This is a genomic window from Actinomadura chibensis NBRC 106107, assembly GCF_001552135.1.
In the GTDB taxonomy this organism is placed as follows: domain Bacteria; phylum Actinomycetota; class Actinomycetes; order Streptosporangiales; family Streptosporangiaceae; genus Spirillospora; species Spirillospora chibensis.
The window spans coordinates 57,672-114,459 of record NZ_BCQP01000019.1 but is presented as its reverse complement, the minus strand read 5'-3'; the positions used below and the strand labels follow the sequence as shown (position 1 = coordinate 114,459).

46 protein-coding genes (2 of these 46 only partly in view) are annotated in these 56,788 nt (G+C 76.0%); 28 read left to right on the top strand and 18 right to left on the bottom strand.

Features of this window, described 5'->3' with window-relative positions; translation table 11 throughout:
• The 5 genes from ACH01S_RS13150 to ACH01S_RS13130 form a co-directional block, all read left to right on the top strand.
• On the top strand, window positions 1-1,943 hold the 3' portion of the coding sequence (locus ACH01S_RS13150) for a SaeA-related protein (protein ID WP_067890083.1). It extends 691 nt beyond the left edge of the window; only the last 1,943 of its 2,634 coding nucleotides appear in the window; its start codon lies off the left edge, out of view; its stop codon occupies window positions 1,941-1,943.
• The gene (locus ACH01S_RS13145) at window positions 1,943-3,223 is read left to right on the top strand and encodes a TRAFAC clade GTPase domain-containing protein (RefSeq protein ID WP_222869215.1); all 1,281 of its coding nucleotides are present in this window, start codon (window positions 1,943-1,945) and stop codon (window positions 3,221-3,223) included. The genes ACH01S_RS13150 and ACH01S_RS13145 overlap by 1 nt, the downstream gene beginning before the upstream one ends.
• 2 nt (window positions 3,224-3,225) lie before the next feature.
• Window positions 3,226-5,442, top strand: coding sequence for a GAP1-N2 domain-containing protein (locus tag ACH01S_RS13140; protein WP_067890081.1), 2,217 nt, complete (start codon window positions 3,226-3,228; stop codon window positions 5,440-5,442).
• Window positions 5,443-5,446: 4 nt separating this feature from the next.
• Entirely contained in the window at window positions 5,447-7,168 is a 1,722-nt protein-coding gene (locus tag ACH01S_RS13135) for a TRAFAC clade GTPase domain-containing protein (protein WP_067890078.1), read from the top strand.
• A gap of 269 nt (window positions 7,169-7,437) precedes the next feature.
• Window positions 7,438-8,664, top strand: coding sequence for a multidrug effflux MFS transporter (locus ACH01S_RS13130; protein ID WP_067890075.1), 1,227 nt, complete (start codon window positions 7,438-7,440; stop codon window positions 8,662-8,664).
• Here ACH01S_RS13130 and ACH01S_RS13125 read toward each other — a convergent pair.
• Window positions 8,661-9,269 carry a TetR/AcrR family transcriptional regulator gene (locus tag ACH01S_RS13125; RefSeq protein ID WP_067890073.1) on the bottom strand — a complete coding sequence of 203 codons (609 nt, stop codon included), beginning with the start codon at window positions 9,267-9,269 and terminating at the stop codon, window positions 8,661-8,663. The two genes, ACH01S_RS13130 and ACH01S_RS13125, sit on opposite strands and share 4 nt — an antisense overlap.
• Window positions 9,270-9,447: 178 nt before the next feature.
• Here ACH01S_RS13125 and ACH01S_RS13120 point away from each other — a divergent pair, with 178 nt between their 5' ends.
• Genes ACH01S_RS13120 through ACH01S_RS13110 form a run of 3 tightly spaced genes read left to right on the top strand, consistent with a single transcriptional unit; the run spans window position 9,448 to window position 13,579 of the window.
• A complete protein-coding gene (locus tag ACH01S_RS13120) occupies window positions 9,448-10,533 on the top strand; it encodes a S1C family serine protease (RefSeq protein ID WP_083980634.1) in 1,086 nt (361 codons plus the stop codon).
• A 55-nt stretch (window positions 10,534-10,588) separates the two neighbouring features.
• Window positions 10,589-12,889 (top strand): FdhF/YdeP family oxidoreductase, encoded by a 2,301-nt coding sequence (locus ACH01S_RS13115; protein ID WP_067890071.1) that lies wholly within the window; start codon window positions 10,589-10,591, stop codon window positions 12,887-12,889.
• Window positions 12,890-12,898: 9 nt separating this feature from the next.
• Window positions 12,899-13,579: a DUF1707 SHOCT-like domain-containing protein gene (locus ACH01S_RS13110; protein WP_067890069.1), complete on the top strand. Its 681-nt coding sequence runs from the start codon at window positions 12,899-12,901 to the stop codon at window positions 13,577-13,579.
• Between the two features lie 15 nt (window positions 13,580-13,594).
• Here ACH01S_RS13110 and ACH01S_RS13105 read toward each other — a convergent pair whose 3' ends face one another.
• Window positions 13,595-14,296 (bottom strand): TetR/AcrR family transcriptional regulator, encoded by a 702-nt coding sequence (locus ACH01S_RS13105; protein ID WP_067890067.1) that lies wholly within the window; start codon window positions 14,294-14,296, stop codon window positions 13,595-13,597.
• Between the two features lie 121 nt (window positions 14,297-14,417).
• Between ACH01S_RS13105 and ACH01S_RS13100 the strand changes: the two genes are divergently transcribed.
• On the top strand, window positions 14,418-15,434 hold the full coding sequence (locus ACH01S_RS13100; RefSeq protein WP_067890064.1) for an alcohol dehydrogenase catalytic domain-containing protein: 1,017 nt from the start codon (window positions 14,418-14,420) through the stop codon (window positions 15,432-15,434).
• On the opposite strand, the gene ACH01S_RS13095 is transcribed toward ACH01S_RS13100, so the two are convergent.
• Both ACH01S_RS13095 and ACH01S_RS13090 read right to left on the bottom strand, forming a co-directional pair.
• On the bottom strand, window positions 15,421-16,815 hold the full coding sequence (locus tag ACH01S_RS13095) for an amidase (RefSeq protein ID WP_067890061.1): 1,395 nt from the start codon (window positions 16,813-16,815) through the stop codon (window positions 15,421-15,423). The two genes, ACH01S_RS13100 and ACH01S_RS13095, sit on opposite strands and share 14 nt — an antisense overlap.
• A complete protein-coding gene (locus ACH01S_RS13090; RefSeq protein ID WP_148344595.1) occupies window positions 16,812-17,828 on the bottom strand; it encodes a D-2-hydroxyacid dehydrogenase in 1,017 nt (338 codons plus the stop codon). The genes ACH01S_RS13095 and ACH01S_RS13090 overlap by 4 nt, the downstream gene beginning before the upstream one ends.
• 296 nt (window positions 17,829-18,124) lie before the next feature.
• On the opposite strand from ACH01S_RS13090, the gene ACH01S_RS13085 reads away from it, so the two are divergent.
• The 5 genes from ACH01S_RS13085 (at window position 18,125) to ACH01S_RS13065 (ending at window position 22,280) form a co-directional block, all read left to right on the top strand.
• Window positions 18,125-18,607 carry a DUF3830 family protein gene (locus tag ACH01S_RS13085; RefSeq protein WP_218010241.1) on the top strand — a complete coding sequence of 161 codons (483 nt, stop codon included), beginning with the start codon at window positions 18,125-18,127 and terminating at the stop codon, window positions 18,605-18,607.
• 16 nt (window positions 18,608-18,623) lie between these two features.
• Window positions 18,624-19,385, top strand: a complete 762-nt coding sequence (locus ACH01S_RS13080) for a maleate cis-trans isomerase family protein (protein WP_067890055.1) — start codon at window positions 18,624-18,626, stop codon at window positions 19,383-19,385.
• Window positions 19,386-19,414: 29 nt separating this feature from the next.
• Window positions 19,415-20,212, top strand: a complete 798-nt coding sequence (locus ACH01S_RS13075) for a maleate cis-trans isomerase family protein (protein WP_067890052.1) — start codon at window positions 19,415-19,417, stop codon at window positions 20,210-20,212.
• Window positions 20,213-20,232: 20 nt separating this feature from the next.
• Window positions 20,233-20,892: a GntR family transcriptional regulator gene (locus ACH01S_RS13070; protein ID WP_067890049.1), complete on the top strand. Its 660-nt coding sequence runs from the start codon at window positions 20,233-20,235 to the stop codon at window positions 20,890-20,892.
• A 134-nt stretch (window positions 20,893-21,026) separates the two neighbouring features.
• Complete coding sequence (locus ACH01S_RS13065) at window positions 21,027-22,280, top strand: aspartate aminotransferase family protein (RefSeq protein ID WP_067890046.1); 1,254 nt, start codon at window positions 21,027-21,029, stop codon at window positions 22,278-22,280.
• Between the two features lie 102 nt (window positions 22,281-22,382).
• Here ACH01S_RS13065 and ACH01S_RS13060 read toward each other — a convergent pair whose 3' ends face one another.
• Window positions 22,383-23,057 carry a TetR/AcrR family transcriptional regulator gene (locus ACH01S_RS13060; protein ID WP_067890114.1) on the bottom strand — a complete coding sequence of 225 codons (675 nt, stop codon included), beginning with the start codon at window positions 23,055-23,057 and terminating at the stop codon, window positions 22,383-22,385.
• A gap of 54 nt (window positions 23,058-23,111) precedes the next feature.
• Here ACH01S_RS13060 and ACH01S_RS13055 point away from each other — a divergent pair, with 54 nt between their 5' ends.
• The gene (locus tag ACH01S_RS13055) at window positions 23,112-24,548 is read left to right on the top strand and encodes an MFS transporter (protein WP_067890043.1); all 1,437 of its coding nucleotides are present in this window, start codon (window positions 23,112-23,114) and stop codon (window positions 24,546-24,548) included.
• Window positions 24,545-24,922: a cupin domain-containing protein gene (locus tag ACH01S_RS13050; RefSeq protein ID WP_067890041.1), complete on the top strand. Its 378-nt coding sequence runs from the start codon at window positions 24,545-24,547 to the stop codon at window positions 24,920-24,922. The genes ACH01S_RS13055 and ACH01S_RS13050 overlap by 4 nt, the downstream gene beginning before the upstream one ends.
• Before the next feature lie 7 nt (window positions 24,923-24,929).
• On the opposite strand, the gene ACH01S_RS13045 is transcribed toward ACH01S_RS13050, so the two are convergent.
• Together ACH01S_RS13045 and ACH01S_RS13040 are read right to left on the bottom strand one after the other, a co-directional pair.
• Window positions 24,930-26,075, bottom strand: a complete 1,146-nt coding sequence (locus ACH01S_RS13045) for a CaiB/BaiF CoA transferase family protein (protein ID WP_067890039.1) — start codon at window positions 26,073-26,075, stop codon at window positions 24,930-24,932.
• Window positions 26,076-26,165: 90 nt separating this feature from the next.
• Complete coding sequence (locus ACH01S_RS13040; protein WP_067890037.1) at window positions 26,166-27,623, bottom strand: hypothetical protein; 1,458 nt, start codon at window positions 27,621-27,623, stop codon at window positions 26,166-26,168.
• A gap of 381 nt (window positions 27,624-28,004) precedes the next feature.
• Between ACH01S_RS13040 and ACH01S_RS13035 the strand changes: the two genes are divergently transcribed.
• Window positions 28,005-29,783 (top strand): serine/threonine-protein kinase, encoded by a 1,779-nt coding sequence (locus tag ACH01S_RS13035; RefSeq protein WP_067890034.1) that lies wholly within the window; start codon window positions 28,005-28,007, stop codon window positions 29,781-29,783.
• Window positions 29,784-29,805: 22 nt separating this feature from the next.
• Here ACH01S_RS13035 and ACH01S_RS13030 read toward each other — a convergent pair whose 3' ends face one another.
• The 3 genes from ACH01S_RS13030 to ACH01S_RS13020 all read right to left on the bottom strand — a co-directional run bounded on the left by ACH01S_RS13030 (window position 29,806) and on the right by ACH01S_RS13020 (window position 33,117).
• Window positions 29,806-31,902, bottom strand: a complete 2,097-nt coding sequence (locus ACH01S_RS13030) for a fibronectin type III domain-containing protein (RefSeq protein WP_148344596.1) — start codon at window positions 31,900-31,902, stop codon at window positions 29,806-29,808.
• An 85-nt stretch (window positions 31,903-31,987) separates the two neighbouring features.
• Window positions 31,988-32,926 carry a pyridoxal-phosphate dependent enzyme gene (locus ACH01S_RS13025; RefSeq protein ID WP_083980633.1) on the bottom strand — a complete coding sequence of 313 codons (939 nt, stop codon included), beginning with the start codon at window positions 32,924-32,926 and terminating at the stop codon, window positions 31,988-31,990.
• A complete protein-coding gene (locus ACH01S_RS13020; protein ID WP_067890028.1) occupies window positions 32,923-33,117 on the bottom strand; it encodes a hypothetical protein in 195 nt (64 codons plus the stop codon). The genes ACH01S_RS13025 and ACH01S_RS13020 overlap by 4 nt, the downstream gene beginning before the upstream one ends.
• An 18-nt stretch (window positions 33,118-33,135) precedes the next feature.
• Between ACH01S_RS13020 and ACH01S_RS13015 the strand changes: the two genes are divergently transcribed.
• Complete coding sequence (locus ACH01S_RS13015) at window positions 33,136-33,774, top strand: hypothetical protein (protein ID WP_067890025.1); 639 nt, start codon at window positions 33,136-33,138, stop codon at window positions 33,772-33,774.
• On the opposite strand, the gene ACH01S_RS13010 is transcribed toward ACH01S_RS13015, so the two are convergent.
• Genes ACH01S_RS13010 through ACH01S_RS12995 form a run of 4 tightly spaced genes read right to left on the bottom strand, consistent with a single transcriptional unit; the run spans window position 33,755 to window position 40,216 of the window.
• Window positions 33,755-35,938 (bottom strand): transglutaminase TgpA family protein, encoded by a 2,184-nt coding sequence (locus ACH01S_RS13010; protein WP_148344597.1) that lies wholly within the window; start codon window positions 35,936-35,938, stop codon window positions 33,755-33,757. The two genes, ACH01S_RS13015 and ACH01S_RS13010, sit on opposite strands and share 20 nt — an antisense overlap.
• The gene (locus ACH01S_RS13005) at window positions 35,935-37,110 is read right to left on the bottom strand and encodes a DUF58 domain-containing protein (RefSeq protein WP_067890019.1); all 1,176 of its coding nucleotides are present in this window, start codon (window positions 37,108-37,110) and stop codon (window positions 35,935-35,937) included. Before ACH01S_RS13005 ends, ACH01S_RS13010 begins: the two co-directional genes overlap by 4 nt.
• Before the next feature lie 14 nt (window positions 37,111-37,124).
• A complete protein-coding gene (locus ACH01S_RS13000) occupies window positions 37,125-38,117 on the bottom strand; it encodes an AAA family ATPase (protein ID WP_370671566.1) in 993 nt (330 codons plus the stop codon).
• Window positions 38,108-40,216: a fibronectin type III domain-containing protein gene (locus ACH01S_RS12995; RefSeq protein ID WP_067890017.1), complete on the bottom strand. Its 2,109-nt coding sequence runs from the start codon at window positions 40,214-40,216 to the stop codon at window positions 38,108-38,110. Before ACH01S_RS12995 ends, ACH01S_RS13000 begins: the two co-directional genes overlap by 10 nt.
• Window positions 40,217-40,573: 357 nt before the next feature.
• On the opposite strand from ACH01S_RS12995, the gene ACH01S_RS12990 reads away from it, so the two are divergent.
• The 6 genes from ACH01S_RS12990 (at window position 40,574) to ACH01S_RS12965 (ending at window position 48,834) form a co-directional block, all read left to right on the top strand.
• Window positions 40,574-41,323 carry a M50 family metallopeptidase gene (locus tag ACH01S_RS12990; protein WP_067890107.1) on the top strand — a complete coding sequence of 250 codons (750 nt, stop codon included), beginning with the start codon at window positions 40,574-40,576 and terminating at the stop codon, window positions 41,321-41,323.
• 69 nt (window positions 41,324-41,392) lie between these two features.
• The gene (locus ACH01S_RS12985; RefSeq protein WP_246236982.1) at window positions 41,393-42,691 is read left to right on the top strand and encodes an SWIM zinc finger family protein; all 1,299 of its coding nucleotides are present in this window, start codon (window positions 41,393-41,395) and stop codon (window positions 42,689-42,691) included.
• A complete protein-coding gene (locus tag ACH01S_RS12980) occupies window positions 42,688-44,334 on the top strand; it encodes a DUF5691 domain-containing protein (RefSeq protein WP_067890012.1) in 1,647 nt (548 codons plus the stop codon). The genes ACH01S_RS12985 and ACH01S_RS12980 overlap by 4 nt, the downstream gene beginning before the upstream one ends.
• Window positions 44,331-45,416, top strand: coding sequence for an ATP-binding protein (locus tag ACH01S_RS12975; RefSeq protein ID WP_067890008.1), 1,086 nt, complete (start codon window positions 44,331-44,333; stop codon window positions 45,414-45,416). The genes ACH01S_RS12980 and ACH01S_RS12975 overlap by 4 nt, the downstream gene beginning before the upstream one ends.
• Complete coding sequence (locus ACH01S_RS12970) at window positions 45,413-47,674, top strand: DUF5682 family protein (RefSeq protein ID WP_222869217.1); 2,262 nt, start codon at window positions 45,413-45,415, stop codon at window positions 47,672-47,674. The genes ACH01S_RS12975 and ACH01S_RS12970 overlap by 4 nt, the downstream gene beginning before the upstream one ends.
• A complete protein-coding gene (locus ACH01S_RS12965; RefSeq protein WP_067890003.1) occupies window positions 47,671-48,834 on the top strand; it encodes a VWA domain-containing protein in 1,164 nt (387 codons plus the stop codon). The genes ACH01S_RS12970 and ACH01S_RS12965 overlap by 4 nt, the downstream gene beginning before the upstream one ends.
• On the opposite strand, the gene ACH01S_RS46520 is transcribed toward ACH01S_RS12965, so the two are convergent.
• On the bottom strand, window positions 48,823-50,730 hold the full coding sequence (locus tag ACH01S_RS46520; protein ID WP_067890000.1) for a serine/threonine-protein kinase: 1,908 nt from the start codon (window positions 50,728-50,730) through the stop codon (window positions 48,823-48,825). The genes ACH01S_RS12965 and ACH01S_RS46520 overlap by 12 nt on opposite strands.
• A 146-nt stretch (window positions 50,731-50,876) precedes the next feature.
• Here ACH01S_RS46520 and ACH01S_RS12955 point away from each other — a divergent pair, with 146 nt between their 5' ends.
• The 3 genes from ACH01S_RS12955 (at window position 50,877) to ACH01S_RS12945 (ending at window position 53,530) form a co-directional block, all read left to right on the top strand.
• Window positions 50,877-51,926, top strand: coding sequence for a DUF6777 domain-containing protein (locus ACH01S_RS12955; protein WP_067889999.1), 1,050 nt, complete (start codon window positions 50,877-50,879; stop codon window positions 51,924-51,926).
• Window positions 51,927-51,951: 25 nt separating this feature from the next.
• Window positions 51,952-52,419 (top strand): ArsR/SmtB family transcription factor, encoded by a 468-nt coding sequence (locus ACH01S_RS12950; protein ID WP_083980632.1) that lies wholly within the window; start codon window positions 51,952-51,954, stop codon window positions 52,417-52,419.
• A 64-nt stretch (window positions 52,420-52,483) separates the two neighbouring features.
• Complete coding sequence (locus ACH01S_RS12945; protein ID WP_067889998.1) at window positions 52,484-53,530, top strand: cation diffusion facilitator family transporter; 1,047 nt, start codon at window positions 52,484-52,486, stop codon at window positions 53,528-53,530.
• A gap of 6 nt (window positions 53,531-53,536) precedes the next feature.
• On the opposite strand, the gene ACH01S_RS12940 is transcribed toward ACH01S_RS12945, so the two are convergent.
• Both ACH01S_RS12940 and ACH01S_RS12935 read right to left on the bottom strand, forming a co-directional pair.
• Entirely contained in the window at window positions 53,537-54,424 is an 888-nt protein-coding gene (locus tag ACH01S_RS12940) for an amidohydrolase family protein (RefSeq protein WP_148344599.1), read from the bottom strand.
• Between the two features lie 29 nt (window positions 54,425-54,453).
• A complete protein-coding gene (locus tag ACH01S_RS12935) occupies window positions 54,454-55,515 on the bottom strand; it encodes an alpha/beta hydrolase (RefSeq protein WP_148344600.1) in 1,062 nt (353 codons plus the stop codon).
• A gap of 198 nt (window positions 55,516-55,713) precedes the next feature.
• On the opposite strand from ACH01S_RS12935, the gene ACH01S_RS12930 reads away from it, so the two are divergent.
• A complete protein-coding gene (locus ACH01S_RS12930) occupies window positions 55,714-56,700 on the top strand; it encodes a diacylglycerol/lipid kinase family protein (RefSeq protein ID WP_067890096.1) in 987 nt (328 codons plus the stop codon).
• Between the two features lie 14 nt (window positions 56,701-56,714).
• Here ACH01S_RS12930 and ACH01S_RS12925 read toward each other — a convergent pair whose 3' ends face one another.
• Window positions 56,715-56,788, bottom strand: partial view of a DmpA family aminopeptidase gene (locus ACH01S_RS12925; protein ID WP_067889997.1) — the end only. Its footprint extends 1,042 nt past the window's final position; only the last 74 of its 1,116 coding nucleotides appear in the window; its start codon lies off the right edge, out of view — the gene reads right to left on this strand; the stop codon is at window positions 56,715-56,717.

The following is a 56,788-nucleotide window of genomic DNA, read 5'->3' as shown; positions in this document are numbered from 1 at the left end:
CGCACGCCGACACCGTCCTCGCCGCGCTGCGGTCGGGGGCCGACCTGTCGGCGCTGGTGCTGTTCGACGTGGTCGACCGGCTCCGCGAGCGGCTCCGCCAGCGCGCCTCGGACCGCGCGCTGCTCCGCTTCGCGACCGGGGACCTCGGGATCGACGAGGGCGACGCGCGGCGCCTGGTGTTCGCGGTCGTCCGGGAGACGGGACCGGCGGGCGGCGGCGGCCTCGCCGGGCGCCTGCGCGCCCTGCTCGACGCGGGCGAGGTGTACGCGGCGGCGGAGCTCGCCGACGCGGCGAACGTCCCGCGCCCGGCCGCGCCCCGGGCCGCCGGGGACGCCGCCCCGCCCGAGGACGAGGTGCTCGCCGCCGAGGCGCGGCACCGGCTCGACACCGCGCTGCGGCTGCGCGAGTCCGCCGCCGCCGAGCCCGACCCCGACCGCGCGTACCGGCTGCTCGACGACGCGCTGCGGCTCGTCCGCGACCTGCCGGGGGCGCGGGCGCACCAGCGGCGGCTGCCGCCGCGTCCCGTCCCGGCGGTGCGCGCCGACGTCGACGCGGACGCGGACGGGCCCGCCGTCCGGCTGTCGTTCGAGCCGTCGCCGTCCGCCGAGGGCGAGGTGACCTACCACGCGGTGCGGCGGGAGGGGCGGCCGCCGCGCGACGCGCGGGACGGCGCGCCCGTCGCCGGGACGCGCGACCGGCGGCCGCCGGTGAACGTCCCGCTGTACTACGCGGTCGTGGCGGCGCGCGGCGACGCCGCCGCCGCGCCCACGGTCGCGGAGCCGGTGGTCGTGCGCCCCGAGCCCGCCGAGGTCGTGCTCGTCGCCGGGGACGGCCAGGTCACCGGCCGGTGGCGGTGCCCGCCCGAGGCCGCCAGGGTCGTCGTCGTCCGGGACGGGACGCCCGTCCCCGGCGGGCGCGACGGGTTCCGCGAGCGCGTCCCGAACGGCCGCACCCTGCACTACCGGATCTCCGCCGTCTACGTCGACGGCGCGGGCGCCGAGACCGTCACCGACGGCGTGGCCGCCTCGGTGACGCCGACCGCGCCGCCCGAGCCGGTGTTCGAGCTGACCGCCGAGACCGCCCCGGACGACCCGGGCCTCGTCCGCGTCCGGTTCGCCCCGCCGGGCAACGGGACGGCCGAGCTGGTGCTGTCCGAGACGCCGCCGCCGTGGCCGCGCAGCGCGCTCGTCCCGCTGGCGGAGGTGCGGCGCGAGACGCGGCGGCTGGCGTGCGCGCCCGTCCCCGGCGGGCTGGACGTCCGGCCGGGGGCGAGCGGCTGGCTGCTCGCGGTGTCCGTCGCCGAGGACACGGCCGCCATCGGCGGCTACCACCACCACGTGAACCTGCCGCCGCCGCGCCGCCTCGTCGCCGAGCGGCGCGGCGACCACGTGCACGTCGGGTTCGACTGGCCGCCGGACGTCGCCGAGGTCGCGCTCGCCTACCGGGTCGGCGGGGAGGCGATCCGGATGGGCGAGCCGCCGGCGGAGGCGGTGGTGACCCGCGCGGCCTACGACACGCAGGGCGGCGTCCGGGTGCCCGCCCCGGAGGACGCGCCGGTCGAGCTGACGGTCGCCGCGGCCGGGACCGTCGGCGGCGCCCGGGTGACCGGCCCGCCGGTGAGCGCCGCGGTCGCGGCCCGCGCGATCGTCCGCTACGACGTGCTGCGGGCGGGGCCGCCGTGGCGGCGGTCGCTGACGATCAGGCTCACCTCGTCCCGCCCGCTGCGGGTGGCGCGGCTGTCGCTGGTGCTGCGCGCCGGGCGGGTCATGCCGCACCGCGCCGCCGACGGGGAGACGCTCGGCGCGTGGGAGCAGGTGCCCGTGCCCGGCGAGCTGTCCCTCGCGGCGCCGGACGCGCCCGGCCCGTACTGGCTGCGCTGCTTCGCCGACGACGAGGTCGTCGAGCTGAGCGACCCGCCCGTCCGCCGGCTGCGGGTGCCGTGATGACGAAGCCGCTCGCCCGCGTGGCGATCCCGCGCATCGCCTCCGGGCAGCGCGCCTCCGGACGGGGCGCGTCGAGGAAGGGCGTGACGTGCCCGTACTGCTTCGCGTCCGTCGCGCCGCCGCGGATCCTGTTCCGCTGCCGGGGGCAGGCCGGGCGGCGCAAGGGCTGCGCGCCCGTCCTGGACGAGGCCCTCGCCGAGTACACGGGCTCGACGGCGGGCGCGTCGCTGCCGCCGGTGTTCGCCGCGCCCGGCCGCTCGTCCGGGCAGCGGGGCCGCGCGGACTGCCCCGGCTGCGGGGTGCCGACCGGCAACCGGGCCTGCCCGGAGTGCCACAACCCGCTGCCGTCCGCCTACTGCGACTCGCCGGGCCGGATCGTCGCGCTCGTCGGCGCGAAGAACGCGGGCAAGAGCACCTACATCGCCGTCCTGCTGCACGAGCTGATGAACCGGGTCGGGACGGAGCTGGACGCCTCCCTCGTCGCCTGCGACGACCGCACCATCGAGCGGTACAAGCGCGACTTCGCGCGCCCGCTGCTGGAGGAGCGGCGGCTGCTGCCGACGACGGCGAGCGCGGCCACCGGACCCCGCGAGCCCCTCGTCTACCTGCTGACCCGCACCCGCCGGGGGCGCTTCGCGCGGCCCCGCAACGACTCGCTCGCGCTCGTCCTGTTCGATACCGCGGGCGAGGACCTGCGCAGCCGGGAGGTCACCGACCTGCACCTGCGGTACCTGGAGGCGGCCGACGCGATCGTCTTCCTCGTCGACCCGCTGGAGCTGCCCGGCGCGCGGGCGGGCGTCCGCGAGGCCGTGCCCGCGCCGCGCGGCGCCGGGGAGGACCCGGGTAGCGAGCCGCTCGACGTCATCGCCCGCGTGACGGACGCGCTGCGGCAGCGGCACGGGACGCGCCCCGGCGAGCCGCTGCCCGTCCCGGTCGCGGTCGCGCTCACCAAGATCGACGTGCTGCGTCCGGGGCTGCTCAGGCAGTCGGCGCTGCACCGGTCCCGGTCCGGGCAGGGCGTCCTCGACCTGGACGACAGGGACGCGGTGAACGAGCAGGTCCGCGCGCTGCTGCACGACTGGCAGGCCGGGCAGCTCGACACCTACCTCGGGCAGCAGTACGCCGAGCACGCGCTGTTCGGGCTGTCGGCGCTCGGCGGCGTCCCGGACGGCGACCGCGTCGGCGCGGGCGGCGTCCGCCCCCACCGGGCCGAGGACCCGCTGCTCTGGCTGCTGTACCGGTTCGGGATGCTCGACGGCGTCCGCTCCGGGGACGCCTAGCGATGGCCTGGCAGCTGCACTACACGTCGGCGCGGCGCGGCCCGACCGGGCGGGCCGGGTTCCAGTTCGTCGCCGAGACGCCGGGGCTGCCGGACGGCGTCCGGGCCGGGGTGACGCCCTACCTGTCGTACCGGCCGCCGCCGGACGCGCCGCCGTCGCCGGGCGACGCGGAGCTGGGCGAGTTCCCCGTGTCGCTGCTCTACGACCAGGTGGACGGCCGCTCGCTGCTGCTGCGCTGCCGCTACCTCGGCCGCGACTACTCGGGCCGGTTCGGCAACTTCTTCGCGCACGCGGTCGTCGCCGAGCCGGACGAGCTGGAGGGGCTGCGGCCCGCCGAGCTGTGGCACGCCCCGCACTGGACGCAGCGTCCCGCGCCGGAGGGCGTCCTCGCCCCCCTGGACGAGCTGACGCCGGGCGCGGCGCTCGACCCGGAGGCCCTCGCCGGCTGGCTCGCGTCGTGTCCCGGCGACCCGTACGCGCTGCTCGCGCACCTCGTGGACGCGGTCGCCGACGTCCTCGGCCGGGGCCACGGCCGGGTCGTGCTCGTCGCCGACGACGTCGAGCTGATCGCGCGGTGGATCGCGGTCGTGTCGTACTCGCTGCCGGTCGCGGCGGCGGCGCGGCTGTCGTTCGTCACCTACACCGGCGACCCGGACGGCGCCGCGCAGCGCCTCGTCGGCACCACCCCGGCGATCTGGGCGGCGGTGCGGCACCGCGCGTCGCACGCCCGCGCGTTCCGGCTCGGCGGGCGCGTCCCGGACGGGGCGGCGAGCCGCTTCGCCCGCACCGTCGCCGGGTGCTGGCGCGCCGCCGACTTCGGCGGGCTGGACGCCCTCGGCGCGCTGGCCCCGCCGAGCGACCCGGCGCGGGAGGGCGCGGGCGCGCTGCTCGCGCTGTGCCGGGGCGACGCGACCGTCACGCCGGACGAGGAGGGCGCGGCGGCGGAGCTGCTGTCGCGGCGCGGGTCCGGGATCCCCGAGTGGGTGTGGCGCGATCTCGTGCCGGGCGTCCCGTCCATGGGGCTCGACCTGGCGCTCGCCGTGCACGAGCGGGCGCGGCGGGCGGGCGCGGCGGAGGTCGCGCGGCAGTGCGCGGTGCGCGTCGCCGACCGGATCTCGGACGCGCTGGCCACGGCCCGCGACCTGTCGGCGGTCGCCGCCGCCGCGAGCGTCGCGGACCGGGCCGGGCTGCCGCTCGACGCCGCGCGGGTCGCCGCCGGGGCGGCGCGCGGCGCGCGGCACGGCGCGGCCGACCTCGGCGCGGCGCTGTCCCGCTGCCCGGACGGGTTGCGCGGCGCCCTGCTCGGCGGCGTGCTCGCCGGCCTCGCCGACGCCGGGGAGCGCGAGCGGGCGGCGGTGCTCACGCCCGCGAACTGCGACATCCTGTACGAGCGCGCCGGGCTCGCCCGCGCCGCGCCCGGCGTGGCGTGCGCCGTGCTGGCGTCCGTCGGGCGCCGCGACCCGGCGCGCCGCGTCCCCGTCACCGGCGAGCTGCTCCGGCTGGACGGCGCCGACCTCGACCGCCCCCTCCGCGAGGTGTGGGCGTCGCCGCCGACCGCCGACGAGTGCGCCGCGCTGCTGGACGCGCACGGCGCCGCGCTCGCCGCGCATCCCGCGCTCGCCGGGCTGCCGTCCCGGACGCTGACGAGGCTCGCCTTCCCCGGCGGCGACCGGCTCGCCGAGCCCGCCGCGCTCCGGCTCGCCGGACGCGTCCGCGAGCTGCTGCCGGACGGCCGCGCCGGGCGCGACGCCGCCGCCGTCCAGGCGTACGCGGCGGCGATCACCGCGGGCCCGGGACGCGCCGCGCGCGCCCTGGCGGAGATCGCGGACGCGGGCGCCACCCCGCAGCTCGCCGGGGAGGCGTTCGTCGGCGCCGCGCGGCGGCTGGCCGAGCGGCCCCCGGCGTTCCGCGCGGAGCTGCTCGCCGCCCTGCCCGCGCCCGTCCGCGCCCGGCTCGGCGCGCGGTGGACCGCCGACCTGCCCGGCCGCGCCCGCGCCGGCCGCGCCCCGCTGCGCCCCGCCGACGTGGAGCGGCGCAACGAGCTGGTCGAGGTCGTCCTGCGGCTGCGGGCGCGCGGCGCGCGCGACCCGGGCCTGGAGGCGTGGACGCGGACCGCCGCCGGGCGCTGGCTCGCCGCGAAGCAGCTCGACGCGCACCTCGCGCGCAGCCCCGAGCTGCGCGCCGCGCTGCGCGACCTCCTCGCCGAAGGCGGGCGGTGAGCCGGTGAACCCCGTCATCGCCGTCCTGCTGATCGCCGTGTGGGCCGCCGCCATGTGGCTCGGGTTCATGTACGTGTTCCCGGTCCTGTTCGCCGGGACGCTCGTCGCCGCCGGCGCCGCCGCCCTCGGCCTCTACTACCTGCACGCGTGCCGGACGCTCGCGCCGTCCACGCTGGACGGCCCGTCCCCGGTCGCCGAGCCGGCGGTCTCCTACCGGCACTACCTGCTCGGCCAGGTGTGGCGCGACTGGTGGACGATCAGCCGAACCGTCGTCCCGCAGGTGTACCGGACGGCGCGGGGCGTCGTCGTCAGGCTGACGCGCGTCCTGCTCGGCGGCTTCTGGGGCTTCTTCCTGTTCCCCGTCTGGCTCGGCCTGTGCGCGGGGATCGTCGCCGCCGCCGTCCCCGCCGCCGTGTTCGTGCTGGCGCTGACCGTCCTCTACGGGGTGGCCGCCGCGACCGGGCTCGCCGTGTGGCTGGCGTGCGTGCTCGTCCTCGCCGCCGTGGAGCGCCTGTTCATGATGTACGGGCGGATCCTGCAGACCTGCCCGCACCCGTTCTGCTACGAGCGGATCGCGCTGCCCGAGTACGAGTGCCCCGGCTGCGGCGCCCGGCATCCGCGCCTCACGCCCGGGGCGGGCGGCGCGTTCCGGCACGTGTGCCGGTGCGGGGCGCGGCTGCCGACGACCGTCCCGCTCGGACGGTTCCGCCTCGCCGCCTACTGCCCGCACTGCGGCGGGCGCCTCCCCGAGCGGATCGGGCGGGTCCGGGTGGAGCCGCTGCCGTTCGTCGGCGGCCCGGCCGCCGGGAAGACCACGTTCATGGTCCTCGGCATCCGGGCGCTGCACGCGCGGGTCCGCGCCGTCGAGGGGCGGCTCGCGTTCGTCGAGCGGCGGCACGCGCAGGCGTACGCGGGCGCGATCCGCGAGTTCCAGCGCGGCGGGCGGCTCGCCAAGACCGGCCCCGAGCTGCCGCTCGCCACCATGGTGGACGTCGAGCTGCCCGGCCGCGCCCGCCGCATCCTCTACCTGTTCGACCCGGCCGGGGAGCACTACACGGGCGCGACGGAGGTCGAGTCGCTGCGCTACCTCGACCACGGCGAGGCGCTGCTGTTCGTCGTCGACCCGTTCGCGCTCCCGCAGCTCCGCCGGGCGCTGACCGGCGACGAGCGGCGGTTCGTCGAGCGGTCCGCCGGATCGTCGGAGGAGGACCCGGCCGACACGCTGCAGCGGGTGCTGAACGAGCTGCGGTCGCGTCCCGACCAGGGGCGGCAGAAGCGCGTCGCCGTCATCGTCACGAAGACCGACCTGCTCGCCCGCACCGAGATCGGCCGCTGCCTCGCCGGCGACGCCGACCTGCGCGACTGGCTCGGCCGCGTCGGGCTCGGCAACACCGTCCGGACGCTCGACCAGGTCGCCGGGCAGGTGCGGTACTTCGCCTCCGGCCTCGGCTCCGAGCCCGCCGACGTCGCGGAACTGCTCGGCTGGGTGACCGGGCTGGCCGCGAACGGCACCGCGAACGGCGCCGGGACGGTCGCCGACGTCCCGCCCGACCCGCCGGGCACGGCCCCCCTGCGCGCCCCCTGGCCGGTGCGCGGACGCGACTCGTCCCGCGTCCCGGTCGGCTACACGGTCGGCCGCTGGGCCGTCCTCTCCGGCCTGTCGCTCCTGACGGCGGCCACCCTGACCGGCGCGGTGATAACGGCAGCCCAACGGTTGGGCTTCTAGCCCAGGGGGGCGACCTGCTAGCCCAGGGGGGCGACCCCCTGGAACCCCCGTTGGTCGCGAGGGGCCGTTTCCCGTTCCGCGTTCGCGGCCCGGGAAACGGCCCCTCGCTCCTCGGGTCGTGCGGCCGGAGGGCGTGGCCGCCCTCCGGCCGCACGACCCGTCGCACCTCGGCGCGTGTGTGATGCACCTCACTTCCTGACGTGGAAGATAACGGTGTGTCATTGGATTACTGGTTTGTAGCGCGCTCGCCCACATCTGGAGATCCCCCCATGACGCAGACGGCCGGACCGGTGTCCGAGACCTCGCAGGACCGTCCGGCGGACCGGCGGCTGGTGCTGATCGGCGTGCTCGGGGCGCTGACCGCGCTCGCGCCGCTGTCGATCGACATGTACCTGCCCGCGCTCCCCCGGCTGACCTCGGACCTGTCGACCGGCGCGGCGCAGACGCAGCTCACGCTGACCGCGTGCATCGTCGGGCTGGCCGTCGGGCAGGCCGTCGCGGGGCCGCTCAGCGACGCCTTCGGACGCCGCCGCCCGCTGCTGGTCGGGCTCGCCGCCTACGCCGCCGCGTCGCTGCTGTGCGCCGCCGCGCCGACCGTCGAGACGCTGATCGCGCTACGGCTGGTGCAGGGCGTCGCGGGCGCGGCCGGGATCGTGATCGCGCGGGCGATCGTCCAGGACCTCTACGACGGCGTCGCGGCGGCCAAGTTCTTCGCCGCGCTGATGCTGGTGAACGGGCTGGCGCCGATCCTCGCGCCGGTCATCGGCGGGCAGTTGCTGCGGCTGATGCCGTGGCCGGGCGTGTTCGCCGTCCTCGCCGGGATCGGGGTCGCGCTGTTCCTCGGCTCGCTGCTCGGGCTGCGCGAGACGCTGCCGCCCGGGGAGCGCGAGACGGGCGGGCTGCGCGCGACCGCGCGGACGTTCCGCGAGCTGGCCGCCGACCGGGCGTTCGTCGGGTACGCGCTCACGCTCGGCATGGCGTTCGCCGCGCTGTTCACCTACATCTCCGGGTCGCCGTTCGTGCTGCAGGACATCTACGGGCTGTCCCCGCAGCAGTTCAGCGTCGTCTTCGGCGTCAACTCCCTCGGGATCGTCGCGGCCGGGCAGCTCAGCGGGACGCTCGCCGGACGGGTGGCGCTGCGGAGGCTGCTCGCCGCCGGGCTCGTCGTCGTGGCGCTCGGCGGGGCCGGGCTGCTCGTCGCAGTGCTCGCGGGCATGGGCCTGCGCGGGGTGCTGCCCGCGCTGTTCCTCGTCGCGTTCGGGGAGGGGCTCATCGGGCCGAACGCGACGGCGCTGGCGCTGTCCGGGCGCCCGCCGCGCGTCGCCGGGAGCGCGTCCGCGCTGCTCGGCGTCGCGACGTTCGCGCTCGGCGGGGCCGCCGCGCCGCTCGCCGGGATCGCGGGGCCGGACACCGCCGTCCCGATGGCCCTCACGATCGCCGCCGTGGCGCTGCTCGCGGGCGCCGCCACCGCGTTCGCCGGACGCGCGCCGCGCTAGGCCAGACCGGCGAGGACGAAGTCGGCGACCTCGTCCGCGAGCCGCTCGGCGGGCTTCGGCCCGTCCGCCCGGTACCAGGCGGGCATCTGGTTCACCATGCCGAGCGCGACGATCGTGACCGTATCGGCGGGCGTGCCGCCGCCGAACGCGCCGTCGCGCCGGCCCCGCTCGACGAGCGTCCGGAACGTCAGGTGGTAGCGGCGGCGGTCCTCGCGGACGGAGCGCATGCGGGCGTCGTCCAGCCGGTGCATCTCGCGGGTGAACACCTTCGCCTCGTCGATGTGCTCGGCGGTGCTGACGATCAGCCCGGTCAGCGCGGCGCGGAGGGCCTCGCGCGGCGGCAGCCCCCGGTCCAGGACAGCGCGGAGGTCGGCGAGCTGCCGCGCGATCAGCGAGCGGTGGATCTCGTAGAGGAGGTCGTGCTTGGAGTCGAAGTAGTGGTACAGGGCGCCCTTGGTGACCTCGGCCTCGTCCACGATGCCCTGCACGGACGTCCCGTCGAAGCCCCGCTCGGCGAACAGCCGCAGCGCGGCGGCGAGGATGCGCCGCTCCACCGCGCTCCGCCGGACGGGCGCCACGGACTCCGGAACCGCCCGGTCGGTCATCGCCGCCTCCTCGCTCTCGGTCCGACGGCCCCTAGCTTGCCAGGAACCGACCGGTCGGTATGCCCTCCCCCGGCGCCGATCGCGCGCTCCGGGTTCGGCCATCGAACCGGGCCGCGCCGTCGTCCGGACTAATCCCGAGGAATCGGGAATCATTGGGTGAAACGAGGAGGAGGTCGAGGTGAGCGAGGACCCCGTGCGCCGCGCGGCCCGGGCCGCGATCCCGATGCTCCTGCTCGCGCTGCTGGCCCTGCTGGTCCCCGGCTGCGGGCTGACGGAGGGCGCGGGCCCGGCGGACGCCCCGCCGCCCGGCACCGCGACCGCCACCAAGCACGCCAAGCCGAGCGGCCGCCGTCCCGGCGTCGTCAACATCGAGACCGAGCAGTCCCTCGACGGCACCCGCGCCGCCGGGACGGGCATCGTGCTCAGCGCGGACGGCCTCGTGCTGACCAACAACCACGTCATCCAGGGCGCCACCCAGATCAAGGGCACCGACACCGACAACCGCCGGGGCTACGCCGCGAAGGTCGTCGGCTACGACCGCGCCGGGGACATCGCGGTGATCCGGCTGACCGACGCGTCCCGGCTGAAGCCCGCCGTGTTCGCCTCGGCGGCGGACGTGGCGGTCGGCGACCCGGTCACCGCGGTCGGCAACGCGGGCGGCAAGGGCGGGACGCCCACCGTCGTCACCGGGCTGGTGACGGCGCTGGAGCAGTCCGTCACCGCGCGCGACGACAGCACCGGGACGTCCGAGCGGCTCACCGGCCTGATCGAGACGAACGCGCCGATCAAGCCCGGCGACTCGGGCGGGCCGCTGCTGGACACGTCCGGGAAGGTCATCGGGATCAACACCGCCGCGTCGTCGGGGTTCACGATGGACGGCGGCGAGCGCAGGAAGGACCACCGCGGCTACGCCATCCCGTCCGACCGGGCCCTCGCCGTGGCGCGGCGGATCGAGCGCGGGGAGGCGTCGGCCACCGTGCACATCGGGCCGACGGCGCTGCTCGGCGTGAAGGTCCGGGCCAACGGGCGGTCGCCCGGCGCGCTGGTCGCCGAGGTGGTGCCGGGGACGCCCGCCTACGCCGCGGGCGTCCCGGTCGGCGGGGTCATCCTCGGGCTCGGCGGGCAGGCCGTCGACTCGCCCGCCACGCTCACCGGGCTGATGCTCGCGCGCCATCCGGGGGACGTGGTCCAGCTGGAATGGGCCGACCGGCAGGGCGTCCGGGCGGCCGCCCCCGTCCGCCTGACGGAAGGCCCCCCGCAGTGACGTGCGGCGGCATGCGAAAGTAGGGCATGCCCAGCCGACCGCGAGGATGTGTGCGATGAGCCGCAAGGCGCCCGACGACGACTTCGACGACACCGGTCTCCGGGTCTCCCGGCCGAAGGAGTGGGCCGCGGGCGTGCCCGGCGTCACGGCCGCGCTGCGGCAGTCCTACGACCAGATGGGCGTGACGCGCACCGCGCTCACGCTGCTGCGCGTCAACCAGAAGCAGGGGTTCGACTGCCCCGGCTGCGCGTGGCCGGAGGGCGACCGCCGGCACGTCGCCGAGTTCTGCGAGAACGGCGCGAAGGCCGTCGCGGAGGAGGCGACGACCCGGCGGATCACCCGCGAGTTCTTCGCCCGGCACACCGTCGCGGAGCTGGCGGAGCGGTCCGACCACTGGCTCGGGCAGCAGGGGCGGCTGACCGAGCCGATGCTGAAGCGCGCCGGGTCCGAGCACTACGAGCCGGTGCCGTGGGACGAGGCGTTCCGCCTGCTCGCCTCCGAGCTGACCGCGCTCGACTCGCCCGACGAGGCCGTCTTCTACACCTCCGGCCGGACGAGCAACGAGGCCGCGTTCGCCTACCAGCTCTTCGTCCGGGCGTTCGGCACGAACAACCTCCCGGACTGCAGCAACATGTGCCACGAGTCGTCCGGGTCGGCGCTCAGCGAGACGATCGGCATCGGCAAGGGCTCGGTCCTGCTGGAGGACCTGGACCGGGCCGACCTGATCTTCGTCGTGGGCCAGAACCCGGGGACGAACCACCCGCGCATGCTGTCGGCGCTGGAGCACGCGAAGAGGGCGGGGACGCGGATCATCGCCGTGAACCCGCTGCCCGAGGCGGGGCTGATGCGGTTCAAGAACCCGCAGCGGCCGTCCGGGGTGGCCGGGCGCGGCACGCCGCTCGCCGACCGGTTCCTGCAGATCCGCCTCAACGGCGACCTCGCCCTGTTCCAGGCGCTCAACCGGCTGCTCCTCGAATCGGACGCGCCGGACACCGTCGACCACGAATTCCTCGACGAGCACGTCCACGGGTTCGAGGCGTTCCGGGAGCACGTCCTCGGCCTGGACTGGGACGACGTGCTGGAGGCGACCGGCCTCACCCGCGGCGAGATCGCGGCGGCGCTCGGCGACGTGCTCGGCGCGAAGCGGATCATCGTGTGCTGGGCGATGGGCCTCACCCAGCACCGCAACTCCGTCCCGACGATCCGCGAGATCGTGAACTTCCTGCTGCTGCGCGGCAACATCGGCCGCCCCGGCGCGGGCGTCTGCCCGGTGCGCGGGCACTCCAACGTCCAGGGCGACCGGACGATGGGCATCTGGGAGAAGCCGAAGCCGGAGTTCCTGGACGCGCTCGCCGCCGAGTTCGGGTTCGAGCCGCCGCGCGAGCACGGCCTCGACACCGTGGACGCGATCCGCGCCATGCGCGACGGCCGGGCGAAGGTGTTCCTCGGGATGGGCGGCAACTTCGTCCGCGCGACCCCCGACTCGGCGGTGACCGAGGCGGCGCTGCGCTCGTGCCGGCTGACCGCGCAGGTGTCGACGAAGCTCAACCGGTCGCACGCCGTCACCGGCGACACGGCGCTGATCCTGCCGACGCTCGGCCGGACCGAGCGCGACGAGCAGGCGTCCGGGACGCAGTTCGTCTCCGTCGAGGACTCGATGGGCATGGTGCACGCGTCCCGGGGGCGGCTCGCGCCCGCGTCCGCCGACCTGCTGTCGGAGGTGTCGATCGTGTGCCGCCTGGCCAAGGCCGCGCTGCCGGGCTCGGGCATCGACTGGGACGCGATGGAGCGCGACTACGACGTGATCCGCGACCACGTGTCCCGCGTCGTGCCCGGCTTCGCGCGCTACAACGCGCGCGTCCGGCAGAAGGGCGGGTTCACGCTGCCGCACGCGCCGCGCGACGAGCGCCGCTTCCCGACCGCGACCGGCAAGGCGAACATGACGGTGAACGAGTTGGAGGTGCTGCGCGTCCCGGAGGGGCGGCTGCTGCTCCAGACCGTCCGGAGCCACGACCAGTACAACACCACGATCTACGGTCTCGACGACCGCTACCGCGGCATCAAGGCCGGGCGCCGCGTCGTGTTCGTCAACCCGGACGACCTGGCCGCGCTCGGCGTGGACGACGGCGCCGTGGTCGACCTCGTCTCCGAGTGGTCGGACGGCGTGGAGCGGCGGGCGCCGTCCTTCCGCGTCGTGGCCTACCCGACCGCGCGGGGCTGCGCGGCGGCGTACTTCCCGGAGACGAACGTCCTCGTCCCGCTCGACAGCACCGCCGACGTCAGCAACACGCCGACGTCGAAGTCGGTCGTCGTCCGCTTGGAGAGCGGCTCGCCGGGCGGTGCGGGGGCGGTCTAGGCTCGGCGCATGACGAACCTCCCCGAGCCCTCCGGCGCGTCCGGGACGCCGGAGATGCGGGCCGGTGACGCCGACCGCGAGCGGGTCGCCCAGGTGCTGCGGGACGCGGCGGGCGACGGGCGGCTGACCCTCGCCGAGCTCGACGAGCGGCTGGACGCGGTGTACGCGGCCAAGACCTACGCGGACCTCGCGCCGATCACCCGCGACCTGCCCGCGCCCGGCGACGCCGCCCCGCTCCCGTCCGCCCCGGCGTCCGGCGCCCCGGACCGGCGGCCGGTCGAGGGCGCACCGTCCTGGTCGACCGGGATCGGCGTCATGAGCGGTTTCCGCAGGTCGGGCGTGTGGAACGTGCCCCAGCGGTTCCGCGCGTTCGCGTTCTGGGGCGGCGGCAAGATCGACCTGCGCGAGGCGCGGTTCACCGAGCCGGTGACCACGATCACCGCGCTCGCCCTGATGGGCGGGTTCGAGATCATCGTGCCGGACGACGTGACCGTGCACGTCAAGGGCATCGGCATCATGGGCGGCTTCGACCAGCGGGCGAGCGGCCCCGGCGTGCCCGGCGCGCCCACGGTCGTCGTCAAGGGCTTCGCGTTCTGGGGCGGCGTCGGGGTGAAGCGCCGCCGGACGAAGCAGCAGAAGGAACTGGCGAAGCGGCAGAAGGAACTGGAGCGCGACTCCGACGACGAGTAGCGCCCCGGCCGTCCGCTAGGGCTCGCCCGCTGCGATCCGGTCGAGCCATTCGCCGAGCAGCGCGGCCTCGGGGCCGCTGAGCCGCGCCGGCGGGTCGGCGCGCAGCGCGGCCCGCAGCGCCACGGCGCGCTGGGCCGCCGACGCCGACGCCGCCTCTTCGCCCGCCTCCCCGGCCGGGACGGTGATCGCCGCGAGGACCGCCTCGCGCGTCCGCTTGGAGAGGTCCGCGCCGCCCTCGCCGGAGACGATCAGGAGCGTGACCCCGACCCCGGCGGCGCTGATCATCCCGGCGGCGGTGTCCACCGGCACGCGCAGCCGCCCGGCGCGGGCGACGGCCTCGACCAGCCCGAGCAGGATGGCGTGCGCCTCCTTCGCGATGGGCGGCCGGCGGGGCGTCCCGTACATCAGCGTGTAGAACTCGGGGTGCGCCCGGCCGAACTCGACGTGGACGTCCCAGCCCTGCCGCAGGTCGTCGACCGGGTCGCCGGTCGGGGCCTGCGCGCGCTTGCTCGCGAGGTACTGCTCGAACCCGTGGGCGGCGACGGCGTCGAGCAGCCCGGCCTTGTCGCCGAAGTGGTGGTAGAGGGTCGGCGCGCCGACGCCGGCGGCGGCGCAGACGGCGCGGGTCGAGACGTCCCCGCCGCCCGCCTCGGCGAGCAGCCGCGCGGCGGCGCGGACGATCCGGTCGCGCGTGTCGGGGTCCTTCGGAGCGGTCACGAAATCAATGTTACAGACTTCCGCCGAGCGCCGTTTGCAATCGTGTTTAGCAGAGCTATAGTCGTTGATATACCACCGCTACGAGCGGTGGTGCCTATCTGACGACTGAGAGGGATGCGCCATGCGCAGCGCCGTGCTTTCTTCCCCCGGCAAGCCGCTGGAGATCGTCGAGCGGGACGTCCCCGAGCCCGGCCCCGGCGAGATCCTGGTCAAGGTCATCGCCTGCGGGATGTGCTACTCCGAGGTGAGCCAGTTCCAGGGCCACTATCCGTTCGCGAGGTTCCCCGCCGTCCCCGGGCACGAGATCAGCGGCGTGGTCGCCGCGCTCGGCGAGGGCGTCGACTGGCCCGAGGTCGGCACGCCCGTGGGCGCCGCCTGGATCCACGGGTCCTGCGGGCACTGCGACCAGTGCGTCCGCGGCGACCAGATCCTGTGCACGGGCGCGCCGAAGCAGATCACCGGGGTCACCACGGACGGCGGCTACGCCGAGTACTTCGTCGGCCGCGCCGGTTTCGTCACCCCGCTCCCGGCGGGCCTCGACCCGGTCGCGGGCGCGCCGCTGATGTGCGCCGGGATCACCGGTTTCAACGGCCTGCGGCAGGCGGGCGTGGCGGCCGGGTCGAAGGTCGCCGTCGTCGGCACCGGCGGCGTCGGGACGATGGCCCTGCGCTTCGCCGCCGCGATGGGCGCGCGGGTCGCGGTCGTGTCGCGCTCCCGCCGCGCCGAGAAGGCCGCGCTGGACGCGGGCGCCGAGCTGTTCGTCGCGACCGCCGAGCGGGACCCGGCCGACGCGCTGAACGGCTGGGGCGGCGCCGACGTGGTGGTCAACACCACGCCCGACACCGCCGCCGGGCTCGCCGCCTTCGGCGGCCTGCGCCCCGGCGGAACCCTGCTCTACCTCGGCGTGGGCGCGGAGGACGTCGCCGTCCCGCCGGTCGCGCTGGTGATGAACCGGCAGCGGGTCATGGGCGTCCCGTCCGGCTCGCCGCACGACCTGCGCGACACGCTCGCGTTCGCGGTGGCGCACGGGATCGTCCCCGAGGTCACCCCGGTCGCGCTGGACGACGCGCCCGGCGTCCTCGCCGCGATGGACGCGGGCGCCCACCGCGGCGGCCGCGCCGTGATCACGTTCGGCTGAACCGCTTCCACGGGTACGCCCGCTCGTAGGCGGCGCAGGCGGCCATGACCAGGGCGTCGGCGTGGCGGGCGCCGACGACCTGGAGGCCGACCGGCAGGCCGCCGGAGGTGAAGCCGCAGGGCACGCTCGCGGCGGGCTGCTGCGTCATGTTGAACGGGTAGGTGAACGGGGTCCAGCTCGTCCAGCGCGGGGACGGCGACCCCGCCGGGACCTCCGTGCCCGCCTCGAACGCGGCGATCGGCATCGTCGGGGTGAGCAGCAGGTCGTAGCGCTCGTGGAACAGGCCCATCAGGCGGCCGAGGTCCATCCTGCGGGCCGTCGCCGTCAGGTAGTCGACGGCCGAGTACCGCGCGCCCCGCTCGCAGATCTCCCGCAGCCCCGGGTCGAGCCGCTCGCGCTCCGCCGCCGACAGGTGCTCGACGACCTTCGCCGCGCCCGCGAACCAGAGCACCTCGAACGCCTCGACCGGGTCGGCGAAGCCCGGATCGGCCTGCTCGACCTTCGCGCCCAGCGCGGCGAACGCCTCGGCCGCCGCCGCGACGGGCGCCGCGACCTCCGGATCGACCCGCGCGAACCCGAGGTCGGGGCTGAACGCGACGCGCAGGCCGGTCAGGTCGTCCGGTCCGCCCTCGGCGAACACGACGTCCGGCGGCGGCAGCGCCGACCAGTCCCGGCCGTCCGCGCCGCAGATCGCGTCGAGGAACAGCGCCGCCTCGGCGACGGTGTTGGTCATCGGGCCGGTGTGCGCGAGCGTCCCGAACGGGCTCGCCGGGTAGTGCGGGACGCGCCCGTACGTCGGCTTGATCGTGAACGTGCCGGTGAACGCGGCCGGGATGCGGACCGAGCCGCCGCCGTCCGTGCCGAGCGCGAGCGGCGCCATGCCCGCCGCGACGGCCGCCGCCGCGCCGCCGCTCGACCCGCCGGGCGTGCGCGCGGGGTCCCACGGGTTGCGCGTGACGCCGGTCAGCGGGCCGTCGGTGACGCCCTTCCAGGCGAACTCGGGCGTGGTGGTCTTGCCGACGAACACCGCGCCCTGCTCGCGGAGGCGGGCGACGGCGGGCGAGTCCTCGTCCCAGGGGCCCGCCGGGTCGATCGTCGTGGAGCCGCGCAGGGTCGGCCAGCCGCGGGTGAGGAAGACGTCCTTGATCGAGACGGGCACGCCGTCCAGCGGGCCGAGCGGCGCGCCGCGCCGCCTCCGGTCGGCCGACGCGCGCGCCATGTCGAGGGTGGTGTCCGGGTCGACCAGGCAGAACGCGTTGAGCTCGGGATCGTCGCGCTCGATCCGCGCGAGGACGGCCGCGGCCGCCTCGACCGGGGACAGCGTCCCCGCCCCGTACGCCGCCAGCAGTTCTGTCGCGGTCAGGTCGGCCGCGTCGGTCATGGCTCCCCCCTCTGGTTCTGTGTGTCGTCCGAGCCGACGTAGCCGAGCCTCTTGTCGACGACGTTGCGCAGCGGGCGGCCGGACACGTAGCGGCCGAGGTTCTCGGTGAACAGGCGGACCAGCTCGTCCCGCCAGCCGACGACGTCGCCGGACATGTGCGGGGAGACGATCACGTTCGGCATGTCCCACAGCGGCGAGGACGGCGGGAGCGGCTCGTCCTCGAAGACGTCGAGCGCCGCGCCCGCGATCCGCCCGGCGGACAGGGCCTTGACGAGGTCGGGCTCGGCGACCAGCCCGCCGCGCCCGACGTTGACCAGCCGGGCGGACGGCCGCATCCGGTCCAGCGCGGCGGCGTCGATCATGCCGCGGGTCTGCGCGGTGAGCGGCGCCGCCAGCACGACGTAGTCGGCGTCGGCGAGCGCCTCGCCGAGCGCCGCCACCGACTTCACGACGCCGAAGTCGGGGTCGCCGTCGCGGGCGGTGCGGCCCGCGCCGCAGACGGCGAGGCCCGCCGCCGACAGCCGGCGGGCGATGGCGCGGCCGATCGGCCCGGTGCCGACCACGAGCGCGCGGGCGCCGGTGATCCGCTCGGTCTCGCGGTGCCGCCAGCGCCGCTCCCCCTGGAGCCGGACGGTCGTGCCCAGGTCCTTCGCGAACGCGAGCACCAGGCCGAGGACGTATTCTGCGATCGGCTCGTCGAAAACGCCTCGCGAGTTGGTGACAACCACATCACTTTCCGTGAGGGCGGGGAAGGCCAGCCGGTCGACCCCCGCGCTCGCGATGTGGACCCAGGACGGGCCGCCCGCGGACGGCCACGAACCGGCCACCGCGTCGGACAGGAAATCCCACATGAAGAACACGTCGGCGTCCGGCAGGGCGTCCGCGAGCTGCGGTTCGCGGACGTAGCGGACGCGGCCGAGCCGCTCGGCCTCGGCCATCTCGCGCGGCTGGACGTCGCCCGTGAGCACCACCACGTCGGGCGGCGCGGCGGGTGTGGGCAGGGCATGCTCCATCGGCGCCACTTTCAGGGAGTGCTGAATTTACGTGAAGGCAACTCGGGGAGGCATTGACACGCTAGGAAGCGTTCGTAGGATTGTCAACAATCAGCGCGGTGCCCCGCCAGCCCCGGTCACCGCAAAGAGATCGTGTGCTGTAAGACCGTCGCAACCGCTGCCAAGCAAGGCCAGGACGGATCCCAGAGCGCTCTAACTGCCGTGGGGGTCTCCCCCACCGAAACACGGAGAGTCCTTCGGGTGGCGACGCTCTCGCCCACCCCTGTGCACGGGGAGGTCCCAGCATGCCCAAGCTCATGACCATCACTCTGGAGCGCCGCGGCGTCTCATGCGTCGCGGAACTGCTGGAGAAGGACGCGCCGCGGACGTGCGAGGCCGTATGGCGCTCCCTGCCCCTCGGCGGCGACGCCTACCACGCCAAGTACGCGCGCAACGAGGTCTACACGATGGTCGAGCGGTTCACCGAGGACGAGGTCGGCCTGGAGAACCCCACCGTCACCCCGATCCCCGGCGACGTCGTCTACTTCTCGTTCGCCGGCGGCATGCTCGACCGCCGGTTCAAGGAGGAGAAGGGGATCCACGGGCTCCCCGGCGTCATCGATCTCGCGATCTTCTACGGGCGCAACAACCTGCTGCTCAACGGGGACGTCGGCTGGGTTCCGGGCAACGTCTACGCGACGATCGTCGACGGCCTCGACCGGATGGCCGAGGCGTGCAACGACGTGTGGCGGTCCGGCGGCGTCGGCGAGCGGCTGGTCTACAGCCGCGCCGAGTCCTAGAGCGGTGGCCCCGCAGATGGCATTCGACCCCACGCTGGTCGTCGGCCCCGAGCTGCTCGCCCAGCACGGCATCGGCGTGGTCGCGCCTTTCGACTTCGCCCTCGACCGCGAGCTGTGGCGGTGGACCCCCGACGACGTGTCCCTGTTCATGACCCGCCTCCCGTACGTGCCGGTGCCGGTCACCGTGGAGATGGCCTCCGCGCTGTCGGACCAGTCGATCGTCCGGCAGGCGACCCGGGACGTGCTCGCCCCCGAGCCGCTCGCCGTCGCCTACGCCTGCGCGTCCGGCAGCTTCATCCGCGGCAAGGCGGGCGAGCTGCAGCTCAACCAGGCCATGACGGCCGCGGGCGCGCCCGTGTCGACGACGACGTCCGGCGCGCTCGTCGAGTCGCTGCGGCTGCTCGACGTCCGGCGGATCGCGGTCGTCACCCCCTATATCGACGCCGTCACCGAGCGGCTGGTGTCGTTCCTCGGCGAGTACGGCATCGAGGTGGTGTCGTCCGTCGGGATGGGGCTGCTCAGCCACATCTGGAAGGTCGGCTACGGCGAGATCGTGTCCGCGGTGTCGTCGGTCGACCGGCCGGAGGCCGACGCGGTCTACATCAGCTGCACGAACGTGCCGACCTACGACATCATCGCGCCGCTGGAGCAGATGATCGGGAAGCCCGTCCTCACCGCCAACCAGGTGACGATGTGCACGGCGCTGCGCGCGATGGGCCGCTCGGCGGCCGGTCCCGGGCAGTCGCTCGTGCGGCTCGCCCCGTCCACCGCGGCATGATCGACACGAGCGTTAGGATGAGCGATCCCATGCGTCAGAACTCCTTGAGCGCCGGCTTCCTCTACCCCGGCTTCAGCGCCGAGGACGACTACCCGGCCATCGAGCGCGCCCTCGGCGGCGTGAGCCTGCCGGTCGTCCACACGCTGATGCGGGAGGACGCCCACCGCGTCGACGCGCTGCTCGACATCGGCGGCGCCGACGTCCTCGGCGACGGGGCGCGGACGCTGCGCGGCACCGGCGTCCAGGCCGCCGTGTGGGCGTGCACCAGCGGGAGCTTCGTCTTCGGCTGGGACGGCGCGGCCCAGCAGGTCGCGGGCGTCGCGGAGGCGGCGGGGGTGCCCGCGTCCAGCACGTCGTTCGCGTTCGTGCACGCCGCGAGGGCGCTCGGCCTGAGCAGGGTCGCGGTCGCCGCGACCTACCCGGCCGACGTCGCGGAGCGGTTCGTCGCCTTCCTCGGGCACGCCGGGATCGAGGTCGTGGCGCTGTCGTGCCGCGGCATCGTCACCGCCGCCGAGGTCGGCACCCTCGGCCGGGACGAGGTGCTCGCCTTCGTCGCGGCCAACGACCACCCGGACGCCGAGGCGGTGCTCGTGCCCGACACCGCGCTGCACACCGTGTCCTGGCTCGACGAGCTGGAGGCGCGGGTCGGCAAGCCGGTCCTGACCGCGAACCAGGTGAGCGTGTGGGAGGGGCTGCGCCTCGCGGCGGGCCCGGCGGGGCTCGCGCCGCGCACCGGGCTCGGCACGCTTTTCGCGGCGCCCGCCCCCGTCCCCGGGCCCGCCGCCACGCCTGATGACGAGCGGGGAAGCCGTACCCCGCAGCTATAAGACGAAAGGGGCCCGCAGCAATGGGCCAGTTGGGTGAGCTGGAACCTGTCCCCCGGAAGTCCACCGTCGAGATCGTCTCGGACGAGCTGCGCTCGGCGATCATGTACGGGTCGCTGGCGCCCGGCGCCCAGCTCGGCGAGGCCGAGCTGGCCGGGCGGCTCGGCATCAGCCGGGGCCCGCTGCGCGAGGCGATGCAGCGGCTCGTCCAGGAGGGGCTGCTGGTCAGCGAGCCGCACCGCGGGCTGTTCGTGATCACGCTGGACGAGGGCGACGTCGAGGACGTCTACCTCGCCCGGCTCGCGATCGAGCGGGAGGCGTGCCGGCTCATCATGGAGCGCAACCGGGGCGAGGCGGTGGCCCGGCTCACCGACGCCCTGGACGCCCTGGTCGACGCCGCGAGCCAGCGCGACCGGGTCGCGATGAGCGACGCCGACCAGGCGTTCCACGAGGTGCTGGTCAGCTCGTCGGGGAGCCAGCGGCTGGAGCGGATGGCGCACACGCTGCTGGTCGAGACGCGGATGTGCCTGAACGCGCTGCAGGACACCTATCCCGAGCCGTCCGAGCTGGTCGAGGAGCACCGCAGGCTGGTCGACGCGATCGGCGACGGCGAGGAGGAGCGGCTGCTGAAGCTCATCGAGGAGCACATGACCGACTCCATCGACCGGCTCCGCGTCGGCTAGCGCGCGGGTCACCGGGCGGCCGGGGCAGCGGGCGGCCGGGCCACTGGACAGTCGGCCGTCCGGCCACCTACATTGCAGATTGTCGACAATCTACCGCCAGACCCGATCACCAGACCCGATCATCGGAGGGACGCATGGCAACGCTCTCACCCCTGCTCAAGCAGGCGACCCCCGTCCTGGCCGAGCGCGGCGAGGGCGTGTACCTCTACGACACCGACGGCCGCCGCCACCTGGACTTCACGGCGGGCATCGGCGTCACCAACACCGGGCACTGCCACCCCCGCGTGGTCGAGGCGGCGCAGAAGCAGGTCGCGACGCTGATCCACGGCCAGTACACGACGGTCATGCACGAGCCGCTGCTGCGGCTGGTCGACGCGCTCGGCGAGGTGCTCCCGGACGGCCTCGACTCGCTGTTCTTCCTCAACAGCGGCAGCGAGGCGGTCGAGGCGTCCATCCGGCTGGCCCGGCACGCGACCGGACGGCAGAACATCGTCGTCTTCCACGGCTCCTTCCACGGCCGGACGATGGGCGCCGCCGCGCTCACCACGGCGGGCACCAAGTTCCGCGCCGGGATCGGCCCGCTGATGCCGGGCGTCGCCGTCGCGCCGTTCCCGCAGGCGTACCGGTACGGCTGGTCCGAGGACGAGGCGGTCCGGTTCGCCCTCCGCGAGCTCGACTACCTGCTCGCGACGGTCAGCCCGGCGTCCGACACCGCCGCGTTCATGGTCGAGCCGGTGCTCGGCGAGGGCGGCTACATCCCGGCGCCGCCCGCGTTCCTTGAGGGGCTGCGCGAGCGCGCCGACCGGCACGGGATCCTGCTGGTCGTGGACGAGGTCCAGACCGGCTTCGGCCGCACCGGCCGCTTCTGGGGCCACCAGCACTCCGCGGCGCGCCCCGACGTCCTGATCACCGCGAAGGGGCTGGCCAGCGGGTTCCCGCTGTCGGCGATCGCGGCCCCGGCGGCGCTGATGGAGAAGGCGTGGCCGGGCTCGCAGGGCGGCACCTACGGCGGCAACGCGGTCGCCTGCGCCGCCGCGCTCGCGACGCTGCGGGTCGTCCAGGACGAGGACCTCGTCGGCAACTCGGCCCGGCAGGGCGCGCGGCTGGGCGACGGGCTGCGCAAGGTCGCCGCCGACCACCCGGTGATCGGCGACGTGCGCGGGCTCGGGCTGATGCAGGCGAGCGAGTTCACCGGCGCGGACGGCGAGCCCGACGCGGCCGCCGCGCAGCGCGCGCACAAGGCCGCCGCCGAGCGCGGCCTCCTGCTGCTGACCTGCGGCGCGTACGGGAACGTCGTGCGGATGATCCCGCCGCTGATCGTCACCGCGGAGCAGGTCGACGAGGCTCTCGGGCTGTGGTCCGCGGCGGTCGCCGACGCGGTCGGCTGACACCGCCCGAGGGGCGCGGCGCCGCCTCCCATGGACTCCGTGCCACGGACGTGAGCACGGGCCGGGGAGGCGGCGTCGGCCTTTTCGGCGCCCGACCGGGCCTCAGCCCGCCCGGACGAGCCCGTCGACGAGGGCGCGCAGCCCGTCGAGGTAGGTGTCCTCGGCGGTGAGCGCCGCCCAGCGGCCGCCGAGCGAGGCCAGCCTCGGCAGCTCGTCCGGGTCGAGGTCGGCGAACAGGCGGTCGCGGTAGGTGGGGCGGTCGTCGCGGTCGCGCCTGCGGCCGGACGCCGCGCGGATCATCAGCTCCCCCGCCATGTGGTACCAGATCGCCCGGTAGGCGTGGACGGCCCGCTCGACGCCGAGCCCGCACTCCACGAGCGCGCCGATGATCCGCTCGACGTACCAGAGCGCCGACTCGGCCAGCAGGTCGTCGGCGGAGAGCAGCTCCACGACCCACGGGTACGCGGCGAGGACGTCGCGGATCGCGGCGGCGAGGACGACGACGCGTTCCCGCGGGTCGGCGGGCAGCTCCGGCCTGCGCATCGACCGGGAGGCGTAGTCGTCCAGCAGCAGGACGAGCAGCTCCTCCTTGTCGCGGACGTGGTGGTAGATGGCCATGGGGGTGCTTCCGACGTCCCGGGCCAGGCGGCGCATGGTCAGGCGGTCGACGCCCTCCTCGTCCACGATCCGGCGGGCGGCCTCGACGATCTCCGCGCGGGAGATGCGCGGCGGCCTGCCGCGCGGGGCGGACGGCGGCTTCGCGGGCGGCTGCGGCATGCGGTCCATCATTCCGGCTCGACATCCGGCGGTGTGCCGGGCTATTTTTCTTACATGTACAAAAATACTCGGGGACATCCAGGGGCCGTGCTGGCGGCCGCGTCCGCCGCCCAGTTCGTCGTCGCGCTGGACATGGCCGTGGTCAACGTCGCGCTGCCCGCCGTCCGGGCCTCGCTCGGCTTCGCGCCCGTCGACCTCGCGTGGGTCGTGCACGTCTACGCCCTCGCCTTCGGCGGGTTCCTGCTGCTCGGCGGCCGGGCCTGCGACCTGTACGGGCGCCGCCGGCTGTTCGCCGGCGGGCTCGTCCTGTTCGGGCTCTGCTCGCTCGCGGGCGGGCTGGCGCAGGCGCCGTGGCAGCTCATCGCCGCCCGCGCCGGGCAGGGCCTCGCCGCGGCGGCGGTCGCGCCCGCCGCCCTCGCGCTGCTCGCCACCACGTTCACCGAGGGCCGCGCCCGCGTCCGCGCGCTCGGCGTGTGGAGCGCGGTGAACGCGGCGGGCGGCGCGCTCGGCGTGCTCGCGGGCGGCGTGCTCACCGAGTACGCGGGCTGGCGGTGGGTGATGTTCGTCAACCTGCCGATCGTGGCGGTCGCGCTGGCGCTCGTCCCGGCGGGCGTGCCCGAGTCGCGCAGCCCCGGGCCCCGGGAGCGGATGGACGTCCTCGGCGCGGTGCTCGCCACGTCCGGGATCGGGCTGCTGGTGTTCGGGGTCGTCCGCACCGACGTCCGGGGGTGGACGTCCGCCGCCACCCTCGGGACGCTCGCCGCCGCCTTCGCGCTGCTGGCCGCCTTCGCCGCCGTCGAGGCGCGGACGCGGTCCCCGCTCGTCCGGCTCGGCCTGCTGCGCAGCCGCTGGGTGGGCGGCGCGAACGTGATCGTCTTCCTCGCGGCGGCGGGCCAGTTCGCCGGGTTCTACTTCGTGTCGCTGTACATGCAGGAGGTGCTCGGGATGGGCGCCGCCGCGACCGGCGCGGCCTTCCTCCCGTTCTCGGCCGGGGTCGTGCTCGGGACGGTCGCCGCCACCCGGATCGGCGCGGCCCGGTCGCCGCGCGCGTCGCTGGTCCCGGGGGCGGTGCTCGCGGCGGCGGGGCTCGGCTGGTTCGCGCTGGCGAGCCCGGACGGGAGCTTCCTCACCGACGTCCTCGGCCCGTCCGTGGTGGGGAGCGTCGGGATCGGGCTCGTCCTCGCGCCCGTCGCGGCCGCCGCGACGACCGGCGTCGCGGCGCGCGAGGCGGGCATGGCGTCCGGCCTGCTGAACAGCTCCCGGCAGCTCGGCGGCTGCGTCGGCGTCGCCGCGCTCGCCACCGTCGCCGCGCACCGCACCGGGGCGGGCACGTCCCCGGCGGCGCTCAACGACGGCTTCACCCTGAGCCTCGCGGTCGGCGCGGGGCTGTTCGCGCTGGCCGCGCTCGTCGCCCTGGCACTCCCCCGCCGTGCCGCCGTGGACTCGTCCGCCGCGGTCGCGGAACCCCGACTGGAAGGAACACGCTCATGAAGACGATCGACATGTTCGCGTCCGCCATCGCGTTCCACCCCGAGGGCGGCGTCCGCGCCGCCGAGCGGCGGATGACCGAGGGCGACGGCTCCTGGCAGGTGGGGACGTTCCACGTGGAGACCGACGCCGACGTCCACGCCGACCTCTGGGAGATGCACCCCGCCGCCGAGGAGGCGGTCTGCTGCCTGGACGGCGGGCTGCGGGTCTACTTCCGCGCGGCGGAGCCCGGCGGCGCGGAGGAGATGGTGCGGCTCACCGCGGGCACGGCGGTGATCGTGCCGCGCGGGCGCTGGCACCGCCTCGAACTCGACGGGCCGAGCGACATCATGTCCATCGCGCTCCGCCAGGGCACGCGCCTCGAAAAGCGGGCCTGACGGCGGATCAGGACTGGGCCACGGCGCCTTCCTTGAGGAGGGTCTCGGCGTCCTCGAAGCCGAGGTCCTCCAGGACGGCGCGGGTCTGCCCGCCGGGCAGGACGGGGACGCCGTCCGTCCCGGCGGGCGTGCGGGAGAAGCGCGGGGCCGGGGCGGGCTGGCGGTGCCCGGCGAGCTCGGGGAAGACGTCCCGGGCCGTGTTGTACGGGTGCTCCGCCGCCTCGGTCATCGACAGGACGGGCGCCACGCAGGCGTCGCTCGGGACGAAGACCTCCGTCCACTCGTCGCGGGTCCTCGTCCGGAACACGGCGGCGAACCGGTCGCGCAGGACGGGCCACCCGTCGCGGTCGTGCTGGGCGGGGAGGTCCTCGCCGGCGAGGCCGACGAGGCGGAGGAACTCGGCGTAGAACTGGGGCTCGATGGCGCCGACCGCCATGTGCCCGCCGTCGGCCGTCTCGTAGACGTCGTACCAGGGGGCGCCGGTGTCGAGCATGTTGACGCCGCGCCGGTCCTCCCAGAGGCCGCCCGCGAGGAAGCCGTGGATGAACGTGGACAGGTGCGCCGCGCCGTCGACGATCGCCGCGTCCACGACCTGGCCGCGCCCGCTGAGCTTCGCCTCAAGCAGGGCGGAGAGCACGCCGACGACCAGGTACATGCTGCCCCCGGCGAAGTCGCCGAGCAGGTTCATCGGGACCTGCGGCGGTCCCCCGGCGCGGCCGATCGCGTGCAGCGCGCCGCTGATCGCGATGTAGGCGACGTCGTGGCCCGCGGTGTGGGCGAGCGGGCCGTCCTGCCCCCAGCCGGTCATCCGGCCGTAGACGAGGCGGGGGTTGCGGACGAGGCAGGCGTCCGGGCCGACCCCGAGCCGCTCGGTGACGCCGGGGCGGAACCCCTCCAGCAGCACGTCGGACTTCTCCACGAGGCGGAGCACGACGTCCCGGCCGAGGTCGTGCTTCAGGTCGACCGCGATCGACCGCTTGCCGCGGTTGGTGAAGTCGGTGCCGCCGGACGCCGCCCCGTCCCGGACGGCGGACGCCCGGTCCACGCGGATCACGTCCGCGCCGAGGTCGGCCAGCAGCATCGCGGCGAACGGGCCCGGCCCGATCCCGGCCAGCTCGATCACCCGTACTCCGGCGAGGGGCCCGTTGCCCATCTGCGACTCCCTGAATCTGGTTCGGTTCCCCCCAGTGTGCCCGATCGCGGTAAGCGCGCCCTGATCCGGGGCCGGGCCCGCGGGAGTCCGTCAGCGCGCGGTCAGGGTGACGCGGGCGTCGCGCGGGCCGGCCGCGACCAGCAGCCGGTTCCGCGTGTCCGGGCGGGCGACGCCCGTCGCGTGCGGGACGAGCCCGCGCCCGGCGGCGGCCAGGTAGTACCAGCGGCCGGACGGGGACCGCCACCGCGTCCCGCTCACCGGGCGCGCGGCGTCGCAGGGGCCGGTGTCCCGGTCGCCCGCGCCGAGCAGCGTCGCGCGGGCGGCGGCGCCCCCGCCGGAGTAGGCGAGGCGGGTGCACACCCAGTCGGCCTTCTTGCCGCCGTCGGGGAGCGGGCCCGTCCAGAAGTCCCAGGCCGTCGCCTCGGCGACCGGCCGCGCGCCGGGGCGGACGAGGCAGGCGAGGCGGTTCCAGACCCGGCGGCCGTCCGCGCCGAGGCGGGCGGGCCGCTCCGCGCCGCCCGCCCGGTGGCGAGGCCCGTGGTAGCCGAGGACGGCGGGGTGCGGGCCGCCGAGGTCGCCGAGCGTCCGCCCGCCGAGGTGGAAGAGCGGGCCGCGCCCGCAGGCGGTGGCGGCGCGGGCCGGGCCGGTCACCCCGTCCGCGACCGGGAGCGGGCCGCCGGTCAGGGCCTCGGGACGCGGGTCCCACGGCGCGAGGAGGTAGCGCCCGCCGCCGAGGGCGATCGGCGCGGACGGGTCGGCGGGCGCGGCGACCGCGTCCAGGTCGGCGCGCGTGTACCGGGCCAGCCGGTCGCCGCGCCGCAGCACCGCCAGCGGCACCCCGTCGACGCGCCCCGCGTAGAGGAGCTGGACGCCGCGCCGGTCGCCGGGGGCCGCCCACGCGCGGGCGGCGCGGGCGGTGAACGCCCGGTCGCGGACGAGGTCGCCGCGCGCGGGCCAGGCGTCGAGCGCGCGGACGCTCCGCCAGGCGTCCGGCGCGGCGGTCACGACGCGGGGGCCGCGCGGGCGCGGCGCCTGGTGCTCGGTCGCGACCAGCACGGCGACCAGGCCCGCGGTGAGGAAGACGGCGGTGCCGAGCGGCAGCGCCGAGCGGGTGCGGACCGGGCGCAGCACCGGCTCGAACCGCTCGGGGCGCCGGCCGCCCGGCGGCCGGGTCGCGTCCGCCGCCCGGATCGCCGCCCACGGGTCGCGCACCCGCAGCTCGATGAGCTGGTCCCGGACGGCGTAGCGCGGCAGCCCCTCCACGTGCCGCAGGACGTAGGCGACCCGGACCTCCGGGTCGAGCCGCGCCAGCGCGGCGGTGAGCGCCGGGTCGGGCAGCCGCGGCGGCAGCGCGCGCAGCCACGGCCCGAGCCCGACGCGCAGCCGCCGGGACGGGCGCATCGCGCGGCGCAGCACCCGGGTGCGGCGGCGCGCGTACCCGGCGGGCGAGCGGTCGCGGGCGCCGCGCGCGGTGCCGTCCACGATCCGGCGCGCGACCGCGAGGCGGTAGACGCGCTTTCCCCGTCCCGGCAGCACGAAATAGGCCATCCGGACAAGATCTCCATAAGCCGATTTCGCCGCCGGCGTTTCCGTCGCCGAATGCGTCAGGACGTCCTCCGTCACGGCGGGCCGCTCCCTCCGGGCCGTTCCTTCGTGGCGAAACCAGAGGTTAGGCCGCACCCGGCGGCGGCCGGAACGGAATTGGGACACTGATTAATCAGCCCTTGGAATTGCCGCCCATTTCCCGCGGCCGGAGCGGGCGGGGACGGGCGGCCCGGCGGCCGGGCGAACGCACCGGGAACAGCCGCGCCCGTTTCGTCCCCGTACTACGCTGTCGAGCGCCGGGGAACCGCCCCGGGCCGCACCACATCGAAAGATCGCGCCCCCCGCCGCGACCCGGACGAGCCACCGAAAGGGATCTTCCTGCCCATGACCGAGGACGTCCCCGGCTACCGCGTGCTGGAGCAGGTCGGCGAGGGCGGCTTCAGCGTCGTCTACCGGGCGCACCAGGAGCGCCTCGACCGGATGGTCGCGCTGAAGGTGCTGTCCATCGGCTCGGTCGACGACGCGGCGATGCGGCGCTTCCAGCGGGAGAGCAAGATCACCGGCCGGCTGTCCGGCCACCCGAACATCGTGACCGTGCTCGACACCGGCACCACCCGGTCCGGGCGCCCCTACATCGCGATGGAGTACTTCGAGCACGGCGCGCTCACCGACCGGCTCGCGCGGGAGGGGCCACTGCCCGTCGCGGACGTCCTCCGCATCGGCGTGAAGATGGCGGGCGCGCTCGCCGCGACGCACGAGACCGACGTCCTGCACCGCGACGTCAAGCCGCAGAACGTGCTCCTGTCCCGGTACGGGGAGCCCGCGCTCGCCGACTTCGGCATCGCGCGCCTCGTCGACAGCTTCGACGCCACCCACACGCAGGCGTTCACCCCGCACCACGCGGCGCCCGAGGTGCTGGAGGGAAAGCAGCCGGGCGTCGGCAGCGACATCTACTCGCTCGGCTCGACGCTGTACCAACTGCTCGCCGGGCAGCCCGCGTTCAAGGGCCCGCCGGGCGAGGGCATCGCCCTGCTGATGCTGCGGATCCTGAACGACGCGCCGCCGCCGATCCCGCGCGGGGACGTCCCGCCGCAGGTCGCCGACGTCATCGGGCGCGCCATGGCGAAGACGCCCGAGCAGCGGTTCGCGACCGCCGTGGAGTTCGCGCGGGCCCTCCAGCGGGTGCAGGCCGAACTGGGGCTCCCGGTCACCGACGTCGCGCACAGCGGCGGGGCCGTCCTGCCGGCCGCGCCGGTCGACGGCGGGCCGGGCTCGTCGTCCGGCGGGTTCCCGTCCGGGGGGTTCTCCTCGTCGGGCGCGCCCCGGCTGACGTTCCCCGACGCGTCCCAGCCGCCGCCGTCGGCCGGGACGGGGCCGCCGCGCGTCCCGGAGTGGGCGCCGACCGCGCAGGGGCCGTCCGCGCCCGCGCCGCCGTCCCCGTGGCATCCGGACGCCGCGCCGCCGCGGTCGCCGGACGCCCTCCTCCCCCACGACGCCCCGATGCGGCGGGCCGCCGCGCTCCAGCAGGCGCCGCCCGCCCCGGGCGACCCGCGCGCGAGCGGCGCGCACACCGCACCGCACACCGACCCGCACACGAATCCCCATACGACGCCGCACGCGGACCCGCGGCGGCTCACGCACGACCGTCCGGACGACGGTCCCCGCCGGGGCCTCATCGTCGCGGCGGGCGTCGCGCTCGTCGGCGGGCTCGGGCTCGGCGTCGGAGCGCTCGCGCTGTCCGGAAGCGGCGGCCCGGAGCGGACGGGGCCGCATGCGGGAGCCCCGGCGGCGTCCGAACCGGCGCCGCAGGGCCAGGCCACCGACGTCCCGCCCCAGCCGGTCACCCCGGCCCAGCTCGCCGCGGCGCGCCCGCGCAAGGTCGTCGCGAGGCCGGTCGGCCGGGCCGCCGCGCTGATCTGGACGCTCCCGCCCGCCGCGCGCGACCTGCCCCTCCTCATCCAGCAGCAGCCCGCCGGGACGACCCCGATCGTGACGGTGCGGGCCGGGTCCCGCTCGGCGACGATGCCGGGCCTGCGCCCGAACACCCTCTACTGCTTCAAGGTCGGCGCGGTGCTGCGCCTCAACCAGGGCCGGGCGCCGGACGTGGCGTGGTCGGCGCCCGCGTGCGTCCCCAAGGGAAAGCAGAAGAAGCAGAAGGGCTGAACAGTCGCGCCGCCGGGCGGGCCTACTGCGACGGGTAGAAGGTCATGGACGGCTCGCACGTCCACACCGCGGGCCCGGCGAAACTGTTCCAGTCGCCCGGAGTGTCGACCAGGTAGCCGATCACGTAGCCCTTCTTGCCCTGATAGGTGATGTAGGCGTACTTGTCGCCCGCGAGCGTCTCATTGCGCTTGAAGTAGGCGCCCTTCACCTGGCAGTGGACGTCGACCATCTCGCCGTTGTTGTCGTTCATGGTGACGACGGTCTTGCCGTTCTCGACGTCGGGAGCGTCCCTGACGTAGGAGGTGGATTTCCCGTTGCGCTCGACCGGATATCTGCCGGTCGGGCCGGTGAGCCTCGTGTCCAGCCTCGCGGCGGAGCCGGTGCCCGCGCCGTTCACGGCGGACACGGTGAAGGTGTAGGGGCCGTTCGTCCACACGTCGCCGAGGGACGCCGACGCGGCGGAGACCGTTCGGCTGCCCTTCACGGGGCCGTCCCAGCTCAGCTTGTAGGCGGCGGGGGCGTCCGCGCCCGGCGGGGGCGTCCAGGCGACCTTCGTCCCGGACGGCGTCGCCCGCGCCGTGAGGCCGGTCGGCGCGCCCGGCGTGACGCACGGCCGGACGGGGTCGCTCGGCGCGGACGCGAGCTCGCGCGTCCGGCCGCGGGCGTCCCGGTAGCGGACGGCGACGCGGAACCGGTACTCGCGCGCGCAGTCGCCGCCGGTCACCGTGAACGGCCCGCCGCCCGGCCCGGCGGCGGCGGGGGCGGCGGCCAGCCCGGACGGGACGTCCTTCAGCACGAACCCGAGCACGCCGTCGCCCCGCGAGGGCTGGTAGTCGACGCGCATCGTCCCGGCGCCGGGCGTGACCGTCACGTTCGCCGGCGCGGCGGGCGGCTCGCCCGGGCGCGGCGGCCGCGGCGGCGCCGAGGGCCGGCGCGGCGGCGCCGGGTCGCCGCCGCCGCTCGGCAGCGGGAGCGCGGTGCGCCGCGGACCGCCCGCGACGCGGTCCCGGTACTTGTCGATCCCCTTGGACGCGCCGCCCCGGTCGATCACGACGGCGTGCGGGCCGCCGGGGTCGTTGGCCCAGAGCAGGCCGTCCCGGACGAAGACGTCCAGCCGGGACGGGCGTCCCGACACCGGGACCGGCGCCTCGAACCGGTTGGCCGCCGCGTCGTACACGACGAGCGCGCCCGCCGTCTCGTCCGGGATATAGACCTTCGGGCCGAGCATCTGCGGCGGCCGGTAGCGGTGCCGCGGCATCGTGAGGCGGGTGCTGGAGTACCGCCCGGTGCCGGTGTCGACGGTGACCAGGGAGCCGGTCCCGGGCACGAGCAGCGGGACGGTCGTCCCCTCGGTGCGCGCGGGGGCGAGCACGCCGCCCCGCCCGGACCGCCGGACGGTCGTCGGCAGGCTGACGGTCAGCCGCGCCCCGGACGGCTTCAGCACGGTCGCGGTCGCGGCGGTCGAGTCGGTGACGACGGGGTCCCCGCCCGCGATGGTGAGGGCCAGGCTGTCGCCCGCGCCGCCGACCTTGACGGGCGGCTGGAGGCGGCCGTCCGCGAACGCCGACACCTCGCCGTTCCGCGACACCGGCACCCACAGCGCGCCGCGGGCGTCGATCCCGGCCTGGCCGAGGAGCGGCGGCAGCGTCGCGGGCGGCCCGACCGGGGACAGCGCGACCGGGTCGATCTGCTGCACGACGCCCTTGATCGAGTCGACCGTGTACGCCTTGCCCGCCCCGGCGAGCACCTGGATGCCCTGGCCGAGCGGGCGGCTCTGCCCGATGTCGAGCTGCGCCGGGTCGAGCCTGCTGACCACCCCGGTGACGAGGTCGACGATCAGCACGGTGGCGCCGTCCTGGACGACCTGGATCTCGTGGCCGCGCATCTGCGGGATCACGCCCGTCTTGCCGTCCACCTTGGCCGCCGGGCCGTTGGCGTGGACGACGAGGCCGCGGCTCCCCGCGCTCAGCCACGCGCCGACGTCGGCGAGGCGGTACCTGGCGCTCGCCACGCCCACCCCGTACGCGCCGGCGGCGATCGCGAGCGCGCCGACGAGACCGGCCGCGACCTGGCCCGTCAGCCGGTCGCGCCGGAACAGCAGCCGTAGACCCGCGCGCACCGTTCTGATCACCACCCCGTCTGACCGGACACCGTAGCGGGATCCGTTCCGAAATGACCGGTATTTAGGGAGATATGGCGCAGGTTCAGCCTTCGGCGATCGCCGCGGTGAACGTCGGGACGGTGATGTTGCGCCCCGACAGGACCACCACGAGACGGCCCGTGACCTCGACCGCCCCGGCGAGGACGGCGGCGACCCCGGCCGCGCCCGCGCCCTCCGCGACGAGGCCGTGCTCGCGGAACAGCCAGCGCATCGCCGTCCGGATCCGGTCGTCGTCGACGGCGGTCAGCACCGCGTCCGGGCCGATCACCGCCGGGGTGACGCAGCCCGGTTCGAGGTTGCCCGGCAGGCCGTCGGCGAACGTGTCGCCGACCTCCACCGCCACGACCCGGCCGGCCGCGATCGAGGCGGACACGCCGCGCGACACGGCCGACTCCACGCCGACGAGGCGCACGTCGCCGCGCTCGCGCGCCCACAGGCTCAGCCCGGCGAGCAGCCCGCCGCCGCCGACCGGCGCGACGACGGTGAGCGGGCCGTCCCCGGCCTGCTCGTCCAGCTCGCGGCCGATGGTGCCCTGCCCCGCGATGACCGCCGGGTCGTTGTAGGGCGACACGAAGTGGCCGGGCAGCGTCCGCGCGTACGCCTCGGCCTCGTCGTAGGTGGTCCCGTGCTGGACGAGCCGCACCGGGAACGCGCCGATCTTCTCGACCTTCGCCCGGGACGCGCGGGTCGACACGACGACGGTGACGTCCGCGCCAGACCGGGCCGCCGCGTAGCCCATGCCGAGCCCGTGGTTGCCCGCGCTCGCCGTCACGGCGGGCACCCCGTCCGGCAGGGCGGCGACGGCGGCGAGCGCGCCGCGCGCCTTGAACGCGCCCATGGGCTGGAACGTCTCCAGCTTGAGCAGCGCGTCCGGGGCGAGGTCGGTCGGCGCCACCGGCGTCGGCGGGAGCGCGGCGGACACGGCGCGCCAGGCGCGGTCGAGGTCGTCCGGGCCGGGCGCGCGGACGTCGCGGACGTTCACCCGCGCCCTCCGCCGGACGCCTCGCCGGCCCCTTCGGCCAGCCGCTCGTGCAGGCGCGTCCGGATCTCCTCGGGCGTGTAGGAGCGGCGCCGCCGCTCGGCCCGCACCACCACGGCGCCGGTCGCGGCGACGCCGAGGAACCCGGCGATGCCCAGTGCCTTCCACAGACCAGGGGATTTGAGGAGACGCATACGGATACCGTATCGATCATGCCTGGTACGAGCATCCCCCTCGACGAGGCCGCCGAGCTGACCCGCACCGGGGACGTGTGGCTCTTCCGCGGCCGGACGGTCGCCGACCGCGCCATCCAGCTCTCGACCAACAGCCCGGTCAACCACGTCGGCATGGCGCTGGTCGTCGACGACCTGCCGCCGCTCATGTGGCACGCCGAGCTGGGCCGCTCCCTCCCCGACCTGTGGTCGGGCGGGCGGCACCGCGGCGCGCAGCTCCACGACCTGCGCGACGCCGTCCTGGTCTGGGGGAACCGGTACGGGCAGCGGGCGTGGCTGCGCCAGCTCGACCCGCCGCCGACGCGGGAGATGGAGGACGCGGCGCTGCGCGCGGTGGCCCGGCTGGACGGCACGCCGTTCCCGTCCACGTCCCGGCTGGCGACGCGGTGGGTGCGCGGGCGCGTGCCGATCCGGCGCCCGGCCGAGCGGGAGCAGGACCTGGAGACGGCGTTCTGCGCCGAGATCGTCGCCGTGACCTACCAGGCGATGGGGCTGCTGAAGAAGGGCCGCCGCCCGAACTGGTTCGACCCGGGACGGTTCTGGAGCGGCGACGACCTGGAGCTCGAGGCGGGCGCGGCGCTCGGCGGCGAGATCGCCGTCAGCCTCCCCGCGAGGTGACGTCCCGGCGGTCCCGCAGGGAGCGCGGGTGGAGGCGGCGGCGGAGGCGCCGCAGCCGCCCGGCCTTCGCGGTGACGAGCCGGCCGAGCTCGTCGGTGTGCCGCCAGGCGAGGTCGGCGGCGTCCGGGGCGGGCCCGGACGGGGCGAACCGGCTGCGGTTGACGAGGTCGGCGAGCGGGCGCAGGTGGCCGTGGGCGTCGGCGCCGACGCTGGACGCGCCGAACTGCGCGACCTCGTGCGCGGTCAGCGTCCGGACGGTGGACAGCCCGACGTCGGCGAGGTGGTCGAGGGCCTGGTGCCAGGCGCCCGTGACGCGGGCGGCGGGCGTGCCCGTCCGGCGCCGCCGCCTGCGCAGGGCCGGGGCGAGCAGGACGGCGAGCACGTAGCCGATGACCAGGACGCCGACCCCGACCGACGCGAACACCCACCAGGGCAAGGGCGAGCCCTCATCGGACACGGCCGTCGTCTGAGGCTTCTTCTGGGGCGTGTTCCCCGGCCCCTGCCCGCGCTGCTGGGACGCCGCGTTCTTCTGCGCCTCCTCCAGCTTCTGCTCCGTCTCCCCCGCCGCGACCGAGTCGTCCTTCTTGGACCGGCGCGCGCTGTCGGGCAGCGGGTTGAAGCGGATCCAGCCGAGACCGTCGAACTTGACCTCGGGCCAGACCATCACGTCCCCGGAGCGGACCTGGACGGTGTCGCCCACCCGGTTCCCGCCGTCGAAGCCCACCACGACCCGGGACGGCAGGCCGACCGTCCGGGCGAGCAGCGCGTAGGCGGTCGCGAAGTGCTCGGGCGTCCCGCGCCTGCCCTCGCCGAGGAAGTAGTCGAGCTGCCGGTAGCTGTGCCCGGGCGGGGCCGTCACGTCGTACCTGGCGTACCGCTTGAGGTACTGGGCGAGCATCGCCGCCTTCTGGATCGGCGACACCGCGCCCCGCGTCGCCGACTCCGCGAACCGCCGGAACTCCGCGATCTGGACGGGCGGCTCCTTCGCCCCCGGCCCCCACGGCAGCTCCCGCGCGGCCCGCGCCTCCGCGTCGGTGGCGACGGCCGCGTCCGCGAGGTCGTCGGCCGTCCATTCGGGGACGACCGAGTCGACCCGGTACGCCTGCCCCGGACGCAGCGGCCGCGCCGCCGCGAGCGCCCCGCTCGCGGGGTCCACGACGACCGGCAGGCCGTCCACCTGGCGCGGACGGTCCGCCGCGGGCACCCACACGCCGGGCAGGTCGCGGATCGTGATCCGCTGCGCCACCCGGTGCTCGCGTCCCGGCTTCGGCCCCTCCGGCACGCGCCGCCCGGTCGGGACGAACCGCGCCGTCGACGACCACGTCACCCCGTCGAAGCGGTCGAGCACGGCGAGCCGCTCGATCTCGCTCCGCCCGGACCGGACGGTGAACATCACCTGGTCGGGGCTCAGCAGCCACCCGCCGACCCGGTCGAGCGGGCTGACGCTGTCGCGCCGCTGCGGCGGCGGCGCCCGGACCTGCTCGCGCGGGTTGTACGGCTCGGCGGCGACCGGGACGACCGGCCCGGACGCGAACGCCAGCCCGCCGAGCACGGCGGCCGCCGGGACGCCGACCGCCAGCGGACGCCACGCCACCCCTGGGGCGGCCATGTCGGCGCGCAGCAGGACGAGCACCGCGATGAGGACGACGGTCGCGGCGGCGAGCGGGACGTTGGAGCCGGGGCCGTCCACGCCGAGCAGCAGCGCGACCGCCCACGCCGCGAGGGACGGCACGCACGGCACGGCGCGCAGCGCCGTCCGCAGCGCCAGCTCGGCGGACGCGAACGCCGCCAGCCACACCACCAGGCTGACCAGGACGAGCAGCTCCGGCTCGGCCGGGGCGGGCAGCAGCGTGGTGAGGATCGTCTTCCACGATCCGAGGACGCCTTCGCGGAGCGTCCGCGGGAGCGTCCCGTCGCCGAGCGCCGGGCGCAGCACCGTCACGGTGACCGTGCCCGCCCACGCCACGACCGTCAGCACCACCGAGATCCACAGCGGCCACGGCTTCCCGCGCGGGCCGGACAGCAGCGCGCACAGCACCGTCGGCACGACCGCCGCCACCGCCGCGACCGGCAGCACCGGGCCGAACCCGAACACCCGCTGGAACGCGAGCCCGGCGACCGCGGCCAGGCAGGCGGTCACCGCGAGCGAGGCGTAGCGGGTCACCGGACGCTCCCGAGGCGCCGCCACGACTCGGCCAGCCCGTCCAGGTCGGCGAGGTCGATCACGTGGACGCCGGGCGGCGCGGGCGCGGGCCCGGTCGGCCGCACCCGCAGCACCACGACCCGGTCGAACCGGCTCCGGACGGCGGCGATCCGCCCGAGCTCCGCCGCGCCCGACGCGACCACGACGAGCGACCCGCCCGCGTGGACGCGGCGCACCGCGTCCACCGCCGACCGGGGCCCCTCCTTCGGCGCGACGGCGGTGAGCCGGTCGAGCAGCACCTCCACGTCGCCCGGCCCGCCGCGCGTGTCGGCGAGCGGCCCGTCGCCGGTCAGGACGCGGACCGGGAAGTTCGCCGCCGCCGCGCCCACCGCGACCGACGCGGCGGCGTCGACGGCCAGCTCGAAGTCGTCCGGCTCCGCCCACGCGTCCGGACGCGCCTCCAGCACGACCGTGGTCGTCGGCAGGCTCGCGTCGACGAGCTGGCGGACCATGAGCGTGCCCGTCCGCGCCGAGGACTTCCAGTGGATGTGGCGCAGCTCGTCCCCGATCACGTACTCGCGCAGCGCGTGGAACGTCGCCGTCCCCGCCGGGGAGCGGTCGCTCGTCGGCCCCTCCAGGTGGTGCGCGCGGCCGGACGGCAGCAGCGGCAGCCGCACCGTCCGCGGCCGGACGAGCAGCGTCCGCGGCTCCCCGTACTCGCGGACGCGCCGCGCCAGCCGCAGCGGGTCGGCCCGCTCCAGCCGCAGCGGGCCGACCGGGATCTCGCCGCGCCGGTCCGTCGGGAGCCGGTAGGTCACCGAGCGGGTGCCGCCGGGGCGCAGGCGCGGGACGTCCACCGCCACGTGCGCCGCCCCCGCCTTGCCCCTCTGGGGGGACGACCCCCCAGGCCCCCCGGTGAACACGGTGTCATGCGCGCTCAGACCCCGAGCCGAACGTCCCCGGTTCGTCACGTGCAGGACGCCCACCGCCGGTTCGCCGCGCTCCACCTTCGCGGGCGCGATCTCCCGGCGGACGTCCAGCCGCGGGCGCGGCAGCGTCCACAGCGCGGCGGCCCCCACCGCGGCCAGCCCGGCGACCGCGAGCATCGCGGGCTCCGGGTAGCCGAGCCACCAGCCCGCCGCGTAGAGCAGGACCGAGCCGGCCGCCGTCCCCCAGCCGAGCGGCGTCAGCACCTCACACCCCGCCGCTAGACACCGGCGGCCTGCGGCGTCGGCACGTTCTGCAGCGCCTCCCCGACGACGTCGGCGCCGGTGCGGCCGCGCAGCTCCGCCTCCGGCGTGACGACCAGCCGGTGCGCGATCACCGGCACGGCGAGCGCCTTCACGTCCTCCGGCACGACGTAGGACCGCCCGGCCGCCGCCGCCCGCACCCGCGCCGCCCGCAGCAGCGCGATGCTCGCCCGGGGCGACGCGCCGAGCCGCAGGTCGGGATGCTCGCGGGTGGCCGCGACGACCCGCACCAGGTAGTCGAACAGCGGCGGCGCGACGTGCAGCCGCTGCGCGAAGTCGATCATACGGGCGAGGTCCTCGCGGGCCATCACCGGCGGCATCTGGTCGAGCGTCGCGCCGGTCGGCGCGCCCGCGAGCAGCGCCACCTCCGCCTGGTGGTCGGGGTAGCCCATCGAGATCCGCATCAGGAACCGGTCGAGCTGCGCCTCCGGGAGCGGGTAGGTGCCGTCCATGTCGACCGGGTTCTGCGTCGCGATCACCATGAACGGGCGCGGCACCGGGTGCGGCGCGCCCTCCACGCTGACCCGGCGCTCCTCCATGACCTCCAGCAGCGCCGACTGCGTCTTCGGGGAGCCGCGGTTGATCTCGTCGGCGACGGCGATGTTGGCGAAGATCGGGCCGGGGTGGAACTCGAACGCGCTCGTCCCCTGGTTGAAGATCGACACGCCGGTGATGTCGCTCGGCAGCAGGTCGGGGGTGAACTGGATGCGCGCCCACTTGGCGTCCACGGACGCCGACATCGCGCGGGCGAGCGTCGTCTTGCCGACGCCGGGGACGTCCTCGACCAGCAGGTGCCCCTCGGCGAGCAGGCAGACCAGCGCCAGCTCCACCTTCTCCCGCTTGCCGCGCACCACCCGCTCGACGTTGCCCGCGAGCGCCGCGAACATCTGCGCGAACCGCGCGACCAGCGCCTCCGCGTCCATGGCCCCGTTCTCGGTCATCAGCTGCATCCCCAGAGCGTCGAAGAGAAGGTCCCCGAGTCGGAGCCGGGGGTGGTCACGTAGATGTCGCTGACCCAGCGCACCCGGCCCCCATACTCGATCTTGTCCCAGACGGTGCTGACGAGGCGCGGGTCCTGTTGGTCCTGGACGCGGTCGCCGGTCTCCTGGCAGATCACCTTCACCGCTCCCGTGAAGCCCTTGGGGAACGAGCCGTCGCGCGGCGCCGTCGTCGCCGGGCCGGTGTGCAGGTAGGTGCTGGTCGTCTCGTTGTGGTGCCCGTTGTAGGTCCGGGCGTGGGCGGCGGGGTCGAGGTCCACCGACGTGCTCACGGGCGTGGACGACCCGGCGCCGTTGCGGGCGGTCACGGTCAGCGTGTGGGTGCGCCCGTTGGCCAGCCCGGTGACCGACTTGGACGTGCCCTTGGTCGTGGCGGAGCCGCCGTCCCAGGCGATGTCGTAGGTGACGTCGTACCCGGACGACGCGCCCCAGGCGAGGTTCGCGCCGTGGTCGACGCCGGTCGCGGTGAGCGCCGTCGCCGGGCCGGGGGCCGTGCAGGCGGTCGCGCCGACGTCGCCGGACTCGCTGTAGGCGGCCCTGCCGTCCTTGCCCCTGTACTCGGCGGCGACCTTGTAGACGTGGGTCGTCGTGTCGCAGGTGAGGCCGCCGACCGTGAACGTCCCGCCGCGGGTGTTCGCGGGGAACCGCGCCGGGCTCGCCCCGGCCACCGGCGCGCCCGCCTGGTCGAGCAGGACGAACCGCGTCACCGGGTACACGCCCGGCGGCTGGACGGCGGGCGTGAACCGCACCTTGACCGCCCCGTTGTCGCCGGACGCCACGGGCGTCGGCGGGTCGGGCGCGGTCGGGTCCCTCTTCGCCGGGGCCTTCGGCGGCCTGCCCCGGGGCGGGACGCCGTTGGATCCGCCCGGCCCGCCACCCGCGCCGTTGCGGTTGCCGCGCCCGCCGCCCGGGTCCGCCTGGACGGGCAGCGGCCGCCGCGCGCCGCCCGGGATCCGGTCGTCGTACTTCTTGATCCGCTTGACGCCGCCGCCCGGGTCGAACGCGAGGGCGACCGCGCCGTTCGGGTCGTTCACCCACAGCATGTGGTCGCGGACGAGGAGCTCGATCGTCCCGCCGGGGCGGGTCGCGGCGATCGGCCGCTCCCAGGCGTTGCCGTCGACGTTGTAGACCAGCAGGCGGCCGGACGTGCGGTCGGGCAGGTAGACGCGCGAGCCGAGGACGTGCGGCGGCTCGAACGCGTGGTCGGGCATGCGCAGCGCGACCGAGTCGACGCGTCCGACGCCGGTGTTCAGCAGGTACAGGGCGCCGCCGTCGCCGAGCATCGGGACGAGCTGCCCGTCCGTGACCGCCGGGACCTTGACGCCGCCGCGCGCCCGCGCGACCGGCGCGGGCAGGGTGATCCGCTGCGCGCCCTCCGGCCGGACGACCAGCGCCGTCGCGGACGTGCTGTCGACGACCACGGGACGTCCGCCCGCGATGGTGAGCGCCAGCCGGTCGCCCGGCTCGCCCACGCCGACCGGCGCGCCCCGCCCGGACCCGCGGAACGGGACGACCTTCCCCGTCCGCGGCTCGGGCACCCACAGGATCCCGTCGGCGTCGATGCCCGCCTGGCCGAGCGGCGCGGTGAGCGTCGTCGCCGCGCCGAGCGGCGTGAGCCGCAGCGGGTCGATCTGCTGGACGACCCCCTTGACCAGGTCGACCGTGTACGCGGCCCCCGCCCCGGCGAGCACCTGCAGCCCCGGCCCGCCGACCGGGCGGCTGCCCGTGATCGTGAGCTGGGACGGGTCGATCCGGCTGACGACGCCGGTGTCCTCGTCCACGAGCAGGACGGTCGTGCCGTCCTGAACGATCTTGATATGGTGGCCGCGCATCTGCGGGACCACGGCCGCCTTGCCGTCGACCTTGCCCGCCAGCCCGTTGGCGTGGACGACCAGGCCCTTCGCCCCGGCGCTGAGCCAGGCGCCGACGTCGGACAGCTTGTACCTGGCGCTCGCCGTGCCCACGCCGTAGACGAGCGCGCTCACGCAGAGCACGCCGACGAGCCCCGCCGTGACCTGCCCCGTCAGCCGGTCACGCCGGAAAAACCCCATGACTCCGCGCCGCCCCCTGGCCCGCGCGGAGGACCGATCCCCGTTCAATCCCCGTCACACCCTCTCGATCGCGCCGGGATCGGGAGCCGCGATCCCCGGTGCGAAGGGCACCATAACGGGTGTGCGGGGCGCGCCGTAACGAGATCCGCGAAGATCTCACCTGGTGATCCACGGTGACATCGCCGGTTACGGGCGGACCGGAATGACATTGATCACATCTCCGGACACCGCCGGGCGCGTCCGGTCCCCGGCCCCACGTGCGATACGACCGCGGTGAACCGAACGCGAACGTTATCCCCGACGTCCTAAGGTTGGGCAGCGCGATTCGGGCAGCGCGACGACGACTCCGAGGTGGACGTGGAAAACGTGAGCATCGCCGACCTGTGGGACCGCGTGACGGGGACGCAGCCGGACCCGCCGTGGTGGCTCGTCCTGCTCGTCGGCGTCGTGGCGCTCGGGGCGGTCGCCCACGGCCCCACCTGGCGGGTCGCGCGCAACACGGTCACGATCGCGCACGAGGGCGGGCACGCGCTCGTCGCCCTGCTCACCGGCCGCAAGCTGGACGGCATCAAGCTGCACTCCGACACCTCGGGCGTGACCGTGTCGCGCGGCAAGCCGCACGGCCCCGGCATGATCTTCACGGCGATGGCCGGGTACCTCACCCCGCCGCTGCTCGGGCTGTTCTTCGCGCTGCTGCTCGCGGCCGGGCGGATCACGCTGATGCTGTGGTTCTCGCTCGCGCTGCTCGGCGCGATGCTCGTCATGATCCGCAACGCCTACGGCGCGCTGTCGGTGATCGCCACCGGCGCGGTGATCTTCGCGGTGTCCTGGCTCGGCAGCGCCGAGGTGCAGGCCGGGTTCGCCTACCTCGCCGCGTCGTTCCTGCTGCTCGCCGCGGTCCGGCCGGTGGTCGAGCTGCAGCGGATGCGCGCCCGGCACATGGCGCCGAGCTCCGACGCCGACCAGCTCGCGCACCTCACCGGCGTCCCCGGCCTCGCCTGGGTGAGCCTGTTCGCGGCGGTCGCGCTGCTCGCGCTGGTGACCGGCGGGGCGCTGCTCGTCCCGGACGTCTCGCTGCCCGACCTGCCCGGCCTCCCCACCCCCTGATCCGCCTGGTCGGCGCGCTGGTAGATCGTCACGCGGGGAATGTCCGAGGGGGCGGATAGTTTCGGACGTGTGAGCGATCGATGGGACCGGGAGCAGGTGCTCGGCCTCGCGCCGGACGCCGCGTCCGCGAAGGCGGCGGGCGGCGTCGCCAAGCCCGCCAAGTGGGGCGCGGCGGGCTGCGACGGCGAGGCGGTGTGGGGCGAGTGCCGGGGCAGCGGCTCGTCCGTCTACCGGACGTGCGCCGACCTGGCCGAGCCCGCCTTCCGGTGCTCCTGCCCGAGCCGCAAGTTTCCCTGCAAACACGCCCTCGGCCTGCTGCTGCTCTGGAGCGACGGCACGGTCGACGAGGGGCCGCGGCCCGGCTGGGCCGCCGAGTGGATGGAGGAGCGCCGCGCCCGCGCCGACAGGGCGGCCGAGCGGCGCGCCGCGTCCGCGGCCAAGGCGCGCGACCCGCGCACGGTCGAGCGCCGCGAGCGGCGCGTCGACGACGGGCTCGCCGAGCTCGACCAGTGGCTCCGCGACCAGGTCGCGCACGGGCTCGCGCGGGCCGAGAAGGCCCCCTACCGGATGTGGGACGACGCGGCCAGGCGGCTCGTCGACGCGCAGGCGGGCGCGCTCGCGGGCCAGGTGCGGGGCTGCGCGGCGATCATCCGGCGGCCCGGCTGGCCGGGCCCGCTGCTGGCGGAGTACGCGCTGCTGCGGCTGCTCGTCCGGGCCTACCGGCGGCGCGGCGAGCTCCCGGCGGGGCTGCGCGACACCGTCCGCTCCCGCGTCGGGTTCACGGTGCCGCAGGAGGAGGTGCTCGCGGACGGCGAGCGCGTCCGCGACCTGTGGTGCGTGACGGGCGCCCGCGACACCGCGCAGGACCTGCTGACGACGCGCCGCGTCTGGCTGCTCGGGCGGCGGACGGGGCGTCCCGCGCTGGTGCTGTCGTTCGCCGCGCCGGGCACGACGCTCGACGCGTCCCTCGTCGTCGGCACGGAGGTCGACGCGGAGCTGGCCTTCTACCCGGGGTCGCCGCCGCTGCGGGCGCTGGTCGCCGAGCGGCACGGGGCGGCCGCCCCGGCGCGCCCCGCCGGGACGTCCGTGCGCGGCTTCCTGGACGGGCACGCCGCCGCCCTCGCCGCCGACCCGTGGCTCGACCGCTGGCCCGCCCTGCTGGCGGACGTCCGGCTGGCGCGCGGCGAGCGGGGCGAGCTGTTCGCGTCCGACCCGTCCGGCGACGCGCTGCCGCTCCGGCTGGGCGACCCGTGGCGGCTGCTCGCGCTGTCCGGCGGCGGGCCCGTCACGCTGGCCGGGGAATGGGGCCCGCGCGGCCTGCGCCCGCTCGCCGCCTGGCACGACGACGAGGGGACGGTGGTCCTGTGACCGCGCCGGACGAGAGCGCCTTCAACGAGAGCACGTGGAACGAGCTCGTCACCGTGGCCCTGCTCGGCACCGAGCGGCGCGACCCGCCCGTCCTGCCCCAGGCGCCCGGCGAACCGTCCGGCGAGACGTCCGGCGAGACGTCCGACAAGGCGGGGCGGCTGCTCGACGCGGCGGCGCTGCTGACGGTGCGGCGGCGGGCCGGGCTCGTCCCGGCCGGCGCGGCGCCCGAGCCGATCGCGCTCGCCCCCGAGGAGGAGGCCCCGGTGGTGCCGGGCCCGGCGGCGGCGCGGCTGCGGCGGATCCTCGCGGGCGAGCAGATCCGCGTCCTGCCCGAGTGGCTCGACGCCGCCGCCTCCCGCGGCTTCCGGGTGCCCGCGCAGTCGCTGCCCGACCTGCTCGAACGCGGCCGCACCGACCGGATGCTGCGGCCGCCGATCGCCCGCGCGGCCGGGCGGCGCGGCGTCTGGCTGGCGCTGCAGAACACCGACTGGGCGTACCTGGTCGGCGCGGGCGACGACCCCGGCGGCGGCCCCGAGGTGTGGGAGACGGGGACGCGGAACAGGCGCGTCGCCTACCTGACCATGCTCCGCGGGTCCGACCCGGCGCGGGCGCGCGACCTGCTGCGCGGGACGTGGACGGCCGAGCCCGCGCCCGACCGGGCCGCGTTCCTCGCGACGTTCGCGCACGGCCTGTCGCTCGACGACGAGGAGTTCCTCGAAGCCGCCCTGGAGGACCGCGGCAAGGACGTCAGGCAGATCGCCTCCGACCTGCTCGCCCGCGTGCCCGGCTCCGCCTACGGGGAGCGGATGGCCGCGCGGGCGCGGGCCTGCCTCGTCCCCGAGCGGCGCTCGGCGCGCGGCCGGCGGCAGACGTGGATCCGGGTCGAGCCGCCGCGGTCGCACGACGAGGACATGGCGCGCGACGGCGTCCCGTTCCATCCCAGCGGGTCGTTCGCGCCGCGCGGCGGCGGGCGCCCGGTGGGCACGCGGGCGGCGTGGCTGCGCGAGATCCTCGCCCGCACCCCGCTCGCCACCTGGACGGACCTGTTCGGCCTCCCGCCCATGGAGATCGTCTGCCTTCCCCTCGGCGGCGGCGCCGGGGGCTCCGCCGCCGAGTCGGCCCCGCAGAACGACTGGGCGTCGGACGCACGGGACGTCCACATCGGGTGGGCCCGCGCCGCCCTCGCCCAGCGCGACGCCGACTGGGCCCGCGCGCTGCTCAAGGGCGGCGTGATGGTGGACGAGCCCGAGGCCCTCGCCGACCTGCTGTCGGTCCTGCCGGAGGGCGAGCGCGACGCGGCGGCGGCCGACCTGATCCGCTGGGTGGAGGGGCAGCCCGACCTGCTGCGCGTCCTCGAACACGTGCCGGGCCCGTGGACGGGCCCGCTCGCGGCGGCGGTGCTGGCGGCGCTCGCCACGGCGGCCGAGCGGCCGACGCGGCGCGACGAGCACCTCGTCACCCAGCTGTGCCGCCTCGCCGACCTGCGGCTCGCCCCGTCCGCCGCGGACCGGCTCGACGACCTCGCCGCCCCGCCCGACACGGCACCCGACGCCGCGCCCGGTGCCGCCGTGCCGCGCGCCGTCCCCGAACTGATCGCCACCCTGCGCTTCCGCGCCGAGATGCTGAAGGAGCTGAGCACGTGACCGAAGACGCCGTCCTGCGGCCGCACGCCGAGCAGGAGCACGCCGGTGAGCTGGCACGGCTGGCCGAGCACGACGACCGGCCCCGCCCGCCCGGCTGGCGGCTGTCGCCGTGGGCCGTCACGACGTACCTGCTCGGCGGCGAACTGCCGGACGGCACCGCGATCAGCCCGAAGTACGTCGGGCCGCGGCGGCTGATGGAGGTGGCGGTCGCGACGCTCGCCACCGACCGGGCGCTGCTGCTGCTCGGCGTGCCCGGCACGGCGAAGACGTGGGTGTCGGAGCACCTCGCGGCGGCCGTCAGCGGCGACTCGACGCTGCTCGTCCAGGGCACGGCGGGCACGGCCGAGGAGGCGATCCGCTACGGGTGGAACTACGCCCGGCTGCTGGCCGAGGGGCCCTCGGAGAAGGCGCTGGTCGAGAGCCCGGTGATGCGGGCGATGCGGCGCGGCGCGGTCGTCCGGGTGGAGGAGCTGACCCGGATGCCGTCCGACGTGCAGGACAGCCTGATCACCGTCCTGTCGGAGAAGACGCTGCCCGTCCCGGAGCTGAACACCGAGGTCCAGGCGCGCAAGGGCTTCACCGTGATCGCCACCGCGAACGACCGCGACCGGGGCGTGAACGAGCTGTCCAGCGCGCTGCGCCGCCGGTTCAACACGGTCGTGCTGCCGCTGCCGGAGACCGTCGAGGACGAGGTCGACATCGTCTCCCGCCGGGTCGACCAGATCGGCGCGGGCCTGGAGCTGCCCGAGTCCCCGGCCGGGCTGGAGGAGATCCGCCGCGTCGTGACCGTGTTCCGCGAGCTGCGGTCGGGCGTGACGGCCGACGGGCGCACCAAGCTCAAGTCCCCGAGCGGGACGCTCAGCACCGCCGAGGCGATCTCGGTCGTGACGAGCGGGCTGGCGCTCGCCGCGCACTTCGGCGACGGGGTGCTGCGCGCCGCCGACGTCGCGGGCGGGATCGTCGGCGCCGTCGTCCAGGACCCGGTGTCCGACCGCGTCGTGTGGCAGGAGTACCTGGAGGCCGTCGTCCGCGACCGGCCCGAGTGGCGCGACTTCTATCGCGCGTGCCGGGAGGTGTCTTGAGCCGAGTCGAGGTCTACGGGATCCGGCACCATGGGCCCGGCTCGGCGCGGGCGCTGCGCGGCGCCCTGGAAGAGTTCCAACCGGACGCGGTGCTGATCGAGGGCCCGCCCGAGGCCGACCCGATCGTGGAGCTGGCGGGCGATCCGGGGATGGTGCCGCCGGTCGCGCTGCTCGCCTACGCGCCCGCGTCCGGCGGCGCGCCGAAGGAGGGCGCGGAGGAGGGGCCGGACAAGGGCGAGGACGGCCGCAGGGCCGCGTTCTGGCCGTTCGCCGAGTTCAGCCCCGAGTGGCAGGCGATCAGGTACGGGCTCGGCGCGGGCGTCCCGGTCCGGTTCTGCGACCTTCCGGCGGCGCAGCAGCTCGTCCCGGCCTCGGAGGCCGAGCCCCCGCCGGACGAGGCGGACGTCCGGCTCGACCCGCTCGGCCGGCTGGCGGAGGCCGCCGGGTACGACGACGCCGAGCGCTGGTGGGACGACGTCGTCGAGCACCGCGGCGCGGGCCCGTCGCCGTTCCCCGCCATCGCGGAGGCGATGGCCGAGCTGCGCGAGCGCGTCGACCCGTCCCGCCACCCGCGCCGCGAGGAGCAGCGCGAGGCGCACATGCGCCGGACGCTCCGCCGCACCCTCAAGGAGGGCCACGAGCGGGTCGCGGTGGTGTGCGGGGCGTGGCACGTCCCGGCGCTGACGGCGAAGGTCCCCGCCGCCCACGACGACCGGACGCTGCGCGGCCTGCCCAAGGCCAGGGTCGCGATGACCTGGGTCCCGTGGACGCACGGCCGGCTCGCCGGGCGCTCCGGCTACGGCGCGGGCGTCCGCTCCCCCGGCTGGTACCACCACCTGTTCACGGCCGCCGACCGGCCGATCGAGCGGTGGCTCACCGCCGCCGCCCGGGTGCTCCGCGAGGAGGACCTGCACGTCTCGTCCGCGCACGTGATCGAGGCCGTCCGGCTGGCGGAGGCGCTCGCCGCGCTGCGCGGCCGACCGCTCGCCGGGCTGGACGAGGTCACCGAGGCGACCCGGGCCGTGCTGTGCGAGGGCGCCGACCTGCCGGTCGAGCTGATCCAGCGGCGGATGGTGGTCGGCGAGCGGCTCGGCGCCGTCCCCGAGCGCACGCCGATGGTGCCGCTCCAGCGCGACCTGCAGGCCGAGCAGCGGCGGCTGCGGCTCAGGCCGTCCGCGCTCGACAAGGAGCAGGACCTCGACCTCCGCAAGCCCACCGACCTGGAGCGCAGCCGCCTGCTGCACCGGCTCCGCCTGCTCGACGTGGACTGGGGCGTCCCGTCCGACACGGGCCGGTCGAAGGGCACCTTCCGCGAGACGTGGACGCTGATGTGGCGTCCCGAGTTCGACGTCGAGCTGATCGAGGCGGGCGCGTGGGGCACGACCGTGCGCGGCGCGGCGACGGCGCGGGCGAAGGCGCTCGCCGGGCACGCCACCGCGCTCGCCGACCTCACGTCCGTGGCGGAGCGGTGCCTGCTCGCCGACCTCGGCGACGCGCTGCCGGACGTGATGCGCGCCCTCGCCGACCGGGCCGCCGTCGACGCCGACGTCGCGCACCTGATGTCCGCGCTGCCCGCGCTCGTGCGGGCGCTGCGCTACGGCGACGTCCGCGGCACGTCGACGGGCCCGCTCCGCACGGTGGTCGACGGGCTGATCGTCCGCGTCCGCGTGGGCCTGCCGCCCGCGGTGACGAACCTCGACGACGACGCGGCCCGCGAGTTCCTCGCCCACATCGACGCCGTGCACGGCGCGCTGGCCCTCCTCGGCGACGACGGCCACACCGAGCGCTGGCGGCGGACGCTGGAGGGCCTGCTCGCGCGGCCCGACACCCTGCACGGCCTGATCGAGGGCCGCCTCACCCGCCTGCTGCTGGACGCGGGCCGCCTCGGCGACGTCCCCGACCGGATGGCGCGGGCGGTGTCGGTCGGGGCCGCGCCCGCGCGCGCCGCCGCGTGGGTGGAGGGCTTCCTGTCGGGCGGGGCGCTGCTGCTCGTCCACGACGACGACCTGCTCCGGCTCGTCGACCAGTGGGTCGCGGGGCTGCCCGCCGACTCGTTCACCGACGTGCTGCCGCTGCTGCGGCGCACCTTCGGCGCCTACGCCGCCGCCGAGCGGCGGGCCATCGGCGAGCGGCTCCGCCGCCGGGGCCGGTCGCCGTCCGGGCCGTCCCGCCCGGCGGACGACGACGTCGACGACGCCCGCGCGGCCGCCGCCGTCGCCACGACCCTGCACATCCTCGGCTGGACGGAGGCCCGATGACCGACGAACGGCTCCGGCGCTGGCGGCTGGTGCTCGGCGGGGAGCGCGCCGACGGCACCGGCGTGACGCTGACCGGCGACGACGCCCGCATGGACGGCGCCCTGGAGAAGCTCTACGGCGCGGGCGAGGAGGGGCGTCCCCGGCCGGGGCGGCGCAGCGCCGGGCTCGGCGACTCCGCGCCCTCGGTCGCGCGGTGGCTCGGCGACATCCGCGCGTACTTCCCGTCGAGCGTCGTCCAGGTCATGCAGAAGGACGCGATCGAGCGCCTCGACCTCACCCGGCTGCTGCTGGAGCCGGAGATGCTCGACGCCGTCGAACCGGACGTCCACCTCGTCGGCACCCTGCTGTCGCTGAACCGGGTGCTGCCCGACCGGGCCCGCGAGTCGGCGCGGGCGGTGGTGCGCGGCGTCGTCCGCGACCTGGAGCGCAGGCTCGCCCAGCGGACCCGGTCGGCGGTCGGCGGCGCCCTCGACCGCGCGGCCCGCACGTCCCGGCCGCGCCGCCTCGCCGACGTCGACTGGGACCGGACGATCCGCGCGAACCTGCGGCACTACCTGCCCGAGCACGGCACGCTCGTCCCGGAGCGGATGATCGGGTACGGGCGGCGGCGGCAGGCCGTCAAGCGGGACGTCGTCCTCGCCATCGACCAGAGCGGCTCGATGGCGGCGTCGGTCGTGTACGCGAGCGTGTTCGGGGCCGTGCTCGCCTCGATGCGGTCGCTGCGCACGTCGCTCGTGGTCTTCGACACCAGCGTCGTCGACCTGACCGACCAGCTCCACGACCCGGTGGAGGTGCTGTTCGGCACGCAGCTCGGCGGCGGCACCGACATCAACCGCGCCGTCGCGTACTGCCAGGGGCTCGTGACGCGTCCGAACGACACGGTCCTCGTGCTGATCAGCGACCTGTACGAGGGCGGCGTGCGCGAGGAGCTGCTGAGCCGCGTGGCGGCGCTGACGGGGGCGGGCGTCCAGGTGGTGGTGCTGCTCGCCCTGTCGGACGAGGGCGCCCCCGCCTACGACCACGAGAACGCGGCGGCGCTGGCGGCGATGGGCGTGCCCGCCTTCGCCTGCACCCCGGACGCCTTCCCGGACCTGATGGCCGCCGCGATCGAGCGCCGCGACCTCAAGCGCTGGTCGGAGCGCCACGAGTCAGCGGGATGACCGCATCAGGCCCCGGGTCAGCAGGAGGACGACCACGGCGGTCAGCACGGCGTACCCGGCCAGCACGGGCGCGCCGACCGTGAGCACCTTGCCCCACGCCGCGAACATCGCGACCCGGACGACGCGCGCCGCCATGACCGTCCAGACGGCGCCGCGGCTGCCCCGCCAGGCCAGGATGACGGCGACCAGCGTGACGATCGCCACCAGGACGTACGAGGACGCCGCGACCGGCAGCAGGCCGCCCCGGTTGCCGTGGGTCAGCGACGGCTGGGCGATCAGCAGGGCGAGCACGAAGACGTCCACCGCGGCCAGCAGCGCGGCGAACAGCAGCCCGGCCACCAGCGCGGGCCCCCGCCGCACCCCCCGAACCGCCGGGCCCGTCCCGGCCCAGGATCCCGACTGCCCAGGCCACGCCTCGGGCTGCCCGCCCCCCGACTCCACCTGCGTCCGCCAAGCGTCCGCCCCAAGCACCGCACCCCCCGCCACCCCGGCGGAGGCCCCCGCCTGCCCCGCGCCGCCCGAAGGGCCCGGCTGCCCGGGACGCGCGTCCGCGCGGTCGTACCAGGCGTCCTGCCCCGGCACCGCGCCGCCCGGAGGGCCCGGCTGGCCGGGACGCGCTTCCCCGTGGTCATACCAGGCGTCCTGCCCGAGCACCCCGCCGCCCGGCGCTCCGCCGGAGGCGCCCGGCCGGCCGGGGCGGGAGTCCGCGCGGTCGTGCCAGGCGTCCTGGCCCGGCACCGTGCCGCCTGGTGATCCGGGTGAGGGGGTCGGGTGGCCGGGGTGCGGTGCCGCGTGGGGCGACCAGGCATCGCGTCCGGGTATCGCGCCGCCGGGTGCGCCGGGGGAAGGGGTCGGCCCGGCCGGGTGCGCGTTCGGTTGGAGGTGCAGGGAGTTCTGGCCGGGGGCCGCGTTGCCGGGGTTCTCCCAGGGGCGGGTGGCGGGCGCCTCTTCGGGGAGGCGGGCGGTGGGCTGCTGGTGCGGGGTGGTGGGGGTGGGCAGATGTTCGGTCGCCGGGTCCGGACGGGGGTGGGGCGAACGGGCGCCGTCCAGGGTGGCGGTGTCGAGGCGGGCGTGGCGTTCGCGTTCGCCGAGGAGCCACAGCAGGACGTCCTCCGAGGTCGGCCGGGCCTTCGGGTCCTTGGCGAGGCAGGCGGCGGCGACGTCGGCGAGCGGCGCGGGCAGGACGCTCAGGTCGGGCGTCTCGTGCATGATCCGGTACATCACGGCGGGCAGCGCGCCCCCGGCGAACGGGTCGCGGCCGGTGGCGGCGAACAGCAGGGTGCTCGCCCAGGCGAACAGGTCGGTGGCGGGCCCGACGCGCCCGGTGAACTGCTCGGGCGCCATGTAGGCGGGGGTGCCGACGACCTGGCTGGTCATGGTGGCGCCCGCGTCGAACGCGCGGGCGATGCCGAAGTCGATCACGCGCGGGCCGTCCGGGCCCATCAGGACGTTCTGCGGCTTGAAGTCGCGGTGCACGACGTTCGCGCGGTGGATCGCGGTGAGCGCCGTCACCGAGCTGATCGCGAGCCGGTCGAGGTCGGCGCCGGTGCGCGGCCCCTCCTCCTGGACGAGCGCCCGCAGCGACAGCCCGGGGACGTACTCGCTGACGATGTAGGGCCGGTCGCCCGCCATGTCGGCGGCGAGCATCTGCGCGGTGCAGAACCCGGCGACGCGCTGGAGCAGCGCCAGCTCGCGGACGAACCGCTCCCGCGCGCCCGCGTCGGCGAGCAGCTGCGCGTGCAGGAGCTTGACCGCGACGCGGGACGGCCCCGCCCCCGGATCGACCGGGCGGCCGAGGTAGACCGCGCCCTGCCCGCCGGTGCCGAGCCGGCCGAGCAGCTCCCAGCCGCCGAGCCGGACGGGATCGGCGGCGGAGAGGGGACTCGGACCCGCCATTCGCACCCCCGTCGGGTCCCCCGACACCGGCTCCGCGGCCGGCCGTGGAAATTCGAGCATTCCGCCGAGCACAAATCCGCTCCGCCCGGCATCAAAGAGTATAGGTTCGGCTGGCCCGAGGCGGGAGACAGCGGGAGACATGACGCATGCCTGAGATCCATTCGAGAATTGCGCGGCGCCGGGTCCGGTTCCGGTCGGCGGCGGCGGCCGCGGCGGCGCTGGCGCTGGCGGCGACCGCGCTGGCCGCGTGCGGCGACGCGGGCGCCACCATCACCAGGCTGACCGTGGGAACGCCGGGCCCCGACCCGTACACGCTGGTCGCCAACACCGACAAGACCGGCGTCAAGCCGCGCCCCCAGGCGGGCGGGAAGAAGACCGGCGACTCCCCCGGCCTGTACGGGGGGACGCGCCAGGCGTCCACCTGCGACCAGCAGAAGCTGGTGGCGTTCCTGCAGGCCAACCCGGAGAAGGCCAAGGCGTGGGCGGAGGTCCAGGGCATCCCGGTGAGCGATATCCCGCGGTATGTGTCGCGGCTGACGCCGGTCCTGCTGCGCACCGACACGCTGGTCACGAACCACGGGTACCACGAGGGCAAGGCGGTGTCCGCGCCCGCCGTCCTGCAGGCCGGAATGGGCGTTTTGATCAATGGTTACGGAGTGCCCACGGTCAAGTGCAATTGTGGAAATCCGCTGACCCGTCCGAAGGAAAAGATCTCGTCCGGCAACGTGTCCTACACTGGCCGATCCTGGCCGGGATTCAAGAAGCGGAATGTGACGGAGATCCAGCCCCGGGATTCGCGGAAGGGGACGATCGAGACCTTCGTCCTCGTCGACCCGGAGGCGACGATGGGGTTCGAGCGGCCGCGCGCCACCGAGGGCGAGTCGGACGGGCCGCCCACCGAGCTGCCGACCACGGAGACCGAGGTCCCGACGAGCGACTCGCCGGCGCCGTCCGACTCCGGGCTGGACTCGCCCGGCGTCGAGTCGCCGGGGCCGGAGTCGCCCGGGACCGAGTCGCCGGGCACGGAGACGCCGAGCCCCGAGGTTTCGCCGGGTTCGCCGGGCGTCCCGACCGAGGATCCGGGTACGGGTGGCGGCGACCCCGGGACGGGCGGCGGAATCGAGCAGCCCGGCGAGCCCACGCAGGGCCCGATGTCGCTGCCGCCGTCCGAGGAGCCCGCCCCGACGGTCTCCTGAGGACACCTGGAGTATATTTGCTCATATGAGCAGTGCTTCAGATATCGCTCCCGACGCCCCGGGCGCCGCCGGCGCGGCGGCTCCGGAAGCTCCGGAGGCCGTCGCGGCGGCCTCCGCCGAGGCCGTCGCGGCGGACGCGTGCGCGGTCCGCGTCGTCGACCCCGCGAAGGTCGCCCTGGTCACCGCCGCGCTCCCGGCCGGGGAGACGATCAACGAGCTGGCGCAGGTGTTCGGGCTGCTGTCCGACCCCGGGCGGCTGCGGGTGATCATCGCGCTGCTCGAAGGGGGCGAGATGTGCGTGTGCGACATCGCCGCGTCCTGCGGGCACTCGGAGTCGGCGGTCTCGCACGCGCTGCGCCTGCTGCGCGCCAACCGGGTCGTGCGGGTCCGCAGGTCCGGCCGGATGGCCTACTACCGGCTGGACGACTCGCACGTCCGGATGCTGCTCGACCTCGCCCTCACCCACATCGGCCACGGGGAGGACTCCCGATGACCGGAGCGATGCGAGGACCCGCGCGAGTCCCGAGCGAGGGCCGCCCGCAGAAGGGCGCGGTCTCATGACCCGGGAACGGAAGACCGAGACCACCGAGCACGGGCACGGGCACGGGCACGGGCACGGGCATGGCCACGGCCACGGCCACGGGCACGCCGTCTCACCGACCGCCGACCGGCGGCTGCTCGGCGGCGCGCTGGCGCTGATCGTCGTCTACATGGCGGGCGAGGTCGTGATCGGCGTGATCGCCGGGTCGCTGGCGCTGATCACCGACGCCGCGCACATGATGACCGACGCGTTCGCGATCGCGCTGGCGCTGGTCGCGATGCGCATCGCGGCGCGCCCGCCGAAGGGCGGCTACACCTACGGCCTGCGCCGCGCCGAGATCCTGTCCGCGCAGCTCAACGGGCTGACGCTGATCCTGCTCACCGTCTACTTCCTGTACGAGGGCGTCCGGCGGCTGATCGAGCCGCCCGAGGTGCACGGCCAGTTCGTGTTCTGGACGGCCCTCGCCGGCATCGCCGTCAACGTCGCCGCGACCGTGCTGATCAGCCGGGCCGACCGGCGCAGCCTGAACGTCGAGGGCGCGTTCCAGCACATCCTGAACGACCTGTTCGCGTTCATCTCCACGGCGGTGGCCGGGCTCGTCGTGTGGACGACCGGCTTCGCCCGCGCCGACGCGATCGCCTCGCTGGTGGTGGCGTCGCTGATGCTCAAGGCGGGATACGGGCTGCTCCGGGACGCGGGCCGCGTCCTGATGGAGGCCGCGCCCGCCGGGATCGACCCGTCCGAGCTCGGCGGCAGGCTCGCCGGACGGCCCTGCGTCGAGGAGGTCCACGACCTGCACGTGTGGGAGGTCAGCTCCGGCTACCCGGCGCTGTCGGCGCACGTGCTCGTCGACGCCGGGGGCGACTGCCACGCCGTCCGGCGCGACCTGCAGGAGCTGCTGCGCGACTCGTACGGGATCACCCACTCCACGCTGGAGGTCGACCACGTCGGCGCTGTGGCGGGCGGCGGGCACGTCCACTGCGACGACGCGCACGGCCCGCGCCACGTGGCCGACGGCGACGACCCGCACGAGCACGCGGGAAGCGCGCCCTGCGACCACTGACAAGGGTCAGGCCAGGCCGAACAGGCGGGCCGGGCCGTGCCAGCAGACGGCGCGGAGCCAGTCGTCGCCGAGGCCGAGCGCGGCCAGCGACTCCAGCTGGTGCGCGTACTCGTAGGGGATGTTGGGGAAGTCGGTGCCGAGCAGGACGCGCCCGGCGAGGCCGAGGTCGCGCAGGCGCGGCAGCAGCGCGTTCGGGAACGGCGCCAGCGCGGCGAACCTCGTGAAGATCATCGTCGTGTCGAGGTGGACGCTTTCGTACCGGTCGGCGAGCGCGAAGAACCCGTCGAACTCGGGCGCGCCGAGGTGCGCGACGATCGCGGTGAGCCGCGGGTGCCGGGCGAGGACCTCGCCGAACGGCCCCGGCCCGGTGTACCCGTTGGCGACCGGCCCCGACCCGGCGTGGACGAGCGCGGGCACCCCGGCGTCGGCGAGCGTCCCCCATACCGGGTCCAGCTCCTTGGCGCGCGGGTCGAACCCGCCGACCTGGAGGTGGACCTTGAAGACGCGGGCGCCCGCCTCGACGGCGCGCCCGGTGTACTCCTCGACGCCGGGCTCGGGGAAGAACGTCGCCGTCTGGACGCACTCGGGGACGCGGGCGGCGAACCCGGCCGCCCACTCGTTCAGCGACTCCGCCATCCCCGGCCGGTGCGGGTACAGCAGGGACGGGAAGGCCCGCACGCCGAGGCCGCGCAGGAACGCGAGCCGCTCCTCCTCCGAGTCGCGGTACCGGATGGGCCACTCGGCGCCGATCAGCGGACCGGCCTCGTCGAAGTAACCCCACACCGCGCTCATCAGCCGCTGCGGCATGAAGTGGACGTGCGCGTCGATGAGACCGGGCAGCCCGAGCCCCTGCCAGAACGCCGGGACGGCCGAATCAGAACGAGGTTCTACCACGCCCCCGACCCTAGCGGGCCGCGGACAGGTCAGACGATCTCCGCCAGCAGGGCGGGCAGCGCCGCGCGCAGCTCGCGCCGCCAGTAGGGCCACGTGTGGGTGCCGCGGTAGAAGTGCGTCGAGACCGGGAGGCCGATCTTCCGCAGCTTGCCCGCGAACTCCTGCGACACGGTGTGGACGAGCCGCTCCACCGGATCGCCCCCCGAGCGCCCGCCGGCGAGGTCGTACGCGCCGGGCACCCCGTCGCCCGCGCTCACGTGGACGCGGACGCCCGTCAGCCGGTCGGCCAGGTCGTACGGGTTGTGCTGCCGCCACACGACGCGCTGCTCGCCGGGGTCGCCCCAGACGTCCGTCCAGTCGAGGGACGGCGCGCCGGTCGCGACGCCCAGCTCGACGAGGTCGGCGACGTCGAGCCCGGACGGGTCCCGGTACAGCGTGTGGACGGGCCCGCTGAACGAGGCCGCCGCCCGGAACAGCCCGCGGTGCCGGGCCGCGTAGGCGAGGGCGCCGAGCCCGCCCATCGCGTTCCCGGCGACGGCGCGGTCCGGCCCGGCGCGGTAGCCGCGCTCCAGGATCTGCCGGAGCTCGGCGAGGTGGAACGTCTCCCAGCGCGGGCCGTGGCCGTCGCCGCGGTTCCACCAGTCGGTGTAGGTGCCGGACGGGCCGCCGTCCGGCATGACGACGATCACGTCGGCGTCCTCGGTCAGCTCCTCGATGTCGGTGTGGTCGCTCCAGGCGGTGTGCCGGTCCGGCCCGGCGAGGGCGCCGTGCAGCAGCCAGAGGACGGGCCAGGTGCGGGCGGCGTCCCGGGACCAGCGCCGGGGCAGCAGCAGCCGGACGTGGGCGACCCCGCCGAGGGCGGGCGAGCGCACCGCCAGGTCGAGGACGCGGCGGCGCGGCCGCCGCTCGCCGACCACGGCCGCGCCGTCGTCGGCGGGCGCGGGCCACAGCGGCGCGCCGCCCGGCGCGATCGAGGCCGCGATCGAGGTGGACAGGGACGCGGCCACGCACGCGGTGAGCCCGGCCACCCCCATCACGAATCCCGCTTCCGCCAAGGCGCGCAGCCGCATGGTCCCGTCCCGGTGGCTCATGGAAAGTGCGTCACCGGTAATGCTCCCCGCTTACGGCCGTGTTTCAACGGCGCGTATCGGGTTTATGAAATATCGGTCTGGAGAGCCTCGTTGTCCTCCCTTGTAGGGTGACGCGGACGAGAAGGCCGGACGGCAGGGGTCGGAGGCGGCGGGGGACGGAGGGGCAGGGCGGTGCGTCCCGGAATGCGGAGCGGTGAGATGCGGACCAAGGCGGAGCTGGAGTCGGCGATCGCGGCCGGCGGGCGCGCCGCGCTGGTGATCAACTCGCGGTCCCGGCGGGGGCGCCGGCTGTACGGGCGGGCGCGCCGGCTGCTGCGCGAGTCGGGGATCGACTTCGTGCACGTGTTCCCGGTGACCGACCCGTCCCGGCTGCGCGAGCTGTTCGCCGACGTCCTCGCCCTGGAGCCGGACCTCGTCGTCGTCGGCGGCGGGGACGGCACGGTCGCCGAGGCGGTCGGGCACCTCGCGCACCGCGACATCGCGCTCGGCGTGCTGCCGCTCGGCACCACCAACAACTTCGCGCGGAGCCTGGAGCTGCCGCTCGACCTGCCCGGCGCGATCCGGACCCTCGCGGTCGGGACGCCGGGCGGCGGCAAGGTCGCCGACGTCGACGTCGGCTGGTTCGAGAGCACCGGCGACCCGCAGGGCGAGGGGCCGGGCGCCGACCGCGAGCACATCTTCGCGAACATGGTGAGCCTCGGCGTGTCGGTGCAGGTGGCCGAGCACGTCCCGCACGCGCTGAAGAGGGTCGTCGGGCGTCCCGCGTACGCGCTGACGGCGGCCCGGCTGCTGCCCCGGCACGCCGCGTTCACCGCCCGGATCACGATCGACGGGGAGACCCGCGAGCTCGCCACGCACCAGCTCAACGTCGCGAACGGCGCGCACCACAGCGGGCAGCGGATCGCCCGCGACGCGAGCCCCGACGACCGGCTCCTCGCCGTCTACCGGCTGGGCGACGAGCGGCGGCTGCGGCTGGCGTCGGCGACGGCGCGGCACGTCCTCACCGGCCCGTGGCGGTCGCTCGACGAGGACGCGTTCCTCACCACCGACCACGTCGAGATCGAGACCGACCCGCCGATGCGGGTGGACGTGGACGGCGAGATCCGCGGCCGGACCCCGGTGTCGATCAAGATCCGCGGCAACGCGCTGCGGGTGATCGTCCCGCGGACGTTCGTCGACACCTGAGCCGCCGCGTCGCCTCAGGACGCCAGGACGCCGCGGGCGGTCAGCAGGTCGCGGAGCCGGTCGTGCGGGAGGGCCGGGGAGCGGTGGC

Excerpts from the sequence above, each read along its gene's own strand:
- ACH01S_RS13140 (WP_067890081.1), top strand. The coding sequence starts at position 3,226 with ATGGCCTGGCAGCTGCACTACACGTCGGCGCGGCGCGGCCCGACCGGG.
- ACH01S_RS13115 (WP_067890071.1), top strand. The coding sequence starts at position 10,589 with ATGAGCCGCAAGGCGCCCGACGACGACTTCGACGACACCGGTCTCCGG.
- ACH01S_RS12995 (WP_067890017.1), bottom strand. The coding sequence starts at position 40,216 with ATGGGGTTTTTCCGGCGTGACCGGCTGACGGGGCAGGTCACGGCGGGG.
- ACH01S_RS13125 (WP_067890073.1), bottom strand. The coding sequence starts at position 9,269 with ATGACCGACCGGGCGGTTCCGGAGTCCGTGGCGCCCGTCCGGCGGAGC.
- ACH01S_RS13015 (WP_067890025.1), top strand. The coding sequence starts at position 33,136 with ATGCCTGGTACGAGCATCCCCCTCGACGAGGCCGCCGAGCTGACCCGC.
- ACH01S_RS12955 (WP_067889999.1), top strand. The coding sequence starts at position 50,877 with ATGCCTGAGATCCATTCGAGAATTGCGCGGCGCCGGGTCCGGTTCCGG.
- ACH01S_RS13130 (WP_067890075.1), top strand. The coding sequence starts at position 7,438 with ATGACGCAGACGGCCGGACCGGTGTCCGAGACCTCGCAGGACCGTCCG.
- ACH01S_RS13085 (WP_218010241.1), top strand. The coding sequence starts at position 18,125 with ATGACCATCACTCTGGAGCGCCGCGGCGTCTCATGCGTCGCGGAACTG.
- ACH01S_RS13035 (WP_067890034.1), top strand. The coding sequence starts at position 28,005 with ATGACCGAGGACGTCCCCGGCTACCGCGTGCTGGAGCAGGTCGGCGAG.
- ACH01S_RS13045 (WP_067890039.1), bottom strand. The coding sequence starts at position 26,075 with ATGGGCAACGGGCCCCTCGCCGGAGTACGGGTGATCGAGCTGGCCGGG.
- ACH01S_RS13070 (WP_067890049.1), top strand. The coding sequence starts at position 20,233 with ATGGGCCAGTTGGGTGAGCTGGAACCTGTCCCCCGGAAGTCCACCGTC.
- ACH01S_RS13100 (WP_067890064.1), top strand. The coding sequence starts at position 14,418 with ATGCGCAGCGCCGTGCTTTCTTCCCCCGGCAAGCCGCTGGAGATCGTC.
- ACH01S_RS13060 (WP_067890114.1), bottom strand. The coding sequence starts at position 23,057 with ATGCCGCAGCCGCCCGCGAAGCCGCCGTCCGCCCCGCGCGGCAGGCCG.
- ACH01S_RS13055 (WP_067890043.1), top strand. The coding sequence starts at position 23,112 with ATGTACAAAAATACTCGGGGACATCCAGGGGCCGTGCTGGCGGCCGCG.
- ACH01S_RS13145 (WP_222869215.1), top strand. The coding sequence starts at position 1,943 with ATGACGAAGCCGCTCGCCCGCGTGGCGATCCCGCGCATCGCCTCCGGG.
- ACH01S_RS46520 (WP_067890000.1), bottom strand. The coding sequence starts at position 50,730 with ATGGCGGGTCCGAGTCCCCTCTCCGCCGCCGATCCCGTCCGGCTCGGC.
- ACH01S_RS13020 (WP_067890028.1), bottom strand. The coding sequence starts at position 33,117 with ATGCGTCTCCTCAAATCCCCTGGTCTGTGGAAGGCACTGGGCATCGCC.
- ACH01S_RS13000 (WP_370671566.1), bottom strand. The coding sequence starts at position 38,117 with ATGCAGCTGATGACCGAGAACGGGGCCATGGACGCGGAGGCGCTGGTC.
- ACH01S_RS12945 (WP_067889998.1), top strand. The coding sequence starts at position 52,484 with ATGACCCGGGAACGGAAGACCGAGACCACCGAGCACGGGCACGGGCAC.
- ACH01S_RS13090 (WP_148344595.1), bottom strand. The coding sequence starts at position 17,828 with ATGGAGCATGCCCTGCCCACACCCGCCGCGCCGCCCGACGTGGTGGTG.
- ACH01S_RS12965 (WP_067890003.1), top strand. The coding sequence starts at position 47,671 with ATGACCGACGAACGGCTCCGGCGCTGGCGGCTGGTGCTCGGCGGGGAG.
- ACH01S_RS13075 (WP_067890052.1), top strand. The coding sequence starts at position 19,415 with ATGCGTCAGAACTCCTTGAGCGCCGGCTTCCTCTACCCCGGCTTCAGC.
- ACH01S_RS13080 (WP_067890055.1), top strand. The coding sequence starts at position 18,624 with ATGGCATTCGACCCCACGCTGGTCGTCGGCCCCGAGCTGCTCGCCCAG.
- ACH01S_RS13110 (WP_067890069.1), top strand. The coding sequence starts at position 12,899 with ATGACGAACCTCCCCGAGCCCTCCGGCGCGTCCGGGACGCCGGAGATG.
- ACH01S_RS13040 (WP_067890037.1), bottom strand. The coding sequence starts at position 27,623 with ATGGCCTATTTCGTGCTGCCGGGACGGGGAAAGCGCGTCTACCGCCTC.
- ACH01S_RS12935 (WP_148344600.1), bottom strand. The coding sequence starts at position 55,515 with ATGAGCCACCGGGACGGGACCATGCGGCTGCGCGCCTTGGCGGAAGCG.
- ACH01S_RS12950 (WP_083980632.1), top strand. The coding sequence starts at position 51,952 with ATGAGCAGTGCTTCAGATATCGCTCCCGACGCCCCGGGCGCCGCCGGC.
- ACH01S_RS12930 (WP_067890096.1), top strand. The coding sequence starts at position 55,714 with ATGCGGACCAAGGCGGAGCTGGAGTCGGCGATCGCGGCCGGCGGGCGC.
- ACH01S_RS13050 (WP_067890041.1), top strand. The coding sequence starts at position 24,545 with ATGAAGACGATCGACATGTTCGCGTCCGCCATCGCGTTCCACCCCGAG.
- ACH01S_RS13065 (WP_067890046.1), top strand. The coding sequence starts at position 21,027 with ATGGCAACGCTCTCACCCCTGCTCAAGCAGGCGACCCCCGTCCTGGCC.
- ACH01S_RS13095 (WP_067890061.1), bottom strand. The coding sequence starts at position 16,815 with ATGACCGACGCGGCCGACCTGACCGCGACAGAACTGCTGGCGGCGTAC.